Source organism: Azospirillum brasilense (genome assembly GCF_005222205.1).
GTDB classification, from domain to species: domain Bacteria; phylum Pseudomonadota; class Alphaproteobacteria; order Azospirillales; family Azospirillaceae; genus Azospirillum; species Azospirillum brasilense_G.
The window spans coordinates 1,474,169-1,531,839 of record NZ_CP032346.1 but is presented as its reverse complement, the minus strand read 5'-3'; the positions used below and the strand labels follow the sequence as shown (position 1 = coordinate 1,531,839).

The 57,671-nt window shown below is 68.5% G+C and carries 45 protein-coding genes and 1 pseudogene (2 of these 46 running past the window's edge); 24 read left to right on the top strand and 22 right to left on the bottom strand.

What is annotated here, in order from left to right; all coding sequences use genetic code 11:
- The 5 genes from D3869_RS20950 to D3869_RS20930 all read left to right on the top strand — a co-directional run.
- Window positions 1-2,652, top strand: the 3' portion of a protein-coding gene (locus tag D3869_RS20950; protein ID WP_137141742.1) for a tubulin-like doman-containing protein. 1,992 nt of this gene lie to the left of the window's left edge; 2,652 of the gene's 4,644 nt are visible here — the last part of the coding sequence; its start codon lies beyond the left edge, outside the window; the stop codon is at window positions 2,650-2,652.
- Between the two features lie 224 nt (window positions 2,653-2,876).
- The gene (locus tag D3869_RS20945) at window positions 2,877-3,923 is read left to right on the top strand and encodes a sigma 54-interacting transcriptional regulator (protein WP_137141741.1); all 1,047 of its coding nucleotides are present in this window, start codon (window positions 2,877-2,879) and stop codon (window positions 3,921-3,923) included.
- A 157-nt stretch (window positions 3,924-4,080) separates the two neighbouring features.
- Window positions 4,081-4,656 (top strand): GNAT family N-acetyltransferase, encoded by a 576-nt coding sequence (locus D3869_RS20940; RefSeq protein ID WP_247895819.1) that lies wholly within the window; start codon window positions 4,081-4,083, stop codon window positions 4,654-4,656.
- Between the two features lie 188 nt (window positions 4,657-4,844).
- The gene (locus tag D3869_RS20935; protein ID WP_137141740.1) at window positions 4,845-5,066 is read left to right on the top strand and encodes a hypothetical protein; all 222 of its coding nucleotides are present in this window, start codon (window positions 4,845-4,847) and stop codon (window positions 5,064-5,066) included.
- Between the two features lie 223 nt (window positions 5,067-5,289).
- Window positions 5,290-6,384 carry a TRAP transporter substrate-binding protein gene (locus D3869_RS20930; protein WP_137141739.1) on the top strand — a complete coding sequence of 365 codons (1,095 nt, stop codon included), beginning with the start codon at window positions 5,290-5,292 and terminating at the stop codon, window positions 6,382-6,384.
- A gap of 64 nt (window positions 6,385-6,448) precedes the next feature.
- Here D3869_RS20930 and D3869_RS20925 read toward each other — a convergent pair whose 3' ends face one another.
- The 9 genes from D3869_RS20925 to D3869_RS20885 all read right to left on the bottom strand — a co-directional run bounded on the left by D3869_RS20925 (window position 6,449) and on the right by D3869_RS20885 (window position 16,410).
- Window positions 6,449-8,119, bottom strand: a complete 1,671-nt coding sequence (locus tag D3869_RS20925) for a cation acetate symporter (RefSeq protein ID WP_137141738.1) — start codon at window positions 8,117-8,119, stop codon at window positions 6,449-6,451.
- Complete coding sequence (locus D3869_RS20920) at window positions 8,116-8,427, bottom strand: DUF485 domain-containing protein (RefSeq protein ID WP_137141737.1); 312 nt, start codon at window positions 8,425-8,427, stop codon at window positions 8,116-8,118. The genes D3869_RS20925 and D3869_RS20920 overlap by 4 nt, the downstream gene beginning before the upstream one ends.
- A 231-nt stretch (window positions 8,428-8,658) precedes the next feature.
- Window positions 8,659-9,441, bottom strand: a complete 783-nt coding sequence (locus D3869_RS20915; RefSeq protein WP_137141736.1) for a phytochelatin synthase family protein — start codon at window positions 9,439-9,441, stop codon at window positions 8,659-8,661.
- 47 nt (window positions 9,442-9,488) lie between these two features.
- Window positions 9,489-10,001, bottom strand: coding sequence for a hypothetical protein (locus D3869_RS20910; protein WP_137141735.1), 513 nt, complete (start codon window positions 9,999-10,001; stop codon window positions 9,489-9,491).
- An 88-nt stretch (window positions 10,002-10,089) separates the two neighbouring features.
- A complete protein-coding gene (locus D3869_RS20905; RefSeq protein ID WP_137141734.1) occupies window positions 10,090-13,236 on the bottom strand; it encodes a carbohydrate-binding domain-containing protein in 3,147 nt (1,048 codons plus the stop codon).
- Window positions 13,237-13,608: 372 nt separating this feature from the next.
- Window positions 13,609-14,760, bottom strand: a complete 1,152-nt coding sequence (locus tag D3869_RS20900; protein ID WP_247895818.1) for a histidine kinase dimerization/phosphoacceptor domain -containing protein — start codon at window positions 14,758-14,760, stop codon at window positions 13,609-13,611.
- A gap of 192 nt (window positions 14,761-14,952) precedes the next feature.
- Window positions 14,953-15,150 carry a hypothetical protein gene (locus tag D3869_RS20895; RefSeq protein WP_137141733.1) on the bottom strand — a complete coding sequence of 66 codons (198 nt, stop codon included), beginning with the start codon at window positions 15,148-15,150 and terminating at the stop codon, window positions 14,953-14,955.
- Window positions 15,147-15,479, bottom strand: a complete 333-nt coding sequence (locus D3869_RS20890; RefSeq protein ID WP_137141732.1) for a hypothetical protein — start codon at window positions 15,477-15,479, stop codon at window positions 15,147-15,149. Before D3869_RS20890 ends, D3869_RS20895 begins: the two co-directional genes overlap by 4 nt.
- A 214-nt stretch (window positions 15,480-15,693) precedes the next feature.
- Window positions 15,694-16,410, bottom strand: a complete 717-nt coding sequence (locus D3869_RS20885) for a hypothetical protein (RefSeq protein WP_137141731.1) — start codon at window positions 16,408-16,410, stop codon at window positions 15,694-15,696.
- A gap of 27 nt (window positions 16,411-16,437) precedes the next feature.
- Between D3869_RS20885 and D3869_RS33185 the strand changes: the two genes are divergently transcribed.
- On the top strand, window positions 16,438-16,605 hold the full coding sequence (locus tag D3869_RS33185; RefSeq protein ID WP_175426539.1) for a hypothetical protein: 168 nt from the start codon (window positions 16,438-16,440) through the stop codon (window positions 16,603-16,605).
- Between the two features lie 44 nt (window positions 16,606-16,649).
- Here the strand turns inward: D3869_RS33185 and D3869_RS20880 are convergent, their stop codons facing one another.
- Both D3869_RS20880 and D3869_RS20875 read right to left on the bottom strand, forming a co-directional pair.
- Complete coding sequence (locus D3869_RS20880; RefSeq protein WP_137141730.1) at window positions 16,650-17,006, bottom strand: hypothetical protein; 357 nt, start codon at window positions 17,004-17,006, stop codon at window positions 16,650-16,652.
- 84 nt (window positions 17,007-17,090) lie between these two features.
- Window positions 17,091-17,270 (bottom strand): hypothetical protein, encoded by a 180-nt coding sequence (locus tag D3869_RS20875; protein ID WP_137141729.1) that lies wholly within the window; start codon window positions 17,268-17,270, stop codon window positions 17,091-17,093.
- Window positions 17,271-17,434: 164 nt separating this feature from the next.
- Here D3869_RS20875 and ybaL point away from each other — a divergent pair, with 164 nt between their 5' ends.
- Both ybaL and D3869_RS20865 read left to right on the top strand, forming a co-directional pair.
- A complete protein-coding gene (ybaL, locus tag D3869_RS20870; protein ID WP_137141728.1) occupies window positions 17,435-19,270 on the top strand; it encodes a YbaL family putative K(+) efflux transporter in 1,836 nt (611 codons plus the stop codon).
- A gap of 220 nt (window positions 19,271-19,490) precedes the next feature.
- A complete protein-coding gene (locus D3869_RS20865) occupies window positions 19,491-19,901 on the top strand; it encodes a hypothetical protein (RefSeq protein ID WP_137141727.1) in 411 nt (136 codons plus the stop codon).
- A gap of 35 nt (window positions 19,902-19,936) precedes the next feature.
- Here the strand turns inward: D3869_RS20865 and D3869_RS20860 are convergent, their stop codons facing one another.
- Window positions 19,937-21,811, bottom strand: coding sequence for a PHA/PHB synthase family protein (locus D3869_RS20860; RefSeq protein WP_247895817.1), 1,875 nt, complete (start codon window positions 21,809-21,811; stop codon window positions 19,937-19,939).
- 309 nt (window positions 21,812-22,120) lie between these two features.
- The gene (locus tag D3869_RS20855; RefSeq protein ID WP_137141725.1) at window positions 22,121-22,402 is read right to left on the bottom strand and encodes a hypothetical protein; all 282 of its coding nucleotides are present in this window, start codon (window positions 22,400-22,402) and stop codon (window positions 22,121-22,123) included.
- 841 nt (window positions 22,403-23,243) lie between these two features.
- On the opposite strand from D3869_RS20855, the gene D3869_RS20850 reads away from it, so the two are divergent.
- Entirely contained in the window at window positions 23,244-24,083 is an 840-nt protein-coding gene (locus D3869_RS20850; RefSeq protein WP_137141724.1) for an isocitrate lyase/PEP mutase family protein, read from the top strand.
- Window positions 24,084-24,143: 60 nt separating this feature from the next.
- Complete coding sequence (locus D3869_RS20845) at window positions 24,144-24,752, top strand: class I SAM-dependent methyltransferase (RefSeq protein WP_137141723.1); 609 nt, start codon at window positions 24,144-24,146, stop codon at window positions 24,750-24,752.
- Window positions 24,753-24,810: 58 nt separating this feature from the next.
- Here the strand turns inward: D3869_RS20845 and D3869_RS33955 are convergent.
- The 9 genes and pseudogenes from D3869_RS33955 to D3869_RS20805 all read right to left on the bottom strand — a co-directional run.
- A pseudogene (locus tag D3869_RS33955) lies at window positions 24,811-24,995 on the bottom strand (transposase); the annotation flags it as partial.
- A gap of 7 nt (window positions 24,996-25,002) precedes the next feature.
- Complete coding sequence (locus D3869_RS20840; RefSeq protein WP_432613416.1) at window positions 25,003-25,206, bottom strand: YbdD/YjiX family protein; 204 nt, start codon at window positions 25,204-25,206, stop codon at window positions 25,003-25,005.
- Window positions 25,207-25,271: 65 nt separating this feature from the next.
- Entirely contained in the window at window positions 25,272-27,338 is a 2,067-nt protein-coding gene (locus D3869_RS20835) for a carbon starvation CstA family protein (protein ID WP_137141722.1), read from the bottom strand.
- Between the two features lie 144 nt (window positions 27,339-27,482).
- Window positions 27,483-27,770 carry a DUF3325 domain-containing protein gene (locus D3869_RS20830; RefSeq protein ID WP_137141721.1) on the bottom strand — a complete coding sequence of 96 codons (288 nt, stop codon included), beginning with the start codon at window positions 27,768-27,770 and terminating at the stop codon, window positions 27,483-27,485.
- A gap of 2 nt (window positions 27,771-27,772) precedes the next feature.
- Window positions 27,773-29,344 carry a PepSY-associated TM helix domain-containing protein gene (locus D3869_RS20825; RefSeq protein WP_137142035.1) on the bottom strand — a complete coding sequence of 524 codons (1,572 nt, stop codon included), beginning with the start codon at window positions 29,342-29,344 and terminating at the stop codon, window positions 27,773-27,775.
- 64 nt (window positions 29,345-29,408) lie between these two features.
- Complete coding sequence (locus tag D3869_RS20820; RefSeq protein WP_137141720.1) at window positions 29,409-29,690, bottom strand: DUF3649 domain-containing protein; 282 nt, start codon at window positions 29,688-29,690, stop codon at window positions 29,409-29,411.
- Window positions 29,687-30,415, bottom strand: a complete 729-nt coding sequence (locus D3869_RS20815) for a DUF4198 domain-containing protein (RefSeq protein ID WP_137141719.1) — start codon at window positions 30,413-30,415, stop codon at window positions 29,687-29,689. Before D3869_RS20815 ends, D3869_RS20820 begins: the two co-directional genes overlap by 4 nt.
- Window positions 30,416-30,444: 29 nt before the next feature.
- Window positions 30,445-32,928, bottom strand: a complete 2,484-nt coding sequence (locus D3869_RS20810; RefSeq protein WP_247895816.1) for a TonB-dependent receptor — start codon at window positions 32,926-32,928, stop codon at window positions 30,445-30,447.
- 271 nt (window positions 32,929-33,199) lie between these two features.
- On the bottom strand, window positions 33,200-34,261 hold the full coding sequence (locus D3869_RS20805) for a LacI family DNA-binding transcriptional regulator (protein ID WP_137141718.1): 1,062 nt from the start codon (window positions 34,259-34,261) through the stop codon (window positions 33,200-33,202).
- A gap of 332 nt (window positions 34,262-34,593) precedes the next feature.
- Here D3869_RS20805 and D3869_RS20800 point away from each other — a divergent pair, with 332 nt between their 5' ends.
- The 14 genes from D3869_RS20800 to D3869_RS20730 all read left to right on the top strand — a co-directional run.
- Entirely contained in the window at window positions 34,594-35,358 is a 765-nt protein-coding gene (locus D3869_RS20800) for an SDR family oxidoreductase (RefSeq protein ID WP_137141717.1), read from the top strand.
- Between the two features lie 67 nt (window positions 35,359-35,425).
- Window positions 35,426-36,673, top strand: coding sequence for a CaiB/BaiF CoA transferase family protein (locus tag D3869_RS20795; protein ID WP_137141716.1), 1,248 nt, complete (start codon window positions 35,426-35,428; stop codon window positions 36,671-36,673).
- Window positions 36,655-37,818, top strand: a complete 1,164-nt coding sequence (locus D3869_RS20790) for an extracellular solute-binding protein (RefSeq protein WP_137141715.1) — start codon at window positions 36,655-36,657, stop codon at window positions 37,816-37,818. The genes D3869_RS20795 and D3869_RS20790 overlap by 19 nt, the downstream gene beginning before the upstream one ends.
- Before the next feature lie 10 nt (window positions 37,819-37,828).
- Window positions 37,829-38,626 (top strand): enoyl-CoA hydratase/isomerase family protein, encoded by a 798-nt coding sequence (locus D3869_RS20785; RefSeq protein WP_051140522.1) that lies wholly within the window; start codon window positions 37,829-37,831, stop codon window positions 38,624-38,626.
- A 31-nt stretch (window positions 38,627-38,657) separates the two neighbouring features.
- A complete protein-coding gene (locus D3869_RS20780; RefSeq protein WP_137141714.1) occupies window positions 38,658-39,842 on the top strand; it encodes a fumarylacetoacetate hydrolase family protein in 1,185 nt (394 codons plus the stop codon).
- Window positions 39,843-39,933: 91 nt separating this feature from the next.
- Complete coding sequence (locus tag D3869_RS20775; RefSeq protein ID WP_137141713.1) at window positions 39,934-41,514, top strand: aldehyde dehydrogenase (NADP(+)); 1,581 nt, start codon at window positions 39,934-39,936, stop codon at window positions 41,512-41,514.
- A 100-nt stretch (window positions 41,515-41,614) separates the two neighbouring features.
- Entirely contained in the window at window positions 41,615-42,895 is a 1,281-nt protein-coding gene (locus D3869_RS20770) for an ABC transporter substrate-binding protein (RefSeq protein ID WP_119508304.1), read from the top strand.
- Window positions 42,896-43,101: 206 nt separating this feature from the next.
- A complete protein-coding gene (locus D3869_RS20765; RefSeq protein WP_137141712.1) occupies window positions 43,102-44,040 on the top strand; it encodes a carbohydrate ABC transporter permease in 939 nt (312 codons plus the stop codon).
- A gap of 4 nt (window positions 44,041-44,044) precedes the next feature.
- Complete coding sequence (locus D3869_RS20760; RefSeq protein ID WP_137141711.1) at window positions 44,045-44,866, top strand: carbohydrate ABC transporter permease; 822 nt, start codon at window positions 44,045-44,047, stop codon at window positions 44,864-44,866.
- A 60-nt stretch (window positions 44,867-44,926) separates the two neighbouring features.
- Window positions 44,927-46,162, top strand: coding sequence for an ABC transporter ATP-binding protein (locus D3869_RS20755; RefSeq protein ID WP_137141710.1), 1,236 nt, complete (start codon window positions 44,927-44,929; stop codon window positions 46,160-46,162).
- A 334-nt stretch (window positions 46,163-46,496) separates the two neighbouring features.
- Complete coding sequence (locus D3869_RS33180; protein WP_175426495.1) at window positions 46,497-53,777, top strand: hypothetical protein; 7,281 nt, start codon at window positions 46,497-46,499, stop codon at window positions 53,775-53,777.
- 197 nt (window positions 53,778-53,974) lie between these two features.
- The gene (locus D3869_RS20740) at window positions 53,975-55,309 is read left to right on the top strand and encodes a TolC family protein (RefSeq protein WP_247895815.1); all 1,335 of its coding nucleotides are present in this window, start codon (window positions 53,975-53,977) and stop codon (window positions 55,307-55,309) included.
- Entirely contained in the window at window positions 55,306-56,988 is a 1,683-nt protein-coding gene (locus tag D3869_RS20735) for an ATP-binding cassette domain-containing protein (protein WP_137141709.1), read from the top strand. The genes D3869_RS20740 and D3869_RS20735 overlap by 4 nt, the downstream gene beginning before the upstream one ends.
- Window positions 56,985-57,671, top strand: partial view of an HlyD family type I secretion periplasmic adaptor subunit gene (locus tag D3869_RS20730; RefSeq protein WP_137141708.1) — the 5' portion only. Its footprint extends 678 nt past the window's final position; the window shows 687 of its 1,365 coding nt (coding positions 1-687); its start codon is at window positions 56,985-56,987; its stop codon lies off the right edge, out of view. Before D3869_RS20735 ends, D3869_RS20730 begins: the two co-directional genes overlap by 4 nt.

Genomic DNA, 57,671 nt, shown 5'->3' with positions numbered 1-57,671 from the left:
GCCGACGCCGCGCGGCAGGTGCTGGACCCGGCCAGCTGGTCCGGGCGGGTCGAACAGTATCTCTACCGGAACCGGGAACGGCTGGCCGGGGACATCCGCCGGGTTCTGGAGGTCCATGATCGCAACCACCGTCTGCTGACCGACCGCGGGGACGACCTCCGCACCTATGGGGTTCAGGTCCTCCGCGACCCGTTCATCCAGATCAACCGGCATGCCGAACGTTTCGACCGGATGATCGCGCCCCTGCCGGACTCGTTGCACGCGCTTCTGAACGACAGTCTTCCCGATCGGATCGAGGCGCTGCTCGGCGATCTCAACCAGCTGTTCGTCCGGGATGCGCTGCGGGAAGAATGGAAGGTGCGCACCCATTTCCAGGACAGCGCGTCGCGTCGCGCCGTCTGGAAGGCGTTGATGAAAGACGTCGTCGCCGCAACGAAGCACAGGCAGGACCCGCAAGACGCTCCCACATCTCCGCTGGTGCATGTGCTGGCGGAATTGCTCGACCGCCATTTCCTGCGCCCGGGCGGTGCCGGCCATCGGATGGACGCGATCCGGGACAAGACGGAATTCGAGCACCTCAAGGCGCTTGCCCGGCTGTATGCCAATGGGTTCGTCCGTTTCTGGTCCGAGCAGGAAGCGTTCATCATCGCACGGCTGAACGGCGACAAAGGGCTGGAGGAGCTGATTGCGCGCTGCCGCAGCGCGGTGTTCAGCAAAGGCTCCGTGGCTCCGACCATACAGCAGGCCAAGCTGGTCATCGGCAAGCCCCAGATCAGCCGCTCCCTGTCTCTGGCGCGGGGGGAGTCGGACCGCAACGCCCTTATGAACCGCTTGAAGACGGCGGCACAGAAGGTCCTGAACATCACGCCCACCTTCACTGAAGAGGCGAGCCCGGTCCCGATCATCTATTACGAGGAGCTGTACCGCCCCGGCGCAGAGATTTCCGGCATCCAGCGCTACCACCGCCGCTATCGGGAGTCCGATGACCGGTTCCGCTCGCTGTACCATTTCCAACGGGGAGGCGAGGCGCTGGAAAACCTGATCCCGGACGAACTGTCACCCGATGCGGTGCTGTGCGGAAACAGGGGCTGCACCTTCGATCTGTCCCGCCTGCCGGACCGGGACGCGTTGATCTGTCCGGGCTGCGGCGGCCCGATCCTGAACCGCTGCGGCAATCCGTCGTGCGAGGTTGACGACCTGACCAGCCGGTTTCCGTCCGGCGCCTTTGGGACGAATGGACGCCCCATGGTCCGCCAATGTCCCGAATGCAAAGGCGAATTGAAGACCTATTGGTGGTTCTGCAAGGAGGCTGCGCACGGCCAGCGTCCGATTTCCATGCGCGAAACGAACTGTCCGCAATGCCTGGACGACTATGCCGCGGGACGCCGTCCGCTGTCGCAGGTCCAAATCCGCCATGACCGCGACCCGTTCGATTGCCCGGGATGCGTTTCCCACCGGCTGCCACCCCAAAAAAGAACCCGGGTTCCCGGCGCCCTCAGACGCTTTTTTTATGACGGTGTCTCCGGCAGCGAGCGGCACGAGTTCGACCGCCTTATCGAGGAGCATCATCTTCCCGAGATCCGCTGTCCAAGCGCGGACGCGCCGGACCATCTGCTGTTTCCTGCCCTTGAGATGAAGGAAGACAGCCGGAAATGGCTGGACCATGTCCATCGCACCAAGGGAATGTTCAGCGCGGAGCAGGGCGTGCCTCAGACCCGGTTCAGCTGTTTCCACTGCGGCTATCCCGTTCCGGTGGCGGAAGCCGAGCAGGCATCGACCGGCAAGCCGGTCGCCTGCCGCCGATGCCTGCGTTTGCTGCAGCCGTGCCCCTATTGCTCGTCCAGCGACGGCACCCTGCTACGGCCCATGCCGAGCCCGATCGGTGCACCGCGCTGCCCACGCTGCACCAACCTGATGTTGCGCAACAGGGAGAAGCATCACCCGTACGCAGCGGAGGGTCTGGTGCGTCCGGGATTCTGCCGGAACCTGTTCTCCTGCGACGCCGGGGCGCGACCCTGGAGCACCGCCGCCGAATACGACCATGGCGACTGCCGGGCTTGCGTGGGCGGCGGGCATGTGCCGCTGCTGCCGTTCGACCAGCTGCTCAGGCATGTCAACGATTGTCCGGTCTGCCTCACCCTGCTGGGGCGGTGCGAGGACAACAGGTTCCAAGAACTCACGCGGGTGGGCCTGATGAGTCATTTCATAGGAAGGCCGCCGGAAAAACTGCCGCAATATTGCATGATCTGCGGTTGCCAACCCCGTCAGGTCCTTCTCTGGATGAAAAGCAGCGACTATTTCAGCGGCGGGGGAAATGCCATCACGGCGGAATCTCAGGAAAAGCTCAGCAAATTCTACAATGGCCCCGATTCCGTTCCGCAGATTCCGGCCGATTTCGGCATGGAGATACTCGAATCCCTGCTGGGGAATGAGACAGAGAGGCATCTCTACGAAAAATTGACCAAGCTGGAATTCATTCGTGATGGACAGTACGACCTGCCGACGATCGAAACCCAGATCGGCAGTCTGTTTCGGGGGTCTCACATCTCGGCCCGCATGGTTCGCTGCAAGCTGAAGGCGATGGTGCTGATGAGCGAGGAGGTGCGCTCACGCGAGCAGGCCTTCATTCTGGAGGAAGCAGGCTCGTTCTGATTCGGATCATCGCACCATGATTGCATTGGTCGTCATTCCTCAAGTGAAGACAAAGGATTGGATCGACCGCTCCTTGCATGCATAAGCATTCACCAAGCGTATGAACTGGATTTACGATCATCAATTTTGAAGAAAATCCTCCACAAACCTATGAGAAAGGTGGTATATAATTTTCACGCCCAGAATGGGCTGGCCTATCCTTTGAGAAGCAAGGGGAGAGGGCGGTGCCGCAACCAGCCATCCATTCCGAGTCCGGCGCCGCCGCTGCGAATGCGAACACGAACGCGCAGCCCGGAGCCGGGGTGCCCTGGGTGGCAGCTTCCGACGTCATGCGCCGGCTTCTCCATCAAGCCCAAGTCGTGGCCACCCGTCCCGGGGCGGTCCTGATTACGGGAGAAAGCGGAACCGGAAAGTCGCGCCTTGGCGAGGAGATCCATGCCGCATCGCCCCGGCGGTCCGGCCCCTTTCTGCGCCAGGGATGCGGGGAGTTCGATCTGGGCACGCTGGAAGCGACCCTGTTCGGACACACGCGCGATGCCTACACGTCGTCCCAAACGGACCAGCAGGGGCTGCTGGGAAAAGCCGACGGCGGTACGCTGGTGCTGGACGACGTCGATTGTCTTCCACTGCGCGCGCAGGCGGGGTTGCTGCGCTTTATGGACGATGGCGGATACTATCGCCTGGGTGAGCCTGGAAGATTGTTGAAATCCGACGTCCGTCTCATTCTGACGACCAACCACGATCTGGAAGCGCTGACCATCTCCGGGCAGTTCCGGCGGGATCTCTGGTTTCGTATGCGCCGCTGGCGTCTGCATGTTCCACCTCTGCGGGCACGCCGCGAGGACATCCGGGAACTGGCCCTTCATTTTCTTAAGGAGGCGCAGGAGGCGCAGGGCAGCTACTCCTTTCCCTGCCCGACCTTCGACGACGAGGTGCTGGAATTCCTCCAGATGCAGGCGTGGCCGGGGAACATCCGGGATTTGCATGACGCGGTGAAAAACATCGAGGCGTTCGGCGTGGCAAGGAACGGCTTTTACAGCTTGGCCACCGTCGCACACATCCTGTTCGATCACGAACGGAACTCCGGAGTCGAACTGTGGGAATCCAGGGCGACGGTCTCCGGCCCCAACAATGGTACGCTCGATGACGCCCAGGTGCGCCGGGTGCTTCAAATGACCGGGTGGAACATCAGCCTGGCAAGCCGCATCCTCGGGCGGTCGCGCACGACCCTTTACAAATTCATCAAGGACCGTGGCTGGCGGCAGCCTTGACCGGCCCCGTCGTCAAGAAGCACCATCCGGATTGCCTGACCGACCGGGTGGGCTTTCGCCCAGAGGCGATGGAGATCAGGGAACCGAGGTGGCTGATGACCTGCTTCCCTGAAACGCCTCCACCCTGAGTTGGAGTCCGTCAAGCAAGGAGACGGACATGAAGAAGAAAGGCTCCGCCCGTTTTGTATTTCGGACCTCCATGCCTTGGGAGTGGGCATCAATGATCCGCATAAGACCGGCAACCCCGTGCGATGCCCCTGCCCTGCCAGGAATCGAGCGCAGCTCCGGCGCGATCTTCCGGCACTGGGCGGGGTTGGAATGGATCGCCGACGACGACGTTCAATCGGAGGAGCAGCATCGCGCTCTGATCGCCGATGGCGTCGCGTTCGTCGCCGAGTTGGCGGGGCATGGCCCCACCGCTTTCCTGAACGGGGCGGTGATGCCCGATGCCCTTCACATTTGGCAGGTGGCCGTCCACCAGGACCGGCAGGGGCGCGGCCTCGGCCGGCAACTGATCGACGCGGCCCAGCGCCACGCCGTCGACCATGGCCTTCCCTGCCTGACTTTGACCACCTTCCGGACCGTGCCGTGGAACGAACCCTATTATCAAAGGCTTGGCTTCGTCACGCTGGATGACCGGCAACTCGGTCCCCGTCTACAGGCCGTTCTGGACGCGGAGAGACGGGCGGGGCTTCCCATCGCGCAGCGTTGCGCCATGCGGAAAACGCTCTGACGGCGGTCCGCCCTGCGCCCACAACGGCTTCTTGGAAAGCCCACGAAAGATTGCCGATACCGACAATTCGCCGCGCAAACGCTTGAGGCGGCTGTAATTTTATTGCTTCGCTGCGTTGCACAGTCAGCGTATCTGGTATTTGGCATGCCAGTGTACAGTCATCTCCATCAGAGACGAGGAGATGCACCATGGCTTACACCACCGCTTCGCACACCGATCATGACGGCGCTCTGTCGGGGATCGTCAAGGGCGTCCGCGCGTTCGTGAGCGCCTGGTTCGAAACCTCCGCCGCCTACATCGTCTATCGCGAGCTGTCGGCCCTGAGCAGGACGGATTTGGCCTCCCGCGGCCTGCGCCGCGAAGACATCGGCCGCGTCGCCATGGACCTGCCGACGCTGATGCGCGAGTGACCCGCGCTTGACCCTCGCCGGGTCGAGCGCTCGCCACGGCGGCGCGCGGTTCCGGGACGTGCGATCACGCTGCTGCGCGGTTCGCCCCGCGCTGTGACGCCCAGAACATGGAAAACGGAAGCGGGCGGAGCTGCGAGGCTCCGCCTTTTTCTTGTTGCGCGTCCCCTGGCGATGCAGAATCCCTCCCATAATCGAAAAGAATGGGAAGGGAGAGTCCCCCGCCATGAAACGTCGTTCCTTCCTCGCCAGCGCCGGCGTCGGGCTGGCCGCCAGCACCGTGGTCGCCGCCCCGGCCATCGCGCAGGGCCAGCCCGAAATCAAGTGGCGCATGGCGTCGAGTTACCCGAAAAGCCTCGACACCATCTTCGGCGGAGCGGAGCTGATCGCCCGCCGGGTCGCCGCCGCCACCGACAACAAGTTCCAGATCCGCACCTTCGCGGCGGGCGAGATCGTCCCGGCGCTCCAGGTGCTGGACGCCGTGCAGAACGGCACGATCGAATGCGGCCAGTCCGCCGCCTATTTCTACATCGGCAAGGACCCGACCTTCTGCTTCGACACCGCCATGCCCTTCGGCCTGAACACGCGCCAGCACATCTCCTGGATGATGCACGGGGGCGGGCTGGAGCTGATGCGCGAGCTGTTCCGGGAGCACAACATCTACAACATCCCCGCCGGCAACACGACGGCCCAGATGGGCGGCTGGTTCCGCAAGGAAATCAAGACGGTGGAGGACCTGAGCGGCCTCAAGATGCGGGTCGGCGGGCTGGCCGGGCAGATCATGGGCAAGCTGGGCCTCGTCCCGCAGCAGATCGGCGGCGGCGACATCTACCCGGCGCTGGAGCGCGGGACCATCGACGCGGCGGAGTTCGTCGGCCCCTACGACGACGAGAAGCTGGGCTTCCACAAGGTCGCCAAATACTACTACTCGCCGGGCTGGTGGGAAGGCTCCGCCCAGATCCCGCTGATGATCAACATCACCGCCTGGGAGCAGCTTCCGGAGTCCTACAGGACGATCCTGGAGCAGGCCTGCTGGGAGGCCAACACCTGGATGATCGCCAAGTACGACGCCGTCAACGCCGCGGCGCTGAAGCGTCTGGTCGCCGGCGGCGCACAGCTCCGCGCCTTCCCGCGCGACGTCATGATGGCCTGCGAGAAGATCGCCAACGAGCTGTATGACGAGCTGTCGGCGAAGAACCCGCGCTTCAAGAAGGTCTACGAGGCGTGGAAGCCTTTCCGCGACGAGGAGCGGCTGTGGTTCCGCGTCGCCGAGAACAGCTTCGATTCCTACGTCTACTCCCAGTCGGCGCAGCGCCGCTGAGGAAAGCGCGGCCCCTCCCCGTCCCGTCCCGGAATGGGGAGGGGCCGCTCCTCCGGTCACGCGGTCAGTGCGAGACCGCGCCGGCCGCCCCCAGGCCGGTTTCCGACCGGATGTACTGGTACTCGTAGGCCTTCGCCTCCGCCGCCGCCCGCGCGCTGCGGTCGGTGACCGAGAAGAGCCAGGTCGTCGCGAAGGCGATGACCATCGAGAACAGCGCCGGATGCTCGTAGGGGAAGATCGGCGCCGGGAACTTGAAGACGCTGACCCACACGGTCGGCCCCAGCACCACGAAGGCGACGCAGCTCACCAGACCGGCGAAGCCGCCGACGAAGGCGCCGCGCGTGGTCAGCCCCTTCCAGAAGATCGACAGGATCAGCACCGGGAAGTTGACGGACGCCGCCAGACCGAAGGCGAGCCCGACCATGAAGGCGATGTTCTGGTTCTCGAACAGCAGGCCCAGCGTGATGGCGATGACGCCCAGCGCCAGCGTGGCGAGGCGCGACACGCGCATCTCCGACGCCTCGGTGGCGTTGCCCTTCTTGAGGACGCGGGCGTAGAGGTCGTGGCTGACCGCCGACGCGCCGGCCAGCGTCAGGCCGGCGACCACCGCCAGGATGGTGGCGAAGGCGACCGCCGAGATGAAGCCCAGGAAGATGTTGCCGCCGATGGCCTTGGACAGGTGGATGGCCGCCATGTTGCCGCCGCCCAGGATCTTGCCCGCCGCATCCAGATAGGCCGGGTTGGTGCCGACGATGACGATGGCGAGGAAGCCGATGGTCACCGTCAGGATGAAGAAATAGCCGATGAAGCCGGTGGCGTAGACGACCGACTTGCGCGCCTCCTTGGCGTCGGGAACGGTGAAGAAGCGCATCAGGATGTGCGGCAGGCCCGCCGGTCCGCACATCAGGGCGAGGCTGAGCGACACCGCGGCGATGGGGTCGGCCATGGCGGCGCTGGGGCGCAGGATGGCGGCGTTCGCGGCGTGGGCGGCGACGGCCTGCTGGAGCAGCCGCTCCGGGTTGAAGCCGAACTGCGCCAGCGCCAGCCCGACCAGCACGGTGCAGCCGCCGAGCAGCATCACCGCCTTGATGATCTGCACCCAGGTCGTGGCGAGCATGCCGCCGAAGGTGACGTACAGGATCATCAGCACGCCGACCATCACCACGGCGTAGGTGTAGTCCAGCCCGAACAGGAGCTGGATCAGCTTGCCCGCCCCGACCATCTGCGCGATCAGGTAGAAGCAGACCACGGTCAGCGACCCGACCGCCGCCAGCGAGCGGATCGGCGTCTGCCCCAGCCGGTAGGAGGCCACGTCGGCGAAGGTGAAGCGGCCGAGGTTGCGCAGCCGCTCGGCGATCAGGAACAGCATCAGCGGCCAGCCGACCAGGAAGCCGATGGTGTAGATCACCCCGTCGAAGCCCTTGGCGAAGACCATGCCCGACAGGCCGAGGAAGGCCGCCGCCGACATGTAGTCGCCCGCGATGGCCAGCCCGTTCTGGAAGCCGCTGATGCCGCCGCCCGCGGTGTAGAAGTCCGACGCCGAGCGGGTGCGCTTCGACGCCCAATAGGTGATGCCCAGCGTGCCCGCGACGAACAGCAGGAACATGGCGATGGCCGTCACGTTGACCGGCTGGCGCTCCACCGCGCCGTCGATGGCGGCGGCCTGGGCGGTCCCCGCGACCAGCGCCGGCAGCAGCGCGGCGCAGGCGGAAGCGGGACGACGCGCGGCGCTCATCGGCCCACCTCGTTCAGCAGATCGCGGTTCATCGCGTCATAGCGGTTGTTGGCGCGCAGCACGTAGACGCCGGTCATCAGCGAGCAGAAGACGGTGATGACGATGCCGGCGGCCAGCCCGACCGGGAAGGTCATGCCCTCGGCCAGCGGGCGCGCCATCAGCTCGGGCGCCAGCGCCGAGGCGAACACGAAGGCGTAGTAGACCGCCAGGACGATCAGCGCCAGCCGCCAGCTGAAGCGCGCGCGGCTCGCCGTCATCGCGGCGAACTTCGGGTTGGACAGCACCCGCTCGTAAATCTCGTCGGACATGTTTTTTATCGCTTCTTCTTGAAACCCAGGCATTGCGCATCGCAGCAATACCCTGGACGCATGGCGGCAAGAAGCGAAATTAAATTTCTTGGCGCGCGAAATGACGAAAGATTCGCTCAAAATCCTTCGAAATTAACCGTTGGGAGGTTAATTATTAGCTACACTGAGGTTGATGTCTGGCCGCGGAATGCGACAACGGGTCGCGCTGCGACGCAACATGAGTCAACGCTGTTATCCCGCTGTCCGCCCCTTCGGCCGGGCATCCTTCAGGCGCACATGGATCAGGCCGCTGCCGGTGGGGTCGGAGCGGTCGGGCTTCACCATCGCCTCCAGCAGCTTCTCGTCGCTGGACCAGTAGGGCACGTACCACAGCCGGTCCACGTCCATGACCAGCACCCGGTGGGTCTCCGCGTCGTAGGCGCCGAGCGGTGCGATGTGGCCCACCGTGGCGTCGCCGGTCAGCGTGCCCTGGTCGTAGGCCAGCAGGATGATGTCGCTGTCATCGCGCTCATTCTCGTCCAGGATGCGCCGCAGCGCGCCCAGCGTCTCCGGCGAGGTGTCCTTCGGCCGGAAGACCTCCACCGTGGCGTCCAGGCCGAAGGCGTCCACCGACTTCTGGACCAGCCCGGCGAAATCGGCGAAGGACACGCCGTCCCCGTTCTCCGCGGTGGCCGCCTTCCAGCCGTCGTCGTCCACCTCGTTCAGCACCCGCGCCTGGGTGACCAGCCGGTTGGACGAGAGCGGCGGCAGGCCGCGCAACGCGTTGATCATCATCGCCACGCTGGCGACCGAGCAGGCGCTGCCGGTCTGCTGGGCCGTGTAGTAGGGCATCATCGCCCAGAAGTCCGGCGCCCCGGCGTTGCGCAGATAGCCGCGGTCCTCGGTCATCGGCACGGCGTCCGGACCGAACTTCGGCTTCGTCTCGCTCTGCGCATCCTGCGCCGCGGCGGGCGGCCCCGCCAGACAAGAGAGCGCGCACAGGGCCAGCAGGGCCGAGCGGAACGGTGCCTTCATCGCCGGCGTCTTCCTCAATGGTGTCACGGTGGATGCCTCTGCCGGCTCTATCCTGAGGGTGTGGGTCTGGGCGGAAGGCTCTGCGGCACGAGCGCCATGCAATTCTGCACGACCGCGGCGCAGGCGCCCAGCGACGACGCCCGGTAGACCAGCTGCTCGACGGCCCCGTTCCTCAAGGTGAAGGTCGCTTCGCACCGGTTGTCCACCACGTCGCCAGCCCGCGGAGGATAGTAGTCCCACGGGTCGTAGTCGAGCCCGCGATGGCGCCAGCCGGGATAGCCCCACGGATACCCCCATCCGTAGCCCACCGGCGGTGGTGGTGGGGCGTAGTAATCGATGGAGCCCGCGCGGTAGGTGAAGAACTCCAGGGCGCCGCTTGCCGCCTGCCGGTGCGGGACCCCGGCGCAGGAGAGCAGCGTTCCCTTGGGCATGCCGACCAGCGCGCTCTGGGCGGCCAGCGCGACGTCGGCCCGGGGATCGGCGCACCCCGCCAGCCCCCCGGTCGCGGCGAGCAGAAGGAGGACGGCGGACCGCCGCAAGGCGTGTGGACGCGGGAGCACGGGCGGAGCCTCCTTCCCCGGGGACCTATCCCGGAAGAACAAGCCTCCGCCCGCTTTTGATCCCGCTTTCCCAGGTCCGTGCCGGGGATCAGGCGTCCCAGAAGTGCGGCATCCCGTCGGACGCCGTGTAGCCGCTCTGGCCGATCATCGCCCAGTCCAGGTCATGGATGCCCATGGCCAGCGCCGGGGAGTTCGCCTGGAGCGAGTAGTCGCCCCAATAGGGGTTGTTGAACAACGGCTTGCCCGTCACGTCGTTGTCGCCGTAGCGCGGCACGTTGTAGACGAGGTTGCCGTCGATCACCGGGTTGCCGGCGGTCAGCAGTTCCATGTAGTCGTCCAGCGGAAGGGTCCCGCTGATGACGTTGCCGGTGATGGTGTTGTTGCGCGGCAGGCCAGGGTCGCCGTGCTTGGGCGCCCAGCCGACGCGGATGAACTCCTCCGCGTTGCTGGCGATGATCGAGAAGTTGTTGGTGACGAGGTTGTTGTCGCCGCCGTGAATGTGCACCCCGGCCAGCCCGGTGTCCTTCAGGAAGTTGCCGGTCACCGTGACGCCGCCGGCCATGTCGTCCAGATAGATGCCGAAGCCCTTGTGGTTGGTCAGCCACTGGTCGGTGTTGCTGGTGGCCAGCCCGCCGACATGCTCCACCCAGTTGCCGCGGATGATCGTGCCGGTGTCGACGCTGGACCGGCCCAGCACCTCGATGCCGCCGCCGTCCGCCGTCTCCAGGTTGGTGTTGGTGACGCGGTTGTACTCGATGACGTTGTTGTGGTTGATGTTGCTGGAGTCCCAGTTCTTCAGCGAGATGCCGTAACGCGCGCTGGAGTCGACGTCGTTGTGGGCGATCAGGTTGTTGTCCACCCCGGTGCCGATGATCCCGGCGACGCCCTTCCGGACCTCCCCGACATGGGAGATGTCGTTGGCGTAGATGGTGTTGCCGTTGCTGCGCCCGTCCAGCTCGATGCCGTTGACCGCCAGATGGTCCAGCGTGTTGCCGCCCACCAGGTTGTTGGAGGAGGCCGCGGTCAGCTTGATCGCCGTGCCGACGTTGAGGAAGCTGTTGTTGCCGATGCTGTTGCCCGACGCCCCCTTCAGCTCCACCGCGTAGCCCCAGGTGGTGGTGTTGGTGAAGCCCAGCCCCTCGATGGTCACGTCGCTGCTGCCGTTCAGGCGGATCAGCGTGCCCAGCCGCGCCACCTCGACGCCGTCCTGCGCCAGGGTGGCGGGATGCTCCGGCTTGAACACCAGCGACTTGTCCGAGGCGCGCCACGCGAACTCGCCCGCCTGGTCGACGAAGGACGGGTTGTTCAGCAGCTTGTAGGTCGTCCCCTCGGCGAAGGGCAGCGAGGTGCCGTTCTTCAGCGTGATGGTGCGGGTGGCGTCGTTGACGCTGGCGATCTCGGTCAGCGTGTCGGACAGCCGCTCGGCGTCCATCAGCTGGATCTTCATGCCGGCGACGATGTCGCCCGACGACATGTCGCCGGTGTGGTAGCGCACCGACCAGCCGCTGGGGCCGCCGTTGGCCGCATCGGCGAAGTACCAGCCGGTGGTGGTCGGGTTGTCGGCGTCGACGATGCCCTTGCTGGCCAGCGTCTGGCGCACCCCGCCGATGGTCAGGTCGAGGTCGGTGGCCTGCGACAGCTTCGCGGAGTAGATCCCGTTGCCCTCGCTGACGAAGTTGGTGACCTTCTCCGCCCCGTTCAGCACCGGCGTCTCGCCGGGATAGTTGCGGAAGCTGTGGCCGTTGTCGGCGCCGGTCAGCTCCAGCGTCTTGGTCAGGCGGTAGGTGCCCTCGCGCACATAAGTGGTGTCGACGTCGCTGTCGCGCATGGCGTCGCGGGCGCGCTCCAGCGAGGCGAAGGGGCCGTCGGTGCCGTCGGCGTTCGGCGCGGACAGCTTGCCCGACCAGGTGTCCTTGCCGTTGGCCGCGACGTAGAAGGCCGGACCGGTCGGCGGCGGCGGGGGCGGCTCGGCCGCGGGCTGGAACAGCGACGCCGGGGCGTCCACGTTCAGAGCGCCGCCCCAGAACAGCCCCTCCTGACCCTTCACCACGTCCTTTCCGTCCACCGCTCCCTTGTCATAGGTGACGATGGAGTCGGTCGCCGCGACCGTGTGGCCGTTGATCGACACCGACTTGACGTACAGGTTGCGGTCCTGGCCGTTGACCACGGAATCGTTGTCGTAGTGGATCTGGATCTTGTGGGCTTCCTTGGCGTCCAGATCGACGGTGAAGCGGAAGGGCTGCGGGTCGCTGGAGGTGGCGCGGCCCTCGCCGACCACCTTGCCGTCGACCAGCAGCTTGAAGTGCGGCGCCACGCCGCCGGCCGACTGGCCCCAGGCGTTGACGACGATGTCCGTCGGCGTCAGCTTGACCGGCGGCGGCGGGGGCGGCGGCGGGACGTAGGGGCCGTCGAAATACTCCTCCGGCACGCCGAAGGTGAGCGCGCCGCCCCAGAACAGCCCTTCCTGGCCGGCGACCACGAACTTGCCGTCCACCGGCCCCTTGTCGTAGGAGGCCAGCGGATCGGTCGATTTGATCTCCTGCCCGTCGATGGTGATGCCCTGGACGAACAGGTTGCGGTCCTGGCCGTTGACCGTGGCGTCGTTGTCGTAATGGATCTGGATCTTGTGGGCCTCGTTGGGGTCCACATCGACCTTGAAGGTGTAGCCGGTCGGGCTGGTCGCGCTGACCCAGGCGTCGCCGACCACCTTGTCGTCCACCAGCAGCTTGAAGTGGGGCGGCGTGCCGTTGGCGGCGGCGCCCCAGGCCTTCACGACGATCTCGGTCGTCATGGTGGCCGGCGCCTCGGGCTCCGGCTCCTGCGCGCTGGCGAACAGCGTCTTGGGCAGATCGGCGTTCAGCGCGCCTCGCCAGTACATCTCGGTCTGCCCGGCGATGACGTTCTTGCCATCGATGTCGCCGGTGTCGTAGGTGACCAGCGGGTCGATGCTGAGGATCGGTTTCCCGTTCACCTCGAAGGATTTGACGAAGAGGTTGCGGTCCTCCCCGTTCACGGAGCCGTCGTTGTCGTACTGAAGCTGAAGCTTGTGGGCCTTGTCGGCCGGAACGCGGGCGTTGAAGGTGTAACGGCCCAGCGACGCCGACGCGACGGTCGCCTGCCCGATCTCAACCCCATCAAGCCGCAGCACGAAATGCGGCCACTTTCCGCCGGCGGGTGCGCCCCAGGCGTTCACCGTGAAGGTGACGTCCATCAGTTCGGTAGTTTCGGCAGCCATCTCGGACCTCATGGAACTCTAGACCAACGTCTTAGCCCAAAGGTTGAGGTGCCCCGCTTAACGGAAAAATAAGAATCATGGTAAAGATTTTACTAACGGTGCTGATTTCCGTGACATAAACCGGTCTGTTGTAGTCGGGTGAAAATGCTTTCACATTGACAAGAAAGTCTACACATCGATAAAGATGTTTACCCTTAGCTTAGCTTGAGCTTTGGCCTTACGCCATCGGCTTCGCTCCTCTCCTGGTCTTCTTCTCCTTTGGGGGCCTGCGCAGCGCGTTCCATTGAGCCAAGAACTCGACAAAGCCATGCCCGCCGCGCCCACCTCCACTGAAGGGCGGGCGTTTTTCGAGCCCGGTCACGCAGCGGGACGTCAAGCGGGAAACGTGACCGTGACGGCGACGCCGCCGTCGTGGCCCACATCCATGTCGCCGTCGATCTGTTCGACAAGGGATTGCATGATTGCATAGCCGAGGGCCCCTTCCCGGCCGACGGACATGCCCATTCCATTGTCGCGGACACGCAGACTCACGCGATCCGCGTGCGATCGCCGGGCCGCCACCTCGATGCGGCCCGCCAGATCGGGCGCAAACGCGTGCTTCACCGCGTTGGTGATCAGTTCGTTCACGATCAGGCCCAGCGCGATGGCGCGGTCGGCCAGAATGTGAATGCCGTCGTCCGCCTGCACCTCGATCCGGTTGCCGGCGCCGCTGCCGGTTGACGCCATCAGGGATGTGCACAGGTCCCGCAAATACGGCGCGAGGCCGATCCGACGGGGATCGTGGGATTTGCTGAGCAGGTTGTGCGCGTGCGCCATTGCCCCCAGGCGTTCCTGGGTTTCCAGAAAGAGCGCCCTGACCGCCGGGTCCGCCTGCTGGTACGCTTGGGTGATCAACAGCGACGAGGCAACGGCCAAGCTGTTCTTGGCCCGGTGGTCCACTTCGCGGAGCAGCACCTCGTTCTCCGCCAAAAGACGGGACAGGTGCGCGTTGGCCGCCGTCAAAGCCTGCGTCCGCTCGGCCACGCGCCGTTCCAGATCCAGGGTGAGTTGTCGCAGATCATCTTCGGCTTCATGGTGCCGGGTGATGTCCAGAAAGGACAGAAAGTGGTGGACCATCCGTCCATTCTCGTCGGCCCACGGGCTGACGAACAGGGTTGCCCACAGTGTGCTGCCGTCCTTGCGGTACTGCAGGATCTGCAAGGTTTCGTCGCGCTGTTCGGCGATGGCCTTGCTGAATTGCTGGATCACCGCCGGGCTGGTCTCCGGCCCGTCCAGGAAGTGCGGCTCCTGGCCGAGGATCTCGTCCCTGCTGTAGCCGGACATGGTCAGAAAGGCGTCGTTCGCGAAGATCACCGGGGTGCCGGGCAGCATCGCGTCGGCCACGATCATCGGCACCCGTGTCACGGCGACCGCCTGGACAAAGATTCCTCCCAGCGCCCGCACAGCGTCCACCTTCCGCTCCGCATCGGAACGCTCCGGTGTGCCGGGCAGATTTGCCTGAAATCTGTTCATGATCGAAAGCATGAAAGTGGCGGCATCACGCGGCGAACTCCCCTCCCGTCGATACCGGAGGCTTGCGCCTTTCCCGAACACCGGACACGTGCCAGGAGAGAGAGAATGCGCGATCGGCACCCCATGGGTTCCTCACTCAGGCATCGCGGACAAGTGGGCCGGCATCTCCGGTCCACGCCGTTGGCACGGCGGGATGGAAGGCCACTACCGACCTTCCGGAGACACAAGCCGCTCACGCAATCGGGATGCGATGCGCTCGTCGGTCACCGGCGGTCCGTATCCGGCGAGCGCGACGCGCATCAGGTCGTTCACGCCATCGCCCGGCCGTCTGACCCAGAGCGCGACATCGAAGGTGCAGCCGAACGCCGCCTGATAGCGCTCCAGAAGTTCGCGGTCGATCATGGAACCTCTCCTGGTTCGGGCCGCCTCGGCGCAAGCATTGCCGGGCGCAGCCGTTTGGGACGTGGCATCGGCGCCACGATGCGCAACCGTTCGACCCAGCGCGGAGGGTAGCCATCGGTCCCGAAGGACCAGACGGTCCGCTCGGTTCCGTCTACGGCGCGCAGCGACACGAGGGCGTCATGCCCATCCTTGCCGGCTTGATGCGCGGCCTGTACGGCGGCGGTCAGGGCACCGCTCCGCCCGCTCGGGAAGGGGCCATACCGGTTCTTTTCCAGGAGGATGAACCAGCCGGTTCCACGTTGCGCGACGAGATAGTGCGCTTGCCCCATGCCTCACCCCTCCTGCTCCGCCGATGTGCTTGCGTGGTCGCCGGGACTATGGAAACGCCTCGGCATGGCGCTTCCCGGTGTGTGGATGGGGTCGGGAAGCACGCGCGCGACCGGTCTCCGTGTATCGGGTCAGTCGCGCGCCACGCACCGGCGCCGGTCCTTCATCGCCACCGCGGCGGCGTGAACCGCGGCCGAGGGGGGCGGGATCACGACCTCAGTGGCGGGCATCGCTTCGACGATGCGGCACGGCATGGCGGAACTCCTCCCTGGCGGTTGGCGGACAGGCGTCGCGGCCATAGGTCCATTGGATTTCGTACGGACGGTCCAGAGTCGGTCGTGTCAGCACGACGCTGGCAAAGCCGAGAAGCCCGGCCGCCTGAGCCTCCCGTGTCGCACGGACGACCGCATCGGCGAAACTGCCGCACATGGGATAGATAAACCCGTCGGCCCGCACGACCCAGCCGGCCTGGGTTTCAATGACGAAGAACGCAAGTCTTGTTTTTTCATGCATGCCGATGCTCCGCTTCGGCCAGCGAATCCGCACGCCCGGACAATCACGAGCGGCTCCTGTCCTTGTTTCCTTGACGGCGATCCTCAGCTCTGACGGGCCGTTGCTGGACAGTCTCCAAAGACGTCTGAGACTGGACGCGATCCCGTGAACGTCTCCAAACAGGCGTGCCTCCGCCGGATCCGCCGGCAATCTCCTGGCGCGCACCTGAAAGAGTGCAAATGAATATGGGACGCTCCGACCAAGTTTCCAGGAAAACACAAAATATTCCTCCTGAAAACAATTGAAGCATCTTTGATGAATTGGCGGTGATGTGATGGCCTTGCCATGGCACGACGCCATGGAGCGGGCAGAAACCCGAGCCAATCGGGATTTTCTGGAATATTGTGGAGAAGGGAAGCCTTCGAACGGTGCGTTGCCCACGTCACGCGTCGCCCGGACGATTTCAGAATGACGGACGTCGTCGAGGCGCCTGTCGTCAGGGGCGGCACGGTCCAATTCCCCAACATCACCGTGACCTATATGCCGACCCGGGCCTGCCGGGCCTACCGGTCATCACTCCCCGCCGCCTGGTTCGGACCGTTCGGACAGGATCTGGACGATGGGGTGTTCTACTGATCCGATGATCGGCTGGTGGCGGCTCCGAAGCTGGAGCCTTCGTGTCACTGCCGGCGTTCGAGCGTGCCCTGGCGACGGCCTTCGCTGTCCCGGACAACCAGTTCGCCCTCGGCGAAGCCACGTTCGACGCTGCCGATGTGGCGCCCGGCCTGGTCACGCAACATGTGGCTTCCCTCGGCATCCGCCTCGATACGCCCGACGGGCCGACCACCACGGTCGCGGACGACACCGGCGGCGTCGACGTGATTGCCCGGATCGAAGAGGTGCGTGGGATTGCGCTCACCGGCTGCGGCGGAGGCCGCAACACCGGCAAACGCGAAAAGAAAAGCAATAACGGCGGGCTTCATGGTGTCCTCAAGGGCATCGTTCGAGCCACAACCCTCCCTCAGGTGGCGCTCCATCCACCATCTTGCGAGGGGTCGCGCCTGTCCTCACACGTTTGCCCCCACAGTTTGCCCCCACAGTTTGCCCATGACCCGGCGCCTTCAGTTCCGACTGGCGTAAAGATCGGTCACATACCGCGTCAGACACTCCGCCAGATACTCCGCCTCCGCGAAGGACAAGCCACGCCAAACCGCCTCACCGGCCAGTTCGCCGTTCACCACCGTGGTGTCGATGACCATCCAGCCATCGAAATCGAAGCGAAGCCCATATTCCATCATCATCCAATGGACATGGGGACGCGCGACGGCACAGGCGACGGCGCAGACGAACAGTTGCCGTCAGTTGGGCCCTGGATCGCACCGTCCGGTCGCCGAACAACCACCATATCTGACGGAGCCGGCCCCCATCGCGGGATCCTCCCGCCCGGGACCGGACAAGGATCGTCATGCCGCACGAGACGACGTTCATCGCCACCATCGTCGCGGGCCTGGTTCTCGCCTTCCTCGGCGGCCTTCTCGCCAGCAAGCTCAGGCTGCCTCCCCTCGTCGGCTATCTGCTGGCCGGAGTCGCGGCCGGACCCTTCACGCCCGGCTTCGTTGCCGACGAGGGGCTGGCATCCCAGCTTGCCGAGATCGGCGTCATTCTCCTGATGTTCGGTGTCGGCCTCCATTTCTCGATCAAGGATCTGCTTGCCGTCCGCGCCATCGCGATCCCCGGTGCCCTCGGCCAGATCGTCATGGCGACGGCGCTCGGCATCGGCGTCGCGCACATCTGGGGCTGGACGTTCGGCGCGGGTCTGGTGTTCGGGTTGGCGCTCTCGGTCGCCAGCACCGTGGTGCTGCTGCGCGCCCTTGAGGAGCGCAACATCCTCGACACGGCGAACGGACGGATCGCCGTCGGCTGGCTCATCGTCGAGGATCTCGCCATGGTGCTGGCGCTGGTGCTCTTGCCGGCCCTGGCGGGCGTGCTCGGCGGGACGCCGCACGGCGCGGCGGGCGAAACCGGCGGCGGCGCCCTGGTGGTGTCCCTGGCGCTGACGCTGGGCAAGGTCGGGGTGTTCCTGGCCCTCGTGCTGGTGGTCGGAACGCGCGCGATCCCGTGGCTTCTGATGCAGGTCGCCCGGACCGGCTCGCGCGAGCTGTTCACGCTCTCGGTGCTCGCGACCGCGCTCGGCATCGCCTACGGCTCGGCCGAGCTGTTCGGCGTCTCGTTCGCTCTCGGGGCCTTTTTCGCCGGCGTCGTCCTGAGCGAGAGCGACTTCAGCCATCAGGCCGCGGCCGACGCGTTGCCGCTTCAGGACGCCTTCGCGGTGCTGTTCTTCGTCTCGGTCGGCATGCTGTTCGACCCGATGATCCTGTTCCACGAGCCGCTTGCCGTGCTCGCCGTCGTCCTGGTCATCGTCCTCGGCAAAACGCTGGCGGCGTTCGGCATCGTGACGGCGTTCGGCTATCCGGCCTCGACCGCGCTCACCGTGTCGGCCAGTCTGGCGCAGGTCGGCGAATTCTCGTTCATCCTGGCCGGGCTCGGGGTGACGCTCGGGCTGCTGCCGCCGGAGGGACGCGACTTAATCCTCGCCGGCGCGCTGCTCTCGATCACGCTCAATCCGCTGGTGTTCGCCGGCCTCGACCGGCTCTCCGGCTGGCTGCGCGGCCGACCGGGCATGCTGGGCCGGCTCGAACGCCAGAGAAACGACAGCCTGTCAGTGCTGCCTCAGCCCCACGAAGGTCCGCAGGACCATGCGGTCATCGTCGGTTACGGTCGGGTCGGCAGCGTCGTCGGCAAGGGCTTGAACAGCCAGAATCTGCCCGTCGTGGTCATCGACCAGAACCGTCGGCGGGTCGAGGCGTTGCGCAAACGCGGCGTGCCGGCGGTCTACGGGGACGCGACGACGCCGGGCGTTCTGGAGGCCGCCGGCACCCGGCGGGCGCGGCTGATCGTCGTCGCCGAACCTCAGGGCTATCAGACGCGGCGCGTCCTTGATCTCGCGCGCCAGATCAACCCCTCCATCGACACGGCGGTGCGGACCCACAGCGATGCGGAGGTCGCCCACCTGGAAAGGCAAGGCGTGGGGCTGGCGATCATGGGGGAGCGCGAACTCGCCTTCGGGCTGATGGACTACGCCCTGCGCAGTTTCGGCTCCTCGGACGACAGGGTGCGGGCCGTCGTCCAGGGGGTTCGCGTCGCGGGCGAGGGCGGCGTCTATGAACGGCGGCACGGCGAGCCCTGGCGCGGGGCGCCGGAACTGCGCCAGCACCGCGACGAGGCCCCGCCAACCGATTGACGGATATTGGGGCGGAGGACGATGCGGCGCCTTGAACGTTCGACCGCTGGAAAAACAAACGCCGCGACACCCGCTCAGGAAAACGAACCTTGCAAAAGATCCTGGCGGAAAGTCTTCTTCAAAAATCCATCATTCGGCGAATCCTGCCGATGCGCCGCTGATTTTTTCCAATTGATCGCCATTTACAGGTGAAGAACATAAAATATCGTGGGAGGTCGATATGCCGTTGCGTCCCGAATACACCCTGCACCAATCCGATTTGAACGAGTTCCTGTGCGCCCCGCTGTGGGACGAGGAGAACGGAAGCCGCCTCAGCGTTCTCTCTGCGCTCGCGCGGCTCGGCATCGATCCCTGGGCCGAGGCGGCCCGCCTGGCGGCGCTGCCGAAGGACGCTGCGGCATCGGCTTTGACCGTCATCCTCCGCCGGCTTCCCGCGCAACAACCCGAAGCCCCGGATGCCGTCGCAACCGCGGATCGTCTGGTGAAGCTTCTGCCGGAAGGGGGGTCCGCCACGGCTCCGAACGGCGAAGTCGTCGACCGGAGCCGCCGCACGGGTGTCGTCAACCCGTGGTTTTTTCTTCTGCTCCTGGCGGCCCTGATCGCCTGGGGGACGATGAACTCCTGGTCCTGACCACCCGTCCGCGCCCGCGGGGAAGCAGGGCGGGCTTATTTTTCCAGGACATAGGTTCCGGGCGCGTCGGCGAGCGCCGGGTGCGTCGCGCTGCCCAGCGCCGGCGGCTTTCCCTTTCGACCCGACCGTTCCGCCAGCCACGCCGTCCAGTCCGTCCACCAGCTGCCGCTGTGCGCGGTGGCCTTCTCGCGCCACGCCTGCGCGGTCGCGCCGGGCTCTCCGGCGCCGTTGGTCCGATAGGTGCCCTTGCCGCCGGGCGGGTTGATGATGCCGGCGATGTGCCCGCTGGACGCCAGCACGTAGCGCACCTTGCTCCCCTTGAGCAGCTGCGTGACGCGCCACGCGGAGTCCCAGGGCACGATGTGGTCCTTCTCCGCGCCGACCGCGTAGACGTCCTGAGGGATGCGCCCGAGGTCGATGGCCTCGCCCTTGATCCTGACCTTGCCCGGAGCGATCAGGTTGTTCTCGACATAGGTGTTGCGCAGGTACCAGCTGTGCGCCGCCCGCGCCATGCGGGTGCCGTCGCTGTTCCAATACAGAAGATCGAAGGCCGGCGGCTTGTTGCCCATCAGGTAGTTGTTGACGACGTTCGACCAGATCAGGTCGTTGGAGCGCAGCAGGTTGAACATGTTGCTCATCTCCCGGCTGTCGAGATACCCGCGCTCCATCATCTGCTGTTCGACGAAGTCCACCGCCGGTTCACCCATGAACACCGCGGTGTCGCCGACATGGGAGAAGTCCTGGAGCGACACCATGAAGGTGGCGGCGTTGAACCGGTTGTCGCCCTTCGCCGCCAGCCAGGCGAGCGTGATGGCGAGCAGCGTGCCGCCGATGCAATAGCCCATCACGTTGATGGAGGCGGCCCCGGTGATGTCGCGCACCACGTCGGCGGCCTCCAGCGGGCCGAGGTCCATGTAGTCGTCGAAGCCGACGCCGTCCATCGAAGCGTCCGGGTTCTTCCACGAGATCACGAACACCGTGAAACCCTGCTCGACCAGATGGCGCACCATGGAGTTCTTCGGCTGGAGGTCGAGGATGTAATACTTGTTGATCCACGGCGGCAGGATGAGGAGCGGCACCGCGTGCACCGCCCCGCCCGCCGGCCCACCCATCGGCTGGTACTGGGGCTGGTACTGGATCAGCTCGATCAGCCGGTTGCGGTGGACGACCTTGCCCGGGGTGGTCGCCAGATTGCGCCCCAGCTCGAAGGCGGTGGCGTCCACCATGCTGAGGCGGCCCTCCCTGAGGTCCGAGAGCAGGTTGCGCGCGCCGTCGGCGAGGCTGACGCCGCCGGTTTCCAACACCCGGCGCAAGGCGGCCGGGTTGGAAAACAGCAAAAGCGTCGGGCTCATGGCGTCGACGAACTGGCGGAGATGGAAGGTCAGCCGCCGCCGCTCGGCATCGTCGAGGCCGTCGGCGCGCTCGCCCTGTTCCAGCAGCCAGTCGGAGGCCAGCAGATACATCTCCTTGAGCGTGCGGTAGGCCGGGTTGGCGTGCCATTCCGGCGCGGCGAAGCGCTTGTCGCCATCGGACGCCGAGCCGGACCTGGCCCCGTCCGCCAGCTTGCCGCCGGAGATGCCCCACCAGCGGCGGCCCGCGTCGTTCCAGGCCTCCATCGCGGACGTCCAGGCGGCCGCCTGGACGTCGGCGGCTTGGCGGGCGGCCTTGTCCGGACGGCTGAGCGAGAGCATCCACACGGTCCGGAGCGCGCGGGCGACCTCCGCCCAGTCGACCGGCACGATGGTGCGGAAGGGGTTGGCGCTCCATAGGCCATCGATGGACCGGAGCACCGGGTCGTTGGCCAGGATGTCGTTGAGCCGCCGGGTGCCGGCGAGATCGTCGGGCGAAACCTGCCACCATGGACTGACGGCTCCGCTCCAATCGCGGACGGCACCGACGTTGGCCTCCATCCAGGATGTCCAGAGCCCCAGCGCCGTGTCAGGCCTCGGGGGCGGCCGATCCGGATCACCATCCATCCCGGCCTGTCGCTTTGCGGCTGCATCATCTCCGGCGGCCTGGTGCCGCTGGCGGCGCTTTCCCGTGCCTCTATCGGTGCCCATGGAAGAAGCCCCTCCTCCGTTCGCGCCATCCGGCAGTGGCCCGTCCGGCGGCGACTGGCGATCAGGATTCGATCAGCGCCGAAGACGGTTGATGAGGACGCGCCCCGGCATCAACATCGCCGGGGGCCTTTCGTTCTGCCCACCATCAGGTGGGAGCCGTCACGGGCTGGAGGCGATTGATGGGATGGCGGCGTCGGCCTGCTCGGCTCGCTCCAAGTCCAGTGGATCGATCGTGGCGGCCTGGGCGAGGGTCGTGCCACCGGCGCGCGCCGGCAGCAGGATCACCGTCGCGACACGCCGGTAAACCGGAAAGGACAGGCCATCGACCAGTTCCTCGTCGGTTTCGACCGTGTAGGTGCCCGCCGGCTGCACACCGTCGATCCCGGTCAACACGAAGGGGTGCGAGAACGTCACAGTTCTGCTGCTGGTGCGTGAAAGCATTGGATGTCCCTTCAGGCCCGGTCGACTTGATGCGAAGGAGGAGGCGAAGCGGGAGGCGACGAAGGCCAACCTTCCGACACGGCCGCATTCCATGACCCGTCGTCGTCCACCCTGGCGCGTCGGTCGCCGGCGGGAACCGCCGGCCCTCCGGCCTCCTTCGCAGCGTCATGCGGAATGAGCTTGACCAAAGCGTCAGCCATCGCACCCTCCCATCCGCGGCGACGAGGCGTCTCAAGTCACCGCATCAATATTGTTCATATAAGCAACGCTGCGAATCTTTGGCGGCATGGCGCAAGGAATAATCGGGCCATGCTGCTTTGTTTCTGTGTTTTCGCGAACGCTATCGGAAGCGCGTCGCGTTTTTCGCAATTCGGTGACGGAAACGGTGGTCGCAGCCAGGGCCAACTGCCAGAGCCAACTGGTTGTGGGGCTGCTGGGCCTCGGGCTTGCCGGACCGCGTCGCCGCCCCGTCGCTGGCGCTGCGGATTGTGTGAACCGGGGACGTGCGTCGGCCCTGTCGAACTCCAACGGCTGATCGATGATTGATCGGGGCCAGGAAGCCGCCGATGCGGCGGTGGATGTGCGAGTGCCCCTCTGTCGTGGTGGTGGTTTCGAGCACGCCCGATCCGCGGAGCGGCGGGGCGGCACAGGCGTCCACTGAATCGAGGAAAAGCCAGTTCTCGCGCCGCCACGATCCATCCCATCAAGGATTCGGTCGCTGTTGATGCCAATGGGGAGCCAGGCGACGCCGTCACCGCCGGTTGGACGACTCTGGAGCGGAAGCGTACCCTGTCCTCGTCAGCCTGCAGAGGTTGATCCGCCGCCCTTCAAGGACCCTGTGATGGCCGATCACCACCAAGCCCGCGCCGCTTTCGCCGACCTTCATCAAGCCGGCTGTTTCGTCATCCCCAATCCGTGGGACATCGGAAGCGCCGTGATGCTGAAGCATCTCGGGTTCCGCGCGTTGGCCACCACCTCGGCGGGCTTCGCCTTCGCGCGGGGGCTTCCCGACGCCGATTGGGCGGTGCCGTGCGGCGACATGCTCGCCCACATTGCCGACATGGTCGCGGCAAGCGACCTGCCGGTGAATGCCGATTTCGAGTCCGGCTATGCCCATGACTGCGAGGGGCTGGCCCGCAACGTGCGCCTTTGCGCCGACACCGGCGTGGCGGGCCTGTCGATCGAGGACGCCACCGGCGACCCGGCGACCCCGCTGTACGATTTCCAGCACGCCGTCGAGCGGGTGGCTGCGGCGGCGGAGGCGTTGCGGGGAACCGGTGTCCTCCTGACCGCCCGCTGCGAGGCCCTGCTGGTGAATCACCCGGCGGCCGTCGAGGAGGCGTTGCGTCGCTTGCCGGCCTATGCCGCGGCGGGAGCGGATGTCCTCTACGCGCCGGGCCTACGGACCCCGGACGTCATCAGGGCGGCGGTCGACGCCGTCCTTCCGAAACCGCTCAACCTGCTGGTTTCGTCCCCCATCGGCCTGTCGGTGGAGCAGATCGCCGCCCTGGGCGTGCGGCGCATCAGCCTGGGCAGCGGGCTCAACCGCGCCGCCTGGGGCGGCTTCCTGCGGGCGGCGCGCATGCTGGCCGACCATGGACGCTTCGACGCCTTCGGCGAGGCCGAACCATTCGATGCGCTCAACACCTTCTTCCGGACGCACGGCCGGTCAGCACCCTGAACGACCGGGCATGGGCGGCCCGGTCAGCGTCAAGCCCGGGTGCTTCGCTATGGTGGCGCGATGACAGACGCGGCCGATATAATCATCGAGATTTATCGAAGGCATGGCCTTGCGTGGGAGTCCGGCCGCGGCCGCAGCCTTTTCGAGAAGGTCTGGCTCGATCGCTTCCAAGCGCTTCTGCCGTGCGGGGGCGCTGTACTGGATTTGGGCTGTGGAGGCGCCGACCCGTTAGCGCGCTATTTTATTGAACGCGGGTTCGTGGTAACGGGGGTCGATACATCCCCGCCCCTTCTCGGGCTCGCCCGGGAGCGGTTTCCCGAGCATCGCTGGCTCCCGTCAGACATGCGCGGACTGTTCTTGGCCGAGCGTTTTAACGGCATCCTGGCCTGGAATAGCTTCTTTCACCTGCGCTGCGAGGATCAACGGCGGATGTTTGAGGTGTTTCGGCAGCATGCGGCGCCGGGCGCTGCGCTTATGTTCACCAGCGGGCCCGCACACGGGGAGGCGATCGGGAATCTTCAGGGCGAACCGCTGTTTCACGCCAGTTTGGACGGGGATGAATACCGTGCGCTACTCGATGCGCACGGGTTCAATGTCGTCGCGCATGTCGGCGAGGATCCGGAGTGCAACGGTCATACGGTCTGGCTGGCGCGTGCCCGATTGGGCTGATGAGACCGGCTGAAAGGTTGGCACCGAGTGCGTACTGCCAGGGTCGCCCCAAGGCCTGCTACCGCTTGAGCCAGTCGAGAGCGGCAGCCAAGCACAGGATGCCCATGAAAGAGACGACGGTCTTCTCATGCGGGTGGCGATGGCCCGCCGCTCCTTCAAGCGGGCCCACAGGCGCCCGACGAGGTTGCGGTTGTTGTGGATCCAGTGTGGGCAGGCGACCGGCGCCTCGTTGCTCTTGGACGGCACAGGCTCAGCAGCAGCCGGCTTTGCCGGCGCCGTAACGGGCCTGCAGACGATTGTCGAGGAACTCGGTGTAGGTCATCGCCGGCTGGTCGGGGTGGCGGGTCCGCATGTGTTCCACATACGTTTCGTAATCCGGCACACCGATCATGAGCTTGGCCGTCTGCTCGAAGTAATCGCGGAACCGGCTGAGGTTGCTTTTCAGGCCGCTCATCCGTCGTCCTTTTCCAATGGACCGCCCCCTCACCCCAACCGGGATGAGGGGGCGGTGTGCCGAACTCAATCCCCGGCCCGCGCGGTGGCGCCGCCGGTCGGGATTTCCCGGGTGGTCGGACGGTCGCTGCGCAGCGCCTTCAGGCAGGACAGAATGCCGAAGACCAGCACCGCCAGCACCACCAGAACGAACAGCGAGGCCAGGGCCGCGTCCAGGTAATCGTTGAAGATCACCTGCCGCATCTGCTCCATCGAGGTCGCCGGGGCGAGCAGCCGGCCCTCGCTGGCGGCGGTGCTGAACCGCTCGGCGTGGGCGAGGAAGCCGATCGCCGGGTTGCTGTGGAAGACCTTCTGCACGCCCGCGGTCAGGGTGCAGATCAGCAGCCACGCCGCCGGCACCATGGTCACCCAGGCGTAGCGTTCCCGCTTCATCCGGAACAGCACCACCGTCGCCAGGATCAGCGCGATCCCCGCCAGCATCTGGTTGGAGATGCCGAACAGCGGCCAGAAGGTGTTGATGCCGCCCAGCGGATCGACCACCCCCTGATAGAGGATGTAGCCCCAGGCGGCGACGCACAGGCCGGTGGCGATCAGGTTGCCGGCCCAGGACGCCGTGCGCTGCAACGGCTTGAAGAAGACGCCCAGCAGATCCTGAAGCATGAACCGCCCGGCGCGGGTGCCGGCGTCGACGGCGGTCAGGATGAACAGCGCCTCGAACAGGATGGCGAAATGGTACCAGAAGGCCATCATGCCCTTGCCGCCGAACAGCTCGGAGAAGATCTGCGCCATGCCGACCGCCAGGGTCGGCGCGCCGCCGGCCCGCGACAGGATGCTCACCTCGCCGACGTCCTGCGCCGTCTGGGTGATCATCTCCGGCGTGATGACGAAGCCCCAGTTGTTGATGACCTGGGCCGCCGACTCGGCCGTGGTGCCGAGCAAGGCGGGCGGGCTGTTCATGGCGAAGTAGATGCCCGGCTCGATGCAGGAGGCGGCGACCAGCGCCATGATGGCGACGAAGGACTCGGTCAGCATGCCGCCGTAGCCGATGAAGCGGGTGTGGACCTCGTTCTCCACCATCTTCGGCGTGGTGCCGGAGGAGATCAGGGCGTGGAAGCCCGACACCGCGCCGCAGGCGATGGTGATGAACAGGAACGGGAACAGGCTGCCCGACCACACCGGGCCGGTGCCGTCGATGAAGCGGGTGACGCTGGGCATCTTCATCGGCGGTGCGACGAGCAGGATGCACAGCGCCAGCATCACGATGGTGCCGACCTTGAGGAAGGTCGACAGATAGTCGCGCGGGGCCAGCAGCAGCCACACCGGCAGCACCGACGCCACGAAGCCGTAACCGATCAGGATCCAGGTGATCTGCACGCCGGTCAGCGTGAAGACCGGCGCCCAGGTCTCGCTCTGCGCCACCTGCCCGCCGAGCAGGATCGCCGCGATCAGCAGGAAGAAGCCGATGATGGAAATCTCGCCGATCCGGCCGGGGCGGATGAAGCGCATGTAGACGCCCATGAAGAGGGCGATCGGCACGGTGGCGGCGACCGTGAAGAAACCCCACGGGCTGTTGGTCAGCGCCTTCACGACGACCAGGGCCAGCACCGCCAGGATGATGACCATGATCATGAAGGTGCCGAACAGGGCGATGACGCCGGGGATGTCCCCCAGCTCGGCCTTGATCAGCTCACCCAGCGACCGCCCGTCGCGGCGCATCGAGACGAACAGGATCATGAAGTCCTGGACCGCCCCGGCGATCACCACGCCGGCCAGAATCCACAGCATGCCCGGCAGATAGCCCATCTGGGCCGCCAGTACCGGGCCGACCAGCGGGCCGGCGCCGGCGATGGCCGCGAAATGGTGGCCGAACAGGACATACTGGTTGGTCGGGACGTAGTCCAACCCGTCGTTGTGGCGCATCGCTGGCGTCGGGCGCGCCGGGTCCAGCCGCATGACGCGGGTGGCGATGAACAGGCTGTAGTAGCGGTAGGACACCAGATAAGTACAGACGGCGGCCACGACCAGCCAGAGGGCGTTGATGGTCTCGCCGCGCGCCAGGGCGACGGTGCCGAGCGCGAACGCGCCCAGCACGGCGAGAACCAGCCACGGCGCGTGATTGAGGATGCGGGGCATGCGTACTCCTCCCAAACGATTCGCAATCGTCGAAAAGCACGATGAACCTGATGAATACGATGGAGAATCATCCTCTCATCACGCCCGAACGGAAAGAGCAAACTCGCCGGTCGCGACAAAATGGGCCAAAAATAAGGCGTAGCCTCAATTTGGGCGGGCAGCCCACCGTTGCCGAACGATCAGGGCGCCATGGACGACTCCGGCGCCCAGGCTGGTGTGGCCGCTGAACATGACGAGGCCGAGTCCCCAGCCCTGCCACGCCACGAGGAGGCCCAGCGCCCCCAGCAGGGAAGCCGCCCCGCCGACGCGCAGGACAACCGTCGCGGCCCCCGGCAGGGACCGCCCGAACAGGTCGTGCTGCGGGCGGTCCATCGCGACGGCCAGCGCGGCGAACCCCGTCAGGCACAGGATGAAGGACGACAGGTGGATCATGGTCATCCCTCGCGCAGGACGGCGCCGCCGGCGGGTTTGTTGACGGGTTTGCGGGCGGGCCGCGCCTTGGGTTGGTGGCGGAGCGTGCGGACCGCCAGGACGGCGTGGAGCGCCGCCAGCGCCCAGCACATCAGGTCCATGCCGACGAACACCCAATCGCCTTCGGCCAGGCTGTGCCAGAGCGGCCGGTGCGTGGTCGCGGCGTTGAGCACGGGCAGCAGCGCCAGCAGCGCCGTGGCCAGCCAGAGCTGCTCGACCCAGGCCTTCTTCGCCGGGCGCTGCACGCCGTGCAGCAGCGTCAGCGCCCAGACGATGAAGAAGCTGTGGATCTCCCAGTTGGCGCGGTCCGCCAGGGTTTCCGGCAGCAGGCGGTTCGCCCACAGGAAGGCCGCCATGGCGACCGACAGGCCGGCGATGCTGGCGATGTTCAGCCGCTCCACGACGTGGAAGCCGATATGCGGCCGGGCCGGATCGGGCAGCTTCTGCCGGCGCTTCACCGTCCACATCACCAGACCGGTGCCCACCATGGCGGTGCCGGCGAGGCTGACCAGGAAATAGAGCCAGCGCGTCACCGTATCGCTGAAGCGCCCAAGATGTAGGGCGTAGAGCACGCCGCGGGTCTCCGCCGCCGGCCCCACCCCTTCATGGACGGCCAGCAGCTTGCCGGTGGTCCCTTCGAATTCCAGATACTGCGGGCTCATCGACACGCGCCCGCCGTCGCCGCGCGCCACCGCCACCCGCGCCGCCGCGTCGCCGGGATGGGTGGCGGTGACCCGCCCGACGCCGTCGCGGCCCCAGCGCTCCTGGGCGTGGCGCACCATCTCCTCGATCGAGGCGAGGGGTGCTGCCTCGCCGCTGGGCTTGCCCGGCTGGATGAAGGCGCTGAGTTCGGCGTTGAGCTGCTGACGCTCCGCCGCGGTCTTGATCCCCGCCTGCTGGCCCCAGGGCATGTAGAGCGCCATCAGCGTCACCAGCCCGGTGTAGGTGATCATGGCGTGGAACGGCAGCCCGAACACCGACAGCGCGTTGTGCGCGTCGAGCCAGGAGCGCTGCCCCTTGCCCCAGCGGAAGGTGAAGAAATCGACGAAGATCTTCTTGTGGGTGATGACCCCGCTGACGATGGCCACCAGCATGAACATGGCCGCGATGCCGGCGATCCAGCGCCCCCACACCACCGGCATGTAATGGAACTGGAAATGGAAGCGGTAGAAGAAGTCGCCGCCCAGCGTCGCGCGCGACGACACCGTCTGCCCGGTCGCCGGGTCGAAATTGCCCTCGCCGAAGGCGCGCTGGCCGGGAGCCGCCCCGGCGGTGCGCCAGAAGGCGTAGACGCTGTTGTTGCGGGCGTCCGGCAGGCGCAGGCTCCATTGCGGACTGCCCGGCACCAGGGCAACGAGTTCGTCGGCCACCCGCTGGGCCACCACGGCCTGATCCGGAACCCCGCTCTGCGCCGGCAGTTCGGGGCGCATCCATTGCGACAGCTCGTCCTTGAAGTAGGACACCGTCCCGGTGAGGAACATCGCATAGAGCACCCAGCCGAGAAGCAGCCCGACCCACGTGTGCAGGTCGGACATGCTCTGGCGGAAGCCGCGGCCGTCGGGGCGCGCTTGCTGGTCCGTCGTCACGCTCGGCTCCCCATCACCAGACCGACCACGCCGCCAGCAGCAGCGGCGCGGCCACGACAAGAAGGCCCGCCCAGGCGCGCAGCGCGCTGCGGACCGCGAAGACCCAGATCACGGCGGCGGCGTAGACGAGGAAACTCGCCATCTCGCCGGTGAGCACCGCCTGCGGCCTGCTCATGGGAAGCGCCAGCACCGCCACGCTGGCGAGCGCGGCCAGCGCATAGCCGCCGAACAGGGCGGCGGCTATGCGCGAGACAAGCGGTCCAGCAGAACGGACCCGTCCGGCCACGGAGGTCATTTGTTGGGCGTCGCCGCCGGGCCGGCGGGGACCGGCGCCAGACCGTCGGGATGCACGTAGGTCACCGTGGTGACGTAGCTGACGCCGTCATACTTCTCCGCACCGTTGGCGCCCTGGCGCTCGCCGGGGGTGCGCTCGTTCAGGCTGACTTCGGCCACGTAGGTGCCCTTCCACGGCAGGTCGAAGGTGACCAGACCCTGCTCGTCGCTGTGCGCCTCCTTGGCCCAGCCGGACTGGGTGACCAGCATCACCTTGGTCTTGGCCTTGGGCTGGCCCTGGAAGACCAGCTTGAACTGGCCGGGCTGGCCGGTGGGCACCAGATCGAGCGTCAGCTTCGGCGCCTGCTCGGCGAAGCCGGTGATCAGGCGCGCGGCGGGGTGGAACCAGTTGGTCGTCTCCTTGTCGCCCTGCTTCCACGTGTAGAGCGGGTAGAGCGTGTCCTCGGCGACGATGCTCTCGCCGTTGGCGGCCTTGAAGGGCAGCGCAAAGCCGTCGGCGGTCTTGGCGGCCTCGGCCTTCTGCTCGCCCTTGGCGGAGAGAAGGGTGCCGGCCGGCTTGCCGAACTTGTCGAGCAGGCCGGGCGAGACCTCGCGCAGGTTCTCGCCGAACTCCCCGAAGCGGATCGTGGCGTTGCCCTGCTCGGGCTGCTCGATCCAGATCTGGTGGGCCTGGGCGGGCATGGCGAAGCCCAACGCGGCGATGAGAGCAAGCGACAGTTTGTTCATGACGAATTCCGGAAGAATGGCCTGAGGGATCAGAAGTCGACCGTGGCGGACAGCAGCACGGTCCGCGGCGACCCGACGGTCACGTAGGTGCCGGTGGTCAGCCAGTACTCCTTGTCGAAGAGGTTCTCGACGCTGGCGCGCAGCACGACGGGCTTGCCCGAGACGTCGGTGGTGTAGCGGGCACCGATGTCGAAGCGGGTCCAGCCGTCGAAACGCAGCGTGTTGGCGTTGGTCAGGTAGGAGCCGGACGTGTGGATCACCCGCCCGTTGAGGGCGAGGCCCTCGACCCACGGGGTGTCCCAGTCCAGGCTGGCCGAGAAGCTCTTGTCCGGCACGCCGGCGGCGTCGTTGCCCTCTTCCGAGGCGACGGCGGTCTTCGTCAGCTCCGGCTTCAGGAAGGTCGCGCTGGCCATGGCGCGCAGGCCGGGCAGGATTTCGCCGTAGGCGGTCAGCTCCAGGCCGCGGTTGCGCTGCTCGCCGTCGTAGGCCAGCTCGTTGGACGCGGTGCGGATCGAGCTGGGGCGGGTGATCTGGAACACCGCGGCGGTCGTGGTGATGGTCCCCCAATCGACCTTGACGCCGCCCTCGAGCTGCTTCGACTTGTAAGGCTCGAGCACCGCGCCGGTGTTGGCGTAGCCGGCGCCGACGATGGTGCCGCGCGACAGGCCTTCGGCGTAGTTGCCGTAGACCGCGACATTCTCCAGCGGCTTGACCACCAGACCGGCGAGCGGCGTCGTGGCGCTGGCGTCGTAGTTGCTGGTCTGCGCGCCGGTCGTCGTGCTGAAGCCCTTCACCTTCACCGTCTGGTCGCGCACGCCGAGCGTCAGCAGGACGCGGTCGTTGACGAAGGACAGCGTGTCGGCGATGGCGATGCTGCTGAGCGTCGTCTCGGCCGACTTGCGCGGGTCGGTGCGCGGCGCGGTGATGACGGGCAGCGGCGCCGGGTTGTAGATGCTCGACGGGGCCGAGCCGGCGGCCTGGATGTAGGCGTTGCCCTCCTCCCGCTGGAAGCCGGTGTAGCCGATGTTGACCTGATGGCGGACGGGGCCCGTCTCGAAGCGCAGGCGCGCGCCGGCCGTGCCGCTGACCGTCTCGCTGTAGGAGTCGTAGTAGGAGTTGCGGACCGTGAAGTTGCCGAGGGCGTTCACGGCGGGGTTGGACTGCGGGAACACCTGATCGTTGGTCCCGTCGCGGTAGCCGATGCCGGCATAGGCGGTCAGCCAGTCCGTCACGTCGAACTCGATGTTCGACGCGATGGTCTTGTCCTTCTGGACCAGCGTCGTGTTCGGGTACCAGTTGCTGCGCGCGTCGGGCGGCGACGGGATCGCCGTCGTCGTGGACAGGATGCTGATCTGCGGGCGGAAATTGTCGGTGTCGTCGCGCTGGATGATGCCGTCGAGCGACCAGCGCAGCCGCTCGCCCCGGTAATCCACCGCCAGCGAGCCGAGGCCGGTCTTGACGTCGCCGTCCTCGATCGAGGCCTCGCCGCCGCGCAGCAGCCCGTTGAAGCGCACGCCCCAGGCGTTGTTCTCGCCGAAGCGGCGCCCGGTGTCGACATGAACGCCGAAGTTGGCGTCGCTCTGGTAAAGCCCGGTCACGCGGGTCAGCGGCTGGTCGCCGGCGCGCTTGCTGAGGATGTTGATGCCGCCGCCGATGCTGCCGCCGGGGGCGATGCCGTTCATCAGCGCGCCCGGCCCCTTCAGCAGCTCGATCCGCTCGATGATCTGCGAGGGCACGCGGTTGGAGGACACCAGCCCGTACATGCCGTTGAAGCCGACGTCGCCCGACGGAACGGCGAAGCCGCGGATCTGGAACGTGTCGTCGAAGCCGTTGCCGCCGGTGGTGGTGCGCACCGACGAATCGTTGATCAGCGTGTCCGCCGCCGTGCGCGCCTGCTGGTTCTCGATCAGCTCGGAGGTGTAGTTCGTCGTGCTGAACGGGGTGTCCAGCGTGTTCCTGGTGCCCAGCAGGCCCAGCGAGCCGCCGCGCGCCACCTGACCGCCGGCATAGGGCGGCGGCGGCTCGCCCGGCAGCGCGCCGGCGTTGGCCGACACCTGGACGGAGGGCAGCACCGTCGCCCCGGCCGGGGCGTTCACGACCGGTGTGGACCCTTGCGCGACGAGGCTGTACCCCGAGGAGGTGCCCGCGAGCTGATAACCGCTGCCGTCCAGCAGGCGGCGGAAGCCGTCCTCGACCGTCGTCGTTCCGCGCAGCCCTTGGGAGGTCTTGCCCCGGACCTGCGCCGGGTCCACGGCGATGCTCACCCCGGCCTGGGCGGCGAAGCGGCGCAGCGCGGCGTCCAGCGGTCCCGCCGGCACATTGGCGTCGATCGTGCGCGCCGCCGCCGTCTGGGCCTGCGCGGCCGACGCGAAGGGAAGGCCGCCCGCGAGGACGGCGCTGGCAAAGCAAACGGCCATGGCGACCGGGCGGAGCCCGGGCGTGAAGACATCGTGCGCGGCGCCGCGGCGGCGGGCGGACTGGCGCGGGGCGCCCTTGCCGCAAGATTGTGGCATTGTGCCGGTTCCTCTACCAAAAGGTGTGCAATTGGCGCAGCGTTAGCGACCGGCACCCTGTCCGTTTCAAAAAATCCGAACGTCTGCGCTGATCGCCTGAATGCGAATGATTTTCATTCTAAGCATCAGGCCGCGGATCGCGCAAGGGGGCAACGTCACCGTTCCGGTGATCGTTTATGTCTTTATGTCCGTGATTTTCTTAGGGGAATTCTGGATGCCTCAAGTCCCGTCCTCCCCACAGGGGAGAGGGTTATGAAGCCCCCGGCAGGCTTCAGGCGCTGCCCCGCACCAGCAGTTCGAACCCCACGTCCTGGGTGCGGTTCTCCACCTCGCCACCCTGCATCCGCCGCAGCAGGAGGTTGGCGGATTCCATGCCGATCTTGCGGCTGGCGATGGCGATGGTGGTCAGGCCAGGCGTCAGTTGCCCGGCGATGTCGTAATTGCCGAACCCGGTGATCGCCAGATCCTTCGGCACCGAGATCCCCATGCCGCTGCAGGCCAGCAGGGCGCCGGAGGCCAGCACGTCGCTGACGAACACCACGGCGTCGGTGTCGGGATGCTGCTCCCGGACCAGCTTCAGCAGTTCCACGCCGGTCGCCATCACCATCGGCCCGCTGGCCACCGTGACGACGCGCGGCGTCACGCCCGGAAAATGACGCTCATGGGCGTCCTGGAAGCCCTTCAGACGCTCCTTGGCGCGGTGGTCGCCCGGCTTCATGACGCCCGTGAAGGCCAGCCGGCGATAGCCGCGCCCGACCAGATGGTCGACCACGCTCATCAGGGCGGCGTGGTTGGAGAAGCCGACCAGCATGTCGACGGGGCGGTTCGTCCAGCTCCAGCTTTCGACCACCGGAACCCCGGTGCGCTTCAGCAGGGCCGTGGTCTCCTGGGTGTGGCGGGTGCCGATGATGAAGAAGCCGTCCGGGCGCCGCCCGCTGAAGCTGCGGACCAGCGACTCCTCGCGCCCCGCCATGTAGTCGGTGTGGCCGAGGAAGACCTGATAGCCCTCCGGCAGCAGGACGTCGGTCAGGCCCTGGATGGTTTCCGCGAAGATCGAGGCGGAGATGGTCGGGATGATCGCCGCCACCGTCATGCTGCGGTTGGAGGCGAGGTGGCTCGCCGCCAGGTTCTGCACGTAGCGGGTTTCGCGCACCGCCTCCTCGATGCGGGCGAGCGTGTCCGGGCCGACGCTGCGCGGATCGCGGAGCGCGCGCGAGACCGTCTGCGTCGAGACCCCGGCGGCCTGCGCCACATCGGCCATCGTCACCGCGCGGGTCGCGGAGCGCCGCCGTGACTCCGCCTTCCTGAGCGAAAGCTGTCCTTCGTCCGACACCTGGGATGACCTCTTTCCTGCCTCCGCCGGCCCGCCTTCGGGCACCGACCGGCCGCCTTCTTGTGCATGGCCGCGCCCGCCGTTGCAAGCCGGGTGCGGCACCGTTTCCACAATTCATAGCGCATTTCATGTTAGCGGTCACGTGAACGCTAACGTTATCGCTCGCCGAAGATGCTTGATTGCCCCAACCAATCATGTTACCGGTCACGTTAGCGGTCACTCGGAACGAACGCGAAGGCGGACGATCCGGGGAACGCGGGGAGGGACACCGCGGCGGCCCGATGGGCGCACGGCGGGCAAGCAACAAAGACAAGCAACGAAGCAGGCAAGACATGAGCGTTCTTGCGGACAGCGTCGCCTGGGTCACCGGCGGCGGCAGCGGAATCGGGGAGGCCGGCGCGCGGGCGCTGGCGCAGGGCGGCGCCGCCGTCGTCCTGTCCGGACGGCGCGAAGACGCGCTCCACCGCGTGGCGGAGTCCATCCGCGCCGCCGGCGGCAGGGCCGAGACCGCGGTCCTCGACGTGGCCGACGAGGCGGCGGTGCGGCGCGTGGCGGCGGCGATCCTCGACCGCCACGGGCGGATCGACACGCTGGTCGCCAGCGCCGGGATGAACCTGCCCAACCGCAGCTTCCGCGACCTCGGGACGGAGGGCTGGCGGCGTCTGGTCGACGTCAACCTGAACGGCACCATGCACGCCATCCAAGCGGTGCTGCCCGCCATGCGGGAGCGCCGGTCCGGCACCGTCATCATCGTGTCCTCCTGGGTCGGGCGGCACGCGCTCGTCCTCGGCGGACCCGGCTACAACGCGACCAAGCAGGCGCTGGTGACGCTGAGCCACAGCCTGAACATGGAGGAATGGCGCAACGGCCTGCGCTCCTGCGTGGTCATGCCGGGCGAGGTGGCGACCGACCTGCTGGGCCAGCGCCCCTCCCCGCCTCCGGCAGAGGAAATGGCGCGCCTGCTCCAGCCCGAAGACCTGGGCCGCACCATCCGCTTCGTGGCCGAGATGCCGCCCCACGTCTGCGTCAACGAAATCCTCATCAGCCCCGTCTGGAACCGCGCCTTCTTCGCGCAAGCCCCGGCGACCAACGGCTGACCATCCATCCCTTCGCCCCATCCTTCCGCCATGGCCGGCGGACCCACGGCAACAAGACCCGGACATCATGGACAAGAAACGCAACATCCTCAGCGGTTACCGTGTGCTCGACTGCTCCATCGCCATGGCCGGCCCGCTGGCGGCGCAGCGCCTGGGCGACCTCGGCGCCGACGTGGTGAAGGTGGAGCCGGTGACCGGCGAGTGGCAGCGCCACACCGCGGCGGGCGGCATCACCGGCAACAAGGTGAACGTCTCCTTCCTGTCGCTGAACCGGAACAAGCGCTCGCTCGCCGTCGACCTGAAGAACGCCGAGGGCAAGGCCCTGCTGATGGAGCTGGTCAAGACCGCCGACGTGTTCCTTCAGAACTACCGGCCGGGCGTCGCCAAGCGGCTGGGCGTGGACTATGAATCGCTCTCGGCGATCAATCCGCGCCTGATCTACCTGTCGATTTCCGGCTATGGCGAGACCGGCCCCTACGTCCAGCGTCCGGGCCAGGACCTGCTGTTGCAGGGCATGTCCGGCGCCATGCTGTCGGCGGGCCGCGAGGGCGAGGCCCCGACCCCCGCCGGCCAGTATCTGGTGGACGCCATCACCGGCTACACCGCCTTCGAAGGCGTGCTGGCCGCCCTGCTCCACCGCGAGCGCACCGGCGAGGGCCAGCTTGTCCAGGTCAACATGCTGGACGCCATCACGACGATCCAGATGCAGGAGCTGTCGGTCTTCACGGTCGGCGGCAAGCCGCAGACCCGCTCCGCCGAGCCGCACGCCCACGTCTACATCCGCGCGCCCTACGGCGCCTTCGCCACCAGCGACGGCTTCATCATCGTGGCCTTCCCGCCGCTGAAGCTGCTGGGCGAGCTGATCGGCGAGCCGTCCTTCCTCGACATGGAGGACGAGACCGACAGCTGGTCGCGCCGCGACGAAATCTTCGCCAAGACCCGCGACCGGCTGACCGCGAAGACCTCCGCGGAGTGGCTGGAGCTGTTCAACGCCGCCGGGGTCTGGGCCGGGCCGGTCTACGGCTACGCCGACCTCGTGAACGACCCGCAGATCAAGCACAACGGCACCTTCGTCGAGTACGACCACCCGACCGAGGGCCGCGTCAAGACGCCGGGCTTCCCGATCAAGTTCTCCAAGACCCCGTCCGAGGTCGAGCGCGGCGCCCCCCTGACCGGCGAGCACACCCGCGAGGTGCTGGAGGCCGCCGGCTTCACCGCCGAGGCCATCGACCGCCTGCTGGCCGCCGGCGTCGTCGCCGCCACCGAGCCGGAGGCGGAGGAAGAGGAGGTTCGGGCATGCGCTACCGCGCGCTGACCTGGGACCACCCGCGCGGCTATAACGCCTTGGCCGCCGCGGCGGCCGGGCTGGACGGGGCGCGCGCCGGGCTTGCCCCCGATCTTGCCATCGACTGGGACAAGCAGCCGCTCGAAGGCTTCGAGGCCCATCCGATCGGCGACCTCTGCGCCCGCTACGACCTGATCGTGCTGGACCATCCGCATGTCGGGGAGGCCGTGGCGGAACGCGGCCTGATCCCGCTGGAGGACCTGTTCACCGCCGGGGACATTGCCGGCTGGCAGCGCGACAGCATCGGGCCGAGCCTCGCCAGCTACCGCTTCGCGGACCGGCATTGGGCGCTGCCGCTCGACGCGGCGACGCAGGTCACGGCCTGCCGCGCCGACCTTCTGGACGGGCCGATCCCCGTCACCTGGGCGGAGGTGGCGAGCCTGTCCGAACGGGCGCCGGTCGCCCTGTCGCTGGCCGGGCCGCACGCCTGCCTGACCTTCCTGTCCTTGGCGGCGGCCTTCGGCGATCCGCCCGCGGTGGCCGATCCCGACCGGCTGGTCTCGGCGGAGGTGGGGACGCAGGCGCTCGACCTCATGGCGAGGCTGGCCGGGCGGATGCCGGCGGCGGTGCGCGGGCTGAACCCCATCGGGCTGCTCGGTCACATGGCCCGCACGGATGAGGTGGCGCTCTGCCCGCTGGTCTACGGCTACGTCAACTACGCGGCCCCCACCACGGCGGGCGAGAAGCCGGTCACCTTCGCCGACGCGCCGCGCGCCACGGCGGGCGGGCGTCCCGGTTCGACGCTGGGCGGCACCGGCATCGGCGTCTCCGTGCGCTGCGAGGTGACGCCGGCCCTGCTCGACCATCTGCGCTGGCTGCTCGGCGCCGAGGCGCAGCGGAGCTTCATCCCGGCCCACGACGGCCAGCCGAGCCGCCGCGACGCCTGGGCGGACGAGGCGGTGAACGCCCGCTGGGGCGGTTTCTACCGCAACACCGCCGCGACGCTGGAGGCCGCCTATGTCCGCCCGCGCCACGCCGGCTACATCGCTTTCCAGGCCGAAGCCGCGGCGATGATCCGCGACGCGCTGGCCGACGGCACGCCGCACCCGGCGTTGCTCGACCGTCTGCAACACCGCTACGCCGCCAGCCGCCCGGTTGCCGGCGCCGAACGATAAGGCCCATCCCATGGACTCGCTCAACACCCCCGATCCGGCGCTTGGCGCGGTCACCGTCACGGTGGACGGCTTCGTCGCCACCATCACGCTCGACCGCCCGCAGAAGCTGAACGCGGTGACCCCGGAGATGGCCGCGGAGCTGGTCGCCGCCGTCGCCCGCTGCAACGCCGACGACGACATCCGCTGCGTCGTGCTGACCGGCGCCGGGCCGCGCGCCTTCTGCTGCGGCTCCGACATCCGCGAGCTGGACCGCTACGACACCGCCTGGAACTTCCGCAACCGCGAGGACTATTGCGACGCCATCCGCGGTCTGCGCAAGCCGAGCATCGCCGCGGTCAACGGCTACGCCTTCGGCGGCGGGCTGGAGACGGCGATGAGCTGCGACATCCGCATCGCGTCGGAGAACGCCCAGTTCGGCGCGCCGGAGATCAAGCTCGGCTGGATCGGCGGCGGCGGCGTCGCGGCCTTCCTCTCGCACTCCATCGGCACCTCCAACGCCGCGATGATGATCCTGACCGGCGACCCGATCCCGGCGGACAAGGCGCTGGCCTGGGGCCTCGTCAGCGAGGTGGTGCCCGCCGACCGTCTGCTCGCCCGCGCGCAGGAGATCGCCGCCATCGTCGCCAGCCGCGCCCCCATCGCGGCGGAGACGGCGAAGCTGAACCTGAAGGCCGCCCACACCATGCCGGTGGAAAAGGCCATCGAGTACGAGCGCGACCTGCAGACCATCTGCTTCGCCACCGCGGACGCCGCCGAGGGGCGCGCCGCCTTCAAGGAAAAGCGCAGCCCGGTCTTCCGGCGCAAGTAACGACCCGGCGCAAGCAAGAGGAGAGGCACCCATGAGCAAGCGACCCCTTCCCCTCGACCCCGCCGCCGCCCTGCCGGCGGACGAGGGCGCGCTTCTGGTCGGGCGCGCCTGGCGCCCCGGCGTCGGCCCCTCGGTCATCGCCGTGCGCGGCCGGGACGTGTTCGACATCACCAGCCGCGACGCGCCCACCGTGCGCGATCTGGTGGAGACCGGCGCCGCCGCGGATCTGGCCCGCGACATCCCCGGCGAGTGGATCGGCACCGCCGCCGCCATCCTCGCCAACTCCGACGAGGACCGGCGCAACCCGGAGCGGCCCTGGCTGCTGGCCCCCATCGACCTCCAGGCGGTGAAGGCGTCCGGCGTGACCTTCGTGGTCAGCCTGCTGGAGCGCGTCATCGAGGAGCAGGCGCGCGGCGCCCCGGAAAAGGCGCTGGCCATCCGCGCCGACATCGACGCGCTGATCGGGCGCGACCTGTCCAGCCTGAAGCCCGGCTCGCCGGAGGCCATGGAGGTCAAGAAGGCGCTGATCGCCCGCGGGGTGTGGTCGCAGTATCTGGAGGTCGGCATCGGCCCCGACGCCGAGATCTTCACCAAGGGCCAGCCGATGTCGGCGGTCGGCACCGGCGCCCATGTCGGCATCCCGCCCTATTCGGTGTGGAACAACCCGGAGCCGGAGATCGCCGTCCTGGCCTCCAGTCGCGGGGACATCGTCGGCGCCACGCTCGGCAACGACATGAACCTGCGCGACGTCGAGGGGCGCTCCGCCCTGCTGCTCGGCAAGGCCAAGGACAACAACGCCAGCGGCTCCATCGGCCCGTTCATCCGCCTGTTCGACGACCGCTTCACGCTGGACGGTGTGCGCAGCGCCGAGCTTGGGCTGGTGGTCGAGGGCAGCGACGGTTTCCGGCTGGAGGGCTCCAGCTCCATGTCGCAGATCAGCCGCGATCCGGTGGAGCTGGTGGAGGCCACCATCGGCGAGAACCACCAGTATCCGGACGGCTTCGTCCTGCTGCTCGGCACCATGTTCGCGCCGGTCGAGGACCGCGACCGTCCGGGCGAGGGCTTCACCCACAAGCTGGACGATGTGGTGACCATCACCGCCCCGGCGCTGGGCAGCCTGACCAACCGGGTCCGCCATTGCGCCGACTGCGCGCCCTGGGATTTCGGCGCCGCCGCGCTGATGCGGAACCTCGCGGGCCGCGGCCTGCTCGGCTGATGCCGCCCCCAGACCGAGAGCACCAAGCCCGAGAGCACCAAGCCCGAGAGCACCGAGACCAAGAGCACCGAGACCAGGAAAGGACCCGCCCGTGACCCTCACCGGCATGATGCTGATCGGCGCCGAGAGCCACCGCGGCCGCAACGGCGAGATCCACGCCATCGACCCGTCCACCGGGGCGAAGCTGGAACCCGCCTTCGGCGGCGGCGGGACGGCGGAGGTCGACCGCGCCTGCCAGCTCGCCTGGGACGCCTTCGACCGCTTCCGCGAGACCGCGCGGGAGGACCGCGCCGTCTTTCTGGAGGCGGTCGCCCGCAACATCCTGGACCTCGGCGACGCCCTCATCGTCCGCGCCATGGCTGAAAGCGGCCTGCCGCGCGCCCGGCTGGAGGGGGAGCGCGGGCGCACCGTCGGCCAGCTCCGCCTCTTCGCCGCGGTGGTGCGGGAGGGAAGCTGGATCGGCGCCCGCATCGACCCGGCCCTGCCGGAGCGGGCGCCCCTGCCCCGCCCCGACCTGCGCCAGCGCCGCATCCCGCTCGGCCCCGTGGCGGTGTTCGGCGCCAGCAACTTCCCGCTGGCCTTCTCGGTGGCCGGGGGCGACACCGCCTCGGCCTTCGCCGCCGGCTGCCCGGTGGTGGTCAAGGCCCACTCCGCCCATCCCGGCACGTCGGAGCTCGTCGGCCGCGCCGTCCAGGCCGCCGTCGCCGAATGCGGGCTGCCGGAGGGCGTCTTCTCGCTGATGTTCGGCGCCGGCTCGTCGGTGGGCACGGCGCTCGTCGCCGACCCGCGCATCAAGGCGGTCGGCTTCACCGGATCGCGCCGCGGCGGCGTGGCGCTCATGGAGGTGGCGGCCAGGCGTCCGGAGCCGATCCCCGTCTACGCGGAGATGAGCAGCATCAACCCGGTCTTCCTGCTGCCGGCGGCGCTCGCCGCGCGGGCGGAGGCGCTGGGCAAGAGCTTCGTCGCCTCGCTGACGCTGGGCGCCGGGCAGTTCTGCACCAACCCCGGCATCCTGCTGGCGGTGGACGGGCCGGACCTCGACCGCTTCGTAGCGTCCGCCGTGGACGCGCTGGGCGGCAGCGCGGCGCCGACCATGCTGACGCCGGGCATCCACGCCGCCTTCGACGCCGGGGTGGCCGCCCTGGCCGACAACGCCCTCGTGGCGACGCTGGCCCGCGGGCTGGACGGCGACGGCCCCAACCGGTGCCGGGCGGCGCTGTTCGCCACGACCGCCGACGCTTTCCTCGACGATCCGGCCCTGCGCGAGGAGGTGTTCGGCGCCGCCTCGCTGCTCATCCGCTGCCCGGATCTGGAATCTTTGCGCGCGGTGGCGGAGCGGCTGGACGGCCAGCTCACCGCGACCCTGCAGATGGACGCGGCTGACACCGGAGCGGCGGCGGTCCTGCTGCCGACGCTGGAGCGCAAGGCCGGCCGCATCCTGGCCAACGGCTGGCCGACCGGCGTCGAGGTCTGCCACGCCATGGTGCATGGCGGCCCCTTCCCGGCCACGTCGGACAGCCGCACCACCTCGGTCGGCACGGCGGCCATCGAGCGGTTCCTGCGGCCCGTCTGCTACCAGGACATCCCGGCCGACCTGCTGCCGGAACCCCTGCGCGACGGCAACCCGCTGGGGTTGTGGCGTCGGGTCGACGGAGCGTTGGGCCGGCACTGAACCCCGACCACCGGCCCGCATACTCTGGTATGGTTCCCGGATTGCGGGCCAATCCAACCAAAAAAGACAGCAAACGAACAAATTCAGAGGAGGACGCAGCATGAAGCCGTTTCTGAGCGCAATCACGGGCATCACCCCCCTTCTGGCCGGCGGGCTGGCCGCCGCTTTGGCGCTGGGCACCGCGTCGGTCGCCCTGGCCCAATCGTCTGATAAATCGGCTTCCGGAAAGACGGTGGTGACCTTCGCTGCGTCCCACTTCGCCGAGGTCGGCCGCGGCGACCGGCTGAAGGCCTGGGTGGAGAAGTTCAACCAGTCCCAGCCCGACATCGAGGTGAAGCCGGTCACCATCCCCTTCTCCTCCTTCGCCACCACCATCTTCACGCAGATGGGCGGCAACGGCGGCCCCGACGTCATCCGCTTCGACCTGCCGGAGTTCTACGCGGCGGTCGCCGCCAAGTCGGTCCTGCCGATCGACGACATCGTGAAGGACGGCGCCCACACCTTCACCGCCGCCGACCAGTACATGAAGGTCGAGGGCAAGCGCTACGGCTTCGCTTTTGACACCGCCAACTACGCGATGGTCTACAACGCCGCGCTGCTGCCCAACGGCACGCCGCCCAAGACCTTCGAGGAGTTCGTGAAGCTCGGCAAGGAGGCGACGAAGGACGGCAACTACGGCTTCGCCTTCCGCGCCACGATGGCCGAGCGCGGCGGCGTCTGGTACGACCTGACCAACTTCGTCTACGGCTTCGGCGGGCGCTGGTCCAAGCCGGACGGCACGCCGACCTTCAACAGCCCGGAGGTCGTGGCGGGTGTCGCCGCCTACAAGACCGTCTACGACGCCGGCATGATCCCCAAGGGCACCGACGCCGCCACCTACCGGCGGATGTTCTGGGAAGGCAAGGTCGCCATGGAGATCGACAACGGCGGCGTCGCCACCATCCTGACCTCGCAGGGCAAGGCGCACCCCATCGCCGCCGCCCCGTCGCCCTTCCCGCACAAGGAGCAGGGCATGATCCTGGCTCCGGTGACCATCAACGCCAACACCAAGGTGAAGGACGCCGCCGGCAAGTTCCTGCAATGGGCGCTCCAGCCCCAGCAGCAGCAGGAACTCCAGACCCTGCTCGGCGCCGCCAACGTCGCGACGACGGTGGAGCGCACGCCGGAGGAGCTTCAGGCCATGCCCTGGCTGAAGGTCTACGACGCGCAGACCCCGAACAGCGTGCCCGCCCTGCCGCAGGGGCTTGAGACCAAGGCGCCGGAGATCCAGCAGATCATCGTCCAGCAGCTCCTCAAGGTGCTCCAGGGTGGCGTCGCCCCGCAGACCGCCATGGACGAGGCGCAGCGTCTGATCACCGCCCGCGTGCTCGCCCAGAAGTAACGCCCGCACAATTCCAGGGCGATCGCATTCGTCCATTCTTTTAGCCCTCTCCCCCCTGGGGAGAGGGTGGCCCGAAGGGCCGGTGAGGGGGTTGCGCTTTTGTCGAGCCTACCGACACGCGCAACCCCCTCACCCTAACCCTCTCCCCAGAGGGGAGAGGGAATGTCGGAAGCGATCGCCGTGGTCCCAACTCCGGATACCGCATCATGATGAGCAGGACCGTGAGCCAGCCCAGGGCCGCCGCGCGGCGCGCGCCGATCGACCATGGCCGCTGGGTTCCCGCACTCTTCGTCGCCCCGGTGGCGCTCTATCTCCTGGTCTTCCAGGGCTACCCGCTGGTGCAGGAATTCCTGCTCAGCGTCACCTCCACCTCGCTGCTCTCGCCCGGCCAGCAGACCTACGTCGGGCTGGACAATTACCGCGAGCTCGTCTTCGACCCGGAGTTCCATCAGGTCCTGCGCGTCACCGCGGTCTACACGCTGGTCTGCGTGGTCGCCTCCATCGGGCTCGGCCTGCTGGCGGCGCTGCTGCTCGACGGCACCTTCCGGGGGCGCGGCATCGCCCGCGCGCTGGTCACCATTCCGTGGGCCGCCCCGCCGGTCGCCGCGGCGCTGATCTTCGTGTGGATGTTCAACGCGCAGTACGGGCTGTTCAGCCACCTCGCCCAGTTCCTCGGTTTCGCCGACGGCGGGGTGAACTGGCTGGACGAGCCGTCCTACGCCCTGCCGGCCATCCTCATCACCACGGTCTGGCAGATCTTCCCCTTCTCCTCCGTCGTCATCCTGGCCGCCCTCCAGGGTGTGCCGTCGGAGCTGCGCGAGGCGGCGGTGATCGACGGGGCCGACCGGCTCAGCATCTTCCGCGCCGTCACCTGGCCGACCATCCGCCCGTCGGTGGCCCTGCTGACCCTGCTCATCACCGTGTGGTCGCTGCGCCGCTTCGACGTGATCTGGCTGATGACGCAGGGCGGCCCGCTGGGCGAGACCAACACGCTGGTCATCGACCTCTACCGCCGCGCCTTCGTCTATCTCGACCTCGGCCGGGCGGCGGCGGTCGGCATCATCGGGCTGGTCGTCGCGATCCTGGTGACGCTGGTCTATTTCTGGCTGTCGACGCGGGCGGAAAAGGCCGCAGGGAAACGGTGATGTCATGAAACACAATTCCACGGCCCGCACGCTCGCCGTCCTGGTCCTCCTCGGGGTGGCGGCCTTCCCGCTCTACTGGATGCTGGTGACCTCGCTCACCCCGTCGGAGCGGCTGTTCGACGCCACGCCGAACCTGCTGCCGACGCTGTCGCAGATCGGCACCTACGCCGCCGCCTTCACCGAGACCTCGCTGCGCCAATGGCTGGTCAACAGCCTGATCGTCGCGGTCGGCACGACGGTGCTGAGCATCCTGCTGTCGGTTCTGCCGGCCTACGCGCTGTCGCGCCTGACCTTCAACGGCAAGCTGCTGCTCGGCTTCGCGCTGTTCATGACGCAGATGCTGCCGGAAGCGATGCTGGTGGTGCCGCTCTACGACATCTTCACCAAGCTGTCGCTGCTCAACACGCTGCTCGGCCTGATCCTGGCCAACACGGCCTTCACGGTGCCGGTGGTGACCTGGATCCTGAAGGGCGCCATCGACGGCGTGCCGTCGGAGATCGAGGAGGCCGCAAGGGTGGACGGCTGCTCCCGCCTCGGCATCGTGCTGGCGGTGGTGGTTCCGCTGATCGCGCCGACGCTGGCGGCGGCGGCGGTGATCGCCTTCTTCCACGGCTGGAACGAGTATGTCTTCGCCCAGACCTTCATCAGCGACGACGCCCTGCGCACCGCCTCGGTCGGCCTCGCCAGCTTCGTGGGCGAGCTGAGCACGCCGGTGCACACGGTCATGGCGGTCGGCTTCATCTACACGCTGCCGGCGGTCGTCTTCTACCTGTTCGTCCAACGCTACGTGGTCGCCGGCATGACGACCGGCGGCGTCAAGGGCTGACCGTGGGCCGATCCCGCCCCCCTTGCACCGACACGCCCGAGAGATAAAAGGGAAAAGCCCATGGCTATCAAACTGCAGAACGTCACGAAGTCCTTCGGTTCGCTGACCGTGATCGACAACGTGAGCCTGGAGGCCGGCGACGACGAATTCCTGGTGCTGCTCGGCCCGTCGGGCTGCGGCAAGTCCACCATCCTGCGCATGATCGCGGGGCTTGAGACGGTGACCAGCGGCGAGATCCATCTCGGCGGCAAGCGGGTGGACGAACTGCCGCCCAGCGACCGCGACATGGCCTTCGTCTTCCAGTCCTACGCGCTCTACCCGCACATGACGGTGCGCCGGAACATCGCCTTCCCGCTGATCATGCGGCAGTTCCGCTGGTGGTTCCACATCCCCTTCATCGGCGACTATTTCAAGCGCCGGATCGAGAACTCGCCGGAGGTGCGGGAGCTGGTGGAACGCACCGCCGACACGCTGGCCCTGACCAAGGTGCTCGACCGGCATCCGCGCACCCTGTCGGGCGGCCAGCGCCAGCGCGTGGCGCTCGGCCGCGCCATGGTGCGCCAGCCCTCGGCCTTCCTGATGGACGAGCCGCTGTCGAACCTCGACGCCAAGCTGCGCACCGCCATGCGGGCGGAGATCACCCAGCTCCACCAGCGGGTCGGCGGCAACTTCGTCTACGTCACCCACGACCAGATCGAGGCGATGACCATGGGCACCCGCATCGCGCTGATGCGCGACGGGCACCTCCAGCAGTACGGCACCCCGCGCGAGATCTACGAGAAGCCGGCCAACACCTACGTCGCCCGCTTCATCGGCACGCCGCCGATGAACCTGATCGACGCCGAGGTCGAGGGCATGACCGTGCGCATCGGCGCCAGCGTCCTGCCGCTGCCCGACAAGGCGGAACGCCCTGGGACCGAACGGGCGGGCGGCAACAGCCGCATGAAGGTCTGGCTGGGCCTGCGCCCCGGCGCGCTCGCCGTCGTGCCGCCGGGCCAGGGCAAGAGCCTGCCGGGCACCGTCACGCTGGTCGAGCATGTGGGGGCGGAATCGCTGATCTCGGTGAAGCTGTCTGGCGTCCACACCGCCCACGACGACGACGGCGGCCTGACCGACGAGGTGATGGTCTCCGTCCCCGGCTACAGCGAGCTGCGCGTCGGCGAGGCGGTCGGGATCGACTGCCTGCTGAAGGACTTCTCCCTGTTCGAGAAGGACAGCGGCCTCCGCGTCGGCGGGCGGGCCGCGGAGGACTTCCTGGCCGGCGGACGTGTCGGCACCATCCGGACGGCGTCCTGACGCCATCCGTGCGGACGGCGCCGCGCCGCCACCCCAGGGTGGGTTGGCCGGTGCGGCGCCGTTCTCAAACACTACTTTTCAGAAAGGTGCCATTGCCCCTTTCACAACCCAAGTCTCAAATGCAACAATAATCGACAATTTGCCACCGTATGAGGCAAAATTCATGCAGTAACCATCGCCGTTCTGCGGGGATTTTGATGTTGCATGACCACTGATCCAAGCAGAATTAACTTCCGATCCGCCAAAAGATCGGCAGCGTTCAGAATTTCTTTAATAAATCACTTTGTTATTGGCCTTCCCGATACGCGACCGCCGCGATGGCGAGAGGGCCACTATGCCGGACACCCTGGACGCCAACGCCCCGCTCCTGACCATCCCCGATGCCCTGGCGTCCGAAGCGGCGGCGGTGCTGCTGGGCGGCGATCCCGGCGCGCTGAAGGCCGTGCAGGACAAGCTGACGGCGGCGCTGACCGGACAGGGCTTGCCGGAAGGCGCCGCGGGCAGCGTGGCGGACGGCTGGATGCGCGACGTCGCGGCGGGGGTCGGCGCCAGCGCCACGCCCGACGACGCCATTGCGCAGGCGAGCCGGATTGCCGCCGGCACCGCGGCGCGCATGGCGCAAGCCGCCCAGGAAACCGCGGCGCTGACGGGGGAGCAACGCTTGGCCGTCGCCCTGGCCCAGGGACAGGGAATCGGGCCGGGCAGTGCCGGCGATCCCAAGACGGCGTCCGACCTGTCGGCGGCGCTGTTCAGCGGGGTGATGGACCCGGCCGCCCGCCCGGCGGGCGCCGCCGACCCGATCGCCGCCCTGTCGCAGGCTCTGACCGCTCCCCCCACCGCCCCGGCGATGCCGGACGCCGTTGCCGTTTCACCGTCCGACAAGCTCGCCGCGGCGCTCGCCTCCGGCGTGGGGGTGCAGGACGCGGTGACGGCGCTCGGCCCCGGATCGGGCGGCCACTTCGCCGAAGCGCTTGAACACGCCCTGTCCAGCGGCGCCGACGCCGCCGGCGCCATTGCCGAAGCCCAGGCGTTGAGCGCCGCCGGCGCGGTCCAGACCAATTCCGTCGCGGTCGAACAGACCGACGGCGCACGCCTGCTCGGTGCGCTGGCCGCCGGAAAGACGGACGGTGCGGGCGGCGCGCTGGCCGGCAACCCCGCCTTCACCAGCGTCCTGAACGACGCGTTGGCGCAGGGCGCGCAACCCGACGCGGCGCTCGGCGCCTCGACCCGGGCGCAGACGGACATGGCGGCCCGGCAGGAGGCCGCCGTCGTTCCGGCCAAGCCGGCGGACGCGCTGGTCGCCTCGCTGTCGTCCGGCCAGAATGTGGCGGCCACCGTCAAGACCTTTGCCGCCGCCGCCGGGCTCGACGGTGCGGCGGCCGGCGGCTTCGGCGAGGCGCTGGGGCGGGCCCTGTCCAGCGGGCAGGAGATGTCCGGCGCGCTGGGCTCGGCGCAGCAGACCGTGTCCACCGCGCTGGCCCTGTCCGCCGAAACCGCGAGGGGCGTCAAGAGCGACGGGCTGATCGCGGCGCTCGCCAGCGGGCAGAACGTCCAGCAGGCGGTGCAGGCGCTCGGCGGCTCCGGCGCCGCCTTCAACGCCGCGCTCGGGCAGGCGCTGGCCGACGGGCGTGCCCCCGGCTCGGCGCTCGCCGCCGCCCGCCAGACGGCGGAGACGGTGCAGCAGAACGCCCAGGGCAGCGAGGTTCCCGTGTCCGCCGAGAACAAGGCGCTGGCCGATCTCGCCAACCCGCCGCCTGCGGGAGAGGCGGCCAAGGACGGCGCCAAAGGAGACGGCGACAAAGGAGACGGCGGCAAGGGGGGCGGGGAGAAGGCCGCCGAACAGGTCGCCGAAGCCCCAGCCGAGGGCAAGGAGGGCGGCAAGGACGAGGGCGGCGAGAAAGACGGCGCCAAAGAGGAAGGCGCCAAGGAGGATGGAGCGAAGGAGGAGGCGAAAGGCGAAGCCGGTGACAAGGCCGCCACCGACGCCTCCTCGACGGAGGGCAAGGCGTCTCCGGCCGCGGCCAAATCCAGCATGGGAAGCGAACCCGCTCTGAAACCGATCAGCTTCGACGCGGCCGGAACCGCCAAGAGCGCCGACACCGCCGCGCCGAGCGTCACCGCCCCCACGCCCACCACCAGCGCTCCGCCCGCCGCCCCGGCGGTCACCAAGACGCTGACCAGCGATCCCTTCGCCGTCGCCGCGCAGATCCAGCAGCAGGTGGCCCGCGCCATCGAGGCGGCCGCCGCCACCCAGCCCGCGACGGTGCCGCCGGTGGCGGCCCCCACCCTCTCGGCCGGCTTCGACGCGGCGGCCTTTGCGAAGGCCCTGGCGATCGCCGAGGGCACCGCGGCCCCGGCCGGTTTCGCCGTTTTCCACCTGATCGAGGCGATGTTCCGGCCCGGCGAGGCCGGCAGCCGCGTGATCGGCGTCGCCGTGGTGGCGAACCCGGACTCCCCGTTCGGCGTCTGGCAGTACAGCGTGGACGGCAGCGCGTGGCTGGCGGTGGGCACGGTCGGCGACGGCGCGGCGCTCGTGCTTCCGGGCAACGCCCTGCTGCGTTTCCTCCCGGCCGCCAACTGGAACGGCACCGCGCCGTCGCTCGGGCTGCGGGCGGTGAACAGCGAATGGGCCGAAGGCTTCAGCGGTGTCGAGCATCGGCTGTTCACGCTGACCGGCGTCGGTGGCACCACCCCGCTGTCGGGGGATATCGCCCCGTTGACGCTGGAGGTGACCCCGGTGAACGGCGCCCCGGTGGCGACTGGCGCGCAAGCGGTCCTGGCACCCATCACGGAAGACAGCGCCGACCCGGCGGGCGCCGGCGTCGCGTCGCTGTTCGGCGGGCTGTTCTCCGACCCCACCGACGCCGTGTTCGGCTCCGCCGGCAACGGCTTCGCCGGGGTGGCGGTGGTCGGCAACGCAGCGACCGCCGCGCAGGGCGTCTGGCAATATTGGACCGGTTCCGCCTGGACCGCCGTGGGCGATGTCGCGGAGGGGGCGGCGCTGATCCTCGCCGCCGACGCCAAGCTGCGCTTCCTGCCGGCGGCCAACTGGAACGGCACCACCCCGACCCTGACCGTCCGGCTGGTTGAGGACGGCGGCGCGCCCGTCGTCACCGGTGACCGAGTCGACCTGACCACCGGCGTCGGCGGCAGCACCGTTTACAGCGCCGGCACCATCGCGCTGACCGGGACCGTCACCCCGGTCAACGACGCTCCGGTCGCCACCGGAACGACGACGCTTCTGCCGGCGGTCGCCGAAGACGCCGCCGATCCGTCCGGCGCCACCGTCTCCACCCTGTTCGCCCACCTGTTCTCCGACCCTGCGGACGCCGTGGCGGGCGGGTCCGCCGCGAACGGCTTCGCCGGCGTGGCGGTGATCGCCAACGGTGCGGACACCGCCCAGGGGCAATGGCAATACTGGACCGGCACGGCCTGGACCGCCGTGGAAACGGTGTCGAATGGCGACGCCCTGCTGCTGGCGGCCGACACCAAGCTGCGCTTCCTGCCCGCCGCCGACTGGAACGGCGTACCGCCGAGCCTGGTGGTTCGCCTGATCGACGACTCGCAAGGGCCGGTCACCAGCGGCGAGCGGGCCGACGTAACGGGCGCCGGCGGGGACAGCCGCTACAGCCTGGGCACCATCGCCCTCAACACAGCGGTCAGCGCGATCAACGACGCTCCGGTGGCGACCGGCACGACGGCGACCCTGCCGACCATCGCCGAAGACACGACCAACCCGGCGGGCGCCACGGTCTCCGCCCTGTTCGGTGACCTGTTCTCCGATTCTGCCGACGCGGTGAGCGGCGGATCGGCGGCCAACGGCTTCGCCGGCGTGGTGGTGGTCGGCAACGCCGCCACCGTGGCGCAAGGAACGTGGCAGTATTGGACGGGCACGGCCTGGGCCGGCATCGGCACGGCGAGCGACGCCAACGGGCTGCTGCTGGGCGCCAACACGGCGCTGCGCTTCGTTCCCGCCGCCAACTGGAACGGCACCACGCCCGCCTTGACCGTCCGGCTGGTCGAGGATGGCGGCGCGCCGCTGATCACCGGCAACCGTGTCGACCTGACCGGCAGCGTCGGCGGCAGCACGGTCTACAGCGCCGGGACCATCGCGCTGACCGGAACCGTCACCCCCGTCAACGACGCGCCGGTCGTCACCGGAGCGACTGCTACCCTGCCGGCGATCGCGGAAGACACCGCCAATCCGGCGGGCGCCACCGTCTCCAGCCTGTTCGCCCACCTGTTCTCCGACCCGGCGGACGCCGTGAGCGGCGGGTCCGTCGCCAACGGTTTCGCCGGGATCGCCATCGTCGGCAACGCGGCGACCACGCAAGGCGTGTGGCAATACTGGACCGGCACGGGCTGGGCCGCCGTGGGGGCGGCCTCGGACGGCAACGCCTTGCTGCTGGCCGCCAACACGGCGTTGCGCTTCGTTCCCGCCGCCAACTGGAACGGCACCACACCGGCTTTGACCGTCCGGCTGATCGACGACTCCCAAGGGGCCGTGACCAGCGGCGGACGGGTCGCCCTGGCGAGCGTGGGCGGCGACAGCCGCTACAGCGCCGGCACCGTCGCCCTGACCACCTCGGTCACCCCCGTAAACGACGCCCCCGTGGCGACGGGCACGGCGGCCACGCTGCCGACCATCGCCGAGGACACCGCCAACCCGACGGGCACCACCGTCTCCAGCCTGTTCGGTCCCCTGTTCTCCGACGCCGCCGACGCGGTGAGCGGCGGGTCGACGGCCGACACGCTGGCCGGCGTGGTGGTGGTCGGCAACGCCGCCACCCTGGCGCAAGGGGCGTGGCAGTTCTGGACCGGCGCCGCCTGGGCCGACATCGGCGCGGTCAGCGGCGGCAACGGTCTGCTGCTGGCCGCCAACACGGCGCTGCGCTTCGTTCCCGCCGCCAACTGGAACGGCACCACGCCCGCCCTGACCGTCCGGCTGGTCGACACGTCGCACGGCCCGATTGCCAGCGGCGCACGGGTCGACGCGACGAGCGTCGGCGGCAGCACCGCCTACAGCCTCGGCACCATCGCGCTGACGGGCACCGTCATTCCGGTCAACGACGCCCCGGTGGCGACGGGCACGACGGCGACCCTGCCGACCATCGCCGAGGACACCGCCAACCCCGCGGGCACCAGCGTCACCGCCCTGTTCGGCCATTTGTTCTCCGACCCGGCGGACGCGGTGGCGGGCGGCTCCTCCGCCAATGGCTTCGCCGGCGTCGCCATCGTCGGCAACGCGGCGACCGCCGGGCAGGGCGTCTGGCAATACTGGTCCGGTTCCGCCTGGATCACCGTGGGCGCGGTGGCGGAGGGGGCGGCGCTGGTCGTCGCCGCCAACGCGATGCTGCGCTTCATTCCCGCCACCGACTGGAACGGCACCACCCCGGCCCTGACCGTCCGGCTGATCGAGGACGGCGGCGCCCCCGTCGTCACCGGCGGCCGCGTCGACCTGACGGCCGGCGTCGGCGGCAGCACCGTCTACAGCGCCGATACCATCGCCCTGACCGGAACCGTCACCCCCATCAACGACGCGCCGCAGATCACCGCCGGCACGACCGCTCTGGCGACGGTGAAGGGCGTGGCGGTGGCGGTCACCGGCCTGTCGGTGTCCGACGTCGACGCCGGCGCGCTGCCCATGCTGGTCACGCTGACCGCCGGCCACGGCACGCTGACCCTGGCCACCGCCGGGTGGGACGCGGTTATCACCGGCAACGGAACGGACAGCGTCACCATCCGCGCGACTCTCGCCACCATCAACGGGCTGCTCGGCGCAGCCAACGGGCTCCTCTACACCGCCAGCACCTACACCGGAGCCGACGCCATCCGGATCGTCGTGAACGACCTGGGCAACGGCGGGGCCGGCGGGCCGCTGACCGCCACCGCCACCATCGGCGTCACCGTGGCGCCGCCGAACGCCTCGCCCGTCCTGATCGACACCAACCTCGACGTGACCGTGGCGGCGGAGGCCCTGGCCGCCCCCACCGCGGGCACGGCCGGCTTCGCGGTGTCCAAGCTGGTCGGGCTGAACGGCAGCGGCCCCGCCAACGTCACCGACGCCGACGCGGGCGCCGTCACCGGCATCGCCCTGACCGGCACCAACGAGAGCTATGGCCGCTGGTGGTTCTCCACCGACAACGGCGCGACCTGGAGCCTCGTCGGCGCGGTCAACGACAGCGATTCCGCCCTTCTGCTGCGCGCCACCGACCGGCTCTATTTCCAGCCCAACGCCGCGGTGCCGGCCACCGTCAACGGCGCCCTGACCATCCGGGCCTGGGACCAGACCACCGGCAGCGCCGGCTCCAAGGCCGCCGTCACCCTCGGCGACGGCAGCGCCTTCTCCGCCGCCACCGACACCGTCACCCTGCATCCCGGCGTGCTGATCCCCAACGGTTCCTTCGACAAAGGGCTGACCGGCTGGAGCCACACCGGCGGCGCCACGGTGGACGCGACCGGCGACGGGCATGAGGGCACCCTGACCTCCGCCGGCGGCCAGACGCCGACGCAGCTCGAGGATTTTCTCGGCATCGCCCACGGCTCCATCGCCGCGGCGACCGGGACCGTCCCGTCCTTCGGGCACGCGATGAAACTGGCCAACACCGTCACCGTGACGAAGGACACGATCCTGACCTTCGACTGGGCCTTCATCTTCTCCGACCCCGGCTATCACGACTTCGCCTTCGTCAGCGTCAACGGCGTGGTCACGCTGCTCGCCAAGGAGGCGAGCGCCAGCGGGAAATTCAGCGTCGTCATCCCGGCCAACACCACCCTGTCTCTGGGCTTCGGCACCTCCGACACCAGCGACAACAGCGTCAACCCGATCCTGCGCGTCGACAACGTCACGCTGACCACCGTCGCCAGCGACCCCATCGTGCTGGACATGGCCGGCGACGGGCTGGCCCTGCGGGCGCTGACCGACGGCGTCCTGTTCGACGTCAGCGGCGACGGCGTGGCCGACCGGACCGGCTGGGTCGGCAAGGGCAACGCCCTGCTGGTGCGCGACGACAACCAAAACGGGCAAATCGACGACGGGCGCGAGCTGGTGTCGGAACATTTCGGGAAAGGCTTCAACAGCAGCCTGGAGGCGCTCGCCTCGCTCGACAGCAACCATGACGGGCGCATCGACGCCGCGGACCAGAGCTTCGCCACGCTCCAGGTCTGGCAGGACGCCGACGGCGACGGGGTGAGCCAGCCGGGCGAACTGCGCACGCTGGCCGAGGCCGGGATCCTCTCCATCGCCACCACGGCCACCCCGACCGATACGACGCTGGCCGGCAACCACATCCTCGGCACCACCAGCATGACCATGGCCGACGGCAGCAGCCGTGTGGTGGCCGGCGTCGCCTTCGACGCGCAGGCCACCGTCGCGGCGCAGCTGCACAGCCAGCCGCTGGCCGCGTCGCCATCTCCGTCGTCTCAGGCCGATCACGGGCGCTTCTACTACGCAGCGCTCCTCTCCTCCGGCCTGGGCCTGCCGGACACTGTTCCGGTTGTGCAAAACAGTCTTGATGCACACAGTGGAGACTGGGCGATGGCGCTTCACACCACGGACACACACCACGCCACAACCCATGCATCGACGATTGTGCCGGTCGCAGAAAATTCATGATCGACCGACAGAATTCGACGCATTTTTAGGTATTTGGATACTGTTTTGTCCTAAATGAGTATGAGAGTTCTCGACTAAGATCATCATCGCTGTAGGCCGAACGGCCTAAACATGCGGCGATCTCCAGGACCCTCATGCACAAGTTTTGTCTTATCGCCACGGTTGCGCTTCCGCTCCTGACCGGAGCGCCACAATCTTTGGTTGCGGCTCCGCGTGACGAGGTGGTGGCGCTGATCGGCAAGGCGACGGAGACCCACGACCGCCTGCGCGGGGCGGAGGCTGCCGCCGACGGGGCCCGCAACGCCCTGCGGGTCAGCCATGGCGGCTGGTTCCCGACGCTGAGCCTGTCGGCCAACGGCGGGCGCGAGAGCACGACCAAGCCGGCCGGCCTGCCCAACACCGACATGAACGCCTCGCAGTTTTCGGCGCGGGCGACGCAGCTGATCTGGGACTTCGACGCGACCAACGCCGACATCCGGCGCGCCCAGGTGACTCTGGTCCGCGCCGACATCGCGGTGGAGCGCACCCGGCAGGAGCTGCTGGTGGAGGGCCTCACCGCCTACGCCGGACTCGTCCGTGCCCATCAGCTCCTCGCCTTCGCGCGCCAGTCCGAGGACAACATCCGGCGCCAGACCGGGCTTGAGGAGGTGCGGCTTCAGGAGGGCTTCGGCTTCTCCACCGACGTTCTCCAGGCCAAGAGCCAGCTGGCCGGCGCCCAGGCGCGCCGCGTCGCGGCGGAGGAGGCGACGCAGAACGCGCAGAGCCGCTTCCAGGCCTTCTTCGGCCATGTTCCCTTCCAGGTCAGCAACGCCCAGGTCCTGGCGATGACGCGCGCCGGCCTGCCCGTGTCGATGGACGCGGCGGTGGAGGAGGCGCGCCGCCACAACCCGCGCCTTCAGGAACTGGCCCTGACCACCGCGGCGGCGCAGGAGGCGGTGACCGCGGTGCGCGGCCGCACCCTCTACCCGCGGATCGACGGTTTCGTGGAACACAACATCAAGCGCGACGTCGCCGGGCAGTCCGGGCGGCAGAACGAGCTGCTGTTCAAGCTCCAAGTCACCTTCTCGCTGAACACCGGCCTGACCGCGCTCAACAGCATCCGGCTGGCCGAGGCCGACCTGCGGGCCGCCGACGCCACTTGGGCCGACCAGGAGCGCACGGTGCTGGAAACCGTCCGCAACAGCTGGAACCGGCTGGAAAGCGCCCGCGCCCAGGTGCAGCTGCTGAACGATCAGGCGAGCCTCGCCGCCGGCTTCCTCGACGTGGCGCGGTCGGAGCGCGAGCTGGGCACCCGGTCGCTGATCGACATCCTGTCGGGCGAGACGACGCTGATCAACGCGCGCAGCGACGCCGCCGCGGCGGAGACGGAGCTGGTGCTGGCCGGCTACCGCCTGCTCGCCGCCATGGGCCGGCTGAAGGCCGCCGACATCCAGACCAAGCCGATGCCGAAGCTGGCCCCGATGGGCCGCGGCGCTTTCCGCGATCAGGGTGGGCGCGATCAGGGCCGGCGCGGCACGGGAGACCAGCGATGAGCGGCGGCGCCATCGGTCTGCTGGTGCTGCGGCTGCGCGCCAACCTGCGGCTGACCGCCCGCGTCTTCGCGGCGTCGCTGGCGGCGAACCTGCTGGGGCTGGCCTCGTCCTTCTACACGATGCTGGTGCTGAACCGGTACGTGACGCACGGCGTCGACTCCACGCTGGCGGCGCTGACCGTCGGCGTCGTCCTGTCCATCGCCTTCGAACACCTGTTCCGCCACGTCCGGCTGGGCATCGCCGGGCGCATCGGGCGGGCCGAGCACGAGCGTCTGACCACCGGGGCCTTCGGCATCCTGATGACCGCGCGCAGCGGCGCCGGATCGGCGGAGGGCGACGCGGCCCGGCGCGAGGCGCTGCGGGCGCCGGAGCAGATCGACTCCGCGCTCGGTTCCGCCAACTTGGCGACTCTGTTCGACCTGCCCTTCGCGCTCGGCTTCATCCTCGTGGTGGCGCTGATCTCCTGGCCGCTCGCGGCGATCTGCCTCGTCTTCACGCTGCTGGCCATCGCCGCCGGGCTGCTCGCCCAGGCGGACATGCGGACGGTCGGGCGCGACCTCGCCCAGGCCGGCGCCGACGCCCAGGGTCTGGTCACCACCGCCATCGTCGGGCGCGACGCGGTCGCCCTGTTCGGCGGCGCCAAGCCGCTCCTCGGCGACTGGCAGCGCGCGGCCAAGGCGCTGCGCGTGGTCCGCGAGCGCATGTCGATGCGCCAGGGCCGCGCCCAGTCGGCGGCGCAGAGCCTCCAGGCGCTCCAGGGCGTGGCGGTGATCGCCACCGGCGCCGTCCTGGTGGTGCGCGGCGAACTGGACGTCGGGTCGCTGATCGGCATCAACCTGCTGGTCGGCCGCGCGCTGGCCCCCTTCACCCGGCTGGCCCAGATCGGCGAGTCCCTGGCGATGGCCCGGCAGGCGCAGGCGCGGCTGGAGCAGTTCGCCCGCACCGCGGTCGAGCCGACCGGCGGCACCAGCCTGCCCCGCTACGCCGGCACGCTGGAGCTGCGCGACCTGACCTTCACCCCGCCGGGCGGCGTCACGCCGCTGCTGCGCCGGCTGAACCTGTCGGTGCCCGCCGGCAACATCCTGGTGCTGAAGGGCCGCAACGGCTCCGGCAAATCGACGCTGATCCGCCTGATCGCCGGTCTGGCCGACCCGCAGGAGGGTGCCGTGCTGGCCGACGGCGTGGACATCCGCAAATTCGCCCCTTCCTGGTGGCGCCAGCAGATCGGGCTGCTGCCGCAGGAGCCAGTGTTCCTCAACCGCACGATCCGCGAGAACCTGCTGCTCGCCAACCCGCGCCTGTCGGAGACGGAGCTTCACGCCGTCCTGCACCGCGCCGGGGCCGACCGCACAGTGGCCGACTGCGCCCAGGGACTCGACACGCCGCTGCGCAACTTCGGCCACGAGCTGCCGACCGGCCACCGCCGCCGGCTGGCGCTGGCCCGCGCCCTGGCGGTCGGCGGGCGGCTGATCCTGCTCGACGAGCCGACCGACGGGCTGGACTCGGAAGGCACCGCCACCGTCTACCGCACGCTGATCGAGCTGGCGCGGAGCGGCCACACGGTGATCATCGCGTCCCACGATCCGCGCATCCTCCAGGGCGCCTCGCTGGTGCTCGACCTCGACCAACCGAATAGCACAGTGGCCGCCCGTGAAGCGGCGGGGCTGGTGACGCCATGAAGCCGCTTCCCCTGCTGACCCGCAAGCCCGCCGCCGGCCCCGCCCTGTCCGGGCCGACCGCCATTCCCACTCCCCTTCTGGGAACGGAACCCGCGGACACCGAAAGCCGCTTCGGCGACGGCCTGTTCGCGGTCAGCATCGCTGCCTTCCTCGCGGCACTCGGCTGGGCGGCCATCGCCGAGCTGAACGTCTCCAGCAGCGCGCCCGGCGACGTGGTGCCTCTGTCCTACAACCAGTCGGTCCAGCATTTCGAGGGCGGCATCGTCCGCGACATCCTGGTGCAGGAAGGCGATTCGGTCACCGCCGGCCAGGCCCTGGTCGAGCTGGACCAGACCAAGATCCGCGCCGACCTGGAGGAGTTGAAGCTGCGCCTCGGCTCGCTGTCCGCCGACACCGCGCGGCTGGAGGCGGAGGTCGGGCGCCGCGAGGCCATCGATTTCCCCGAGCGGCTGCTGCGCGAGCGGCCCGATCTGGTGGCGCAGACCCGCGACCTCTTCCGCGCCCGCCGCGACCGGCTGGCCTCCGACCTCGACATCCAGCGCCAGGACATCGCCCAGCGCGAGCAGCAGGTGGCCGCCGTGCGGGCGCGCATCGGCGGCTCCCAGGTGGCGCAGGGCCTGATCCGCGAGCAGCTCTCCATCAGCGAGACCCTGCTGAAGCGCGAGATCACCAACCGCATGAAG

Bases quoted from the DNA above. Each gene is read 5' to 3' on its own strand.
- D3869_RS20760 (WP_137141711.1), top strand. From the start codon at position 44,045: ATGAAACACAATTCCACGGCCCGCACGCTCGCCGTCCTGGTCCTCCTC.
- D3869_RS20790 (WP_137141715.1), top strand. From the start codon at position 36,655: ATGCGCTACCGCGCGCTGACCTGGGACCACCCGCGCGGCTATAACGCC.
- D3869_RS20895 (WP_137141733.1), bottom strand. From the start codon at position 15,150: ATGATCGACCGCGAACTTCTGGAGCGCTATCAGGCGGCGTTCGGCTGC.
- D3869_RS20795 (WP_137141716.1), top strand. From the start codon at position 35,426: ATGGACAAGAAACGCAACATCCTCAGCGGTTACCGTGTGCTCGACTGC.
- D3869_RS20880 (WP_137141730.1), bottom strand. From the start codon at position 17,006: ATGGAGCGCCACCTGAGGGAGGGTTGTGGCTCGAACGATGCCCTTGAG.
- D3869_RS20905 (WP_137141734.1), bottom strand. From the start codon at position 13,236: ATGGCTGCCGAAACTACCGAACTGATGGACGTCACCTTCACGGTGAAC.
- D3869_RS20845 (WP_137141723.1), top strand. From the start codon at position 24,144: ATGACAGACGCGGCCGATATAATCATCGAGATTTATCGAAGGCATGGC.
- D3869_RS20850 (WP_137141724.1), top strand. From the start codon at position 23,244: ATGGCCGATCACCACCAAGCCCGCGCCGCTTTCGCCGACCTTCATCAA.
- D3869_RS20840 (WP_432613416.1), bottom strand. From the start codon at position 25,206: ATGAGCGGCCTGAAAAGCAACCTCAGCCGGTTCCGCGATTACTTCGAG.
- D3869_RS33180 (WP_175426495.1), top strand. From the start codon at position 46,497: ATGCCGGACACCCTGGACGCCAACGCCCCGCTCCTGACCATCCCCGAT.
- D3869_RS20835 (WP_137141722.1), bottom strand. From the start codon at position 27,338: ATGCCCCGCATCCTCAATCACGCGCCGTGGCTGGTTCTCGCCGTGCTG.
- D3869_RS20815 (WP_137141719.1), bottom strand. From the start codon at position 30,415: ATGAACAAACTGTCGCTTGCTCTCATCGCCGCGTTGGGCTTCGCCATG.
- D3869_RS20820 (WP_137141720.1), bottom strand. From the start codon at position 29,690: ATGACCTCCGTGGCCGGACGGGTCCGTTCTGCTGGACCGCTTGTCTCG.
- D3869_RS20940 (WP_247895819.1), top strand. From the start codon at position 4,081: ATGAAGAAGAAAGGCTCCGCCCGTTTTGTATTTCGGACCTCCATGCCT.
- D3869_RS20810 (WP_247895816.1), bottom strand. From the start codon at position 32,928: ATGCCACAATCTTGCGGCAAGGGCGCCCCGCGCCAGTCCGCCCGCCGC.
- D3869_RS20780 (WP_137141714.1), top strand. From the start codon at position 38,658: ATGAGCAAGCGACCCCTTCCCCTCGACCCCGCCGCCGCCCTGCCGGCG.
- D3869_RS20755 (WP_137141710.1), top strand. From the start codon at position 44,927: ATGGCTATCAAACTGCAGAACGTCACGAAGTCCTTCGGTTCGCTGACC.
- D3869_RS20865 (WP_137141727.1), top strand. From the start codon at position 19,491: ATGCCGTTGCGTCCCGAATACACCCTGCACCAATCCGATTTGAACGAG.
- D3869_RS20830 (WP_137141721.1), bottom strand. From the start codon at position 27,770: ATGATCCACCTGTCGTCCTTCATCCTGTGCCTGACGGGGTTCGCCGCG.
- D3869_RS20735 (WP_137141709.1), top strand. From the start codon at position 55,306: ATGAGCGGCGGCGCCATCGGTCTGCTGGTGCTGCGGCTGCGCGCCAAC.
- D3869_RS33185 (WP_175426539.1), top strand. From the start codon at position 16,438: ATGACGGACGTCGTCGAGGCGCCTGTCGTCAGGGGCGGCACGGTCCAA.
- D3869_RS20860 (WP_247895817.1), bottom strand. From the start codon at position 21,811: ATGGAGGCCAACGTCGGTGCCGTCCGCGATTGGAGCGGAGCCGTCAGT.
- D3869_RS20875 (WP_137141729.1), bottom strand. From the start codon at position 17,270: ATGATGATGGAATATGGGCTTCGCTTCGATTTCGATGGCTGGATGGTC.
- D3869_RS20890 (WP_137141732.1), bottom strand. From the start codon at position 15,479: ATGGGGCAAGCGCACTATCTCGTCGCGCAACGTGGAACCGGCTGGTTC.
- ybaL (WP_137141728.1), top strand. From the start codon at position 17,435: ATGCCGCACGAGACGACGTTCATCGCCACCATCGTCGCGGGCCTGGTT.
- D3869_RS20915 (WP_137141736.1), bottom strand. From the start codon at position 9,441: ATGAAGGCACCGTTCCGCTCGGCCCTGCTGGCCCTGTGCGCGCTCTCT.
- D3869_RS20855 (WP_137141725.1), bottom strand. From the start codon at position 22,402: ATGCTTTCACGCACCAGCAGCAGAACTGTGACGTTCTCGCACCCCTTC.
- D3869_RS20765 (WP_137141712.1), top strand. From the start codon at position 43,102: ATGATGAGCAGGACCGTGAGCCAGCCCAGGGCCGCCGCGCGGCGCGCG.
- D3869_RS20900 (WP_247895818.1), bottom strand. From the start codon at position 14,760: ATGCTTTCGATCATGAACAGATTTCAGGCAAATCTGCCCGGCACACCG.
- D3869_RS20770 (WP_119508304.1), top strand. From the start codon at position 41,615: ATGAAGCCGTTTCTGAGCGCAATCACGGGCATCACCCCCCTTCTGGCC.
- D3869_RS20825 (WP_137142035.1), bottom strand. From the start codon at position 29,344: ATGTCCGACCTGCACACGTGGGTCGGGCTGCTTCTCGGCTGGGTGCTC.
- D3869_RS20925 (WP_137141738.1), bottom strand. From the start codon at position 8,119: ATGAGCGCCGCGCGTCGTCCCGCTTCCGCCTGCGCCGCGCTGCTGCCG.
- D3869_RS20930 (WP_137141739.1), top strand. From the start codon at position 5,290: ATGAAACGTCGTTCCTTCCTCGCCAGCGCCGGCGTCGGGCTGGCCGCC.
- D3869_RS20935 (WP_137141740.1), top strand. From the start codon at position 4,845: ATGGCTTACACCACCGCTTCGCACACCGATCATGACGGCGCTCTGTCG.
- D3869_RS20920 (WP_137141737.1), bottom strand. From the start codon at position 8,427: ATGTCCGACGAGATTTACGAGCGGGTGCTGTCCAACCCGAAGTTCGCC.
- D3869_RS20800 (WP_137141717.1), top strand. From the start codon at position 34,594: ATGAGCGTTCTTGCGGACAGCGTCGCCTGGGTCACCGGCGGCGGCAGC.
- D3869_RS20785 (WP_051140522.1), top strand. From the start codon at position 37,829: ATGGACTCGCTCAACACCCCCGATCCGGCGCTTGGCGCGGTCACCGTC.